Origin of the sequence: Mesorhizobium sp. M0991, assembly GCF_040318915.1 — a bacterium.
Lineage (GTDB): Bacteria > Pseudomonadota > Alphaproteobacteria > Rhizobiales > Rhizobiaceae > Mesorhizobium.
In genome coordinates, this window is sequence record NZ_JAMYNE010000037.1 from 1 (window position 1) to 43,311 (window position 43,311).

At 63.6% G+C, this 43,311-nt stretch carries 36 protein-coding genes and 1 pseudogene; 18 read left to right on the forward strand and 19 right to left on the reverse strand.

Features of this window, described 5'->3' with window-relative positions; genetic code table 11:
- Positions 1 to 231: 231 nt before the first annotated feature.
- Positions 232 to 2,511, reverse strand: a complete 2,280-nt coding sequence (locus tag NKH70_RS30895; protein WP_352719310.1) for an NADP-dependent malic enzyme — start codon at positions 2,509 to 2,511, stop codon at positions 232 to 234.
- A gap of 203 nt (positions 2,512 to 2,714) precedes the next feature.
- Between NKH70_RS30895 and mutS the strand changes: the two genes are divergently transcribed.
- Positions 2,715 to 5,366: a DNA mismatch repair protein MutS gene (gene mutS / locus NKH70_RS30900; RefSeq protein ID WP_353027074.1), complete on the forward strand. Its 2,652-nt coding sequence runs from the start codon at positions 2,715 to 2,717 to the stop codon at positions 5,364 to 5,366.
- A 220-nt stretch (positions 5,367 to 5,586) separates the two neighbouring features.
- Here the strand turns inward: mutS and NKH70_RS30905 are convergent, their stop codons facing one another.
- From NKH70_RS30905 to NKH70_RS30915, 3 genes are all read right to left on the reverse strand, one after another.
- Entirely contained in the window at positions 5,587 to 6,432 is an 846-nt protein-coding gene (locus NKH70_RS30905) for an aldo/keto reductase (RefSeq protein WP_352719311.1), read from the reverse strand.
- A gap of 87 nt (positions 6,433 to 6,519) precedes the next feature.
- Complete coding sequence (gene copM, locus NKH70_RS30910; protein ID WP_352469262.1) at positions 6,520 to 6,906, reverse strand: CopM family metallochaperone; 387 nt, start codon at positions 6,904 to 6,906, stop codon at positions 6,520 to 6,522.
- A gap of 43 nt (positions 6,907 to 6,949) precedes the next feature.
- Positions 6,950 to 9,454 (reverse strand): heavy metal translocating P-type ATPase, encoded by a 2,505-nt coding sequence (locus tag NKH70_RS30915; protein ID WP_352719312.1) that lies wholly within the window; start codon positions 9,452 to 9,454, stop codon positions 6,950 to 6,952.
- 227 nt (positions 9,455 to 9,681) lie between these two features.
- Here NKH70_RS30915 and NKH70_RS30920 point away from each other — a divergent pair, with 227 nt between their 5' ends.
- Entirely contained in the window at positions 9,682 to 12,480 is a 2,799-nt protein-coding gene (locus NKH70_RS30920) for a [protein-PII] uridylyltransferase (protein WP_352517229.1), read from the forward strand.
- A gap of 46 nt (positions 12,481 to 12,526) precedes the next feature.
- Positions 12,527 to 14,125, forward strand: coding sequence for a murein biosynthesis integral membrane protein MurJ (murJ, locus tag NKH70_RS30925; protein ID WP_352719313.1), 1,599 nt, complete (start codon positions 12,527 to 12,529; stop codon positions 14,123 to 14,125).
- Here murJ and NKH70_RS30930 read toward each other — a convergent pair.
- Together NKH70_RS30930 and NKH70_RS30935 are read right to left on the reverse strand one after the other, a co-directional pair.
- Entirely contained in the window at positions 14,100 to 14,504 is a 405-nt protein-coding gene (locus NKH70_RS30930) for a type II toxin-antitoxin system VapC family toxin (protein ID WP_352719314.1), read from the reverse strand. The two genes, murJ and NKH70_RS30930, sit on opposite strands and share 26 nt — an antisense overlap.
- Positions 14,504 to 14,749: a type II toxin-antitoxin system VapB family antitoxin gene (locus NKH70_RS30935; RefSeq protein ID WP_023676383.1), complete on the reverse strand. Its 246-nt coding sequence runs from the start codon at positions 14,747 to 14,749 to the stop codon at positions 14,504 to 14,506. Before NKH70_RS30935 ends, NKH70_RS30930 begins: the two co-directional genes overlap by 1 nt.
- 354 nt (positions 14,750 to 15,103) lie before the next feature.
- On the opposite strand from NKH70_RS30935, the gene trpS reads away from it, so the two are divergent.
- The 3 genes from trpS (at position 15,104) to NKH70_RS30950 (ending at position 17,979) form a co-directional block, all read left to right on the forward strand.
- Complete coding sequence (trpS, locus tag NKH70_RS30940) at positions 15,104 to 16,180, forward strand: tryptophan--tRNA ligase (RefSeq protein ID WP_352719315.1); 1,077 nt, start codon at positions 15,104 to 15,106, stop codon at positions 16,178 to 16,180.
- Positions 16,181 to 16,372: 192 nt separating this feature from the next.
- Positions 16,373 to 16,864 (forward strand): universal stress protein, encoded by a 492-nt coding sequence (locus NKH70_RS30945; protein ID WP_107649287.1) that lies wholly within the window; start codon positions 16,373 to 16,375, stop codon positions 16,862 to 16,864.
- A 545-nt stretch (positions 16,865 to 17,409) separates the two neighbouring features.
- Positions 17,410 to 17,979, forward strand: coding sequence for a NifU family protein (locus NKH70_RS30950; RefSeq protein WP_292664553.1), 570 nt, complete (start codon positions 17,410 to 17,412; stop codon positions 17,977 to 17,979).
- Between the two features lie 110 nt (positions 17,980 to 18,089).
- On the opposite strand, the gene NKH70_RS30955 is transcribed toward NKH70_RS30950, so the two are convergent.
- The gene (locus NKH70_RS30955; protein WP_352719316.1) at positions 18,090 to 18,707 is read right to left on the reverse strand and encodes a L,D-transpeptidase; all 618 of its coding nucleotides are present in this window, start codon (positions 18,705 to 18,707) and stop codon (positions 18,090 to 18,092) included.
- A 223-nt stretch (positions 18,708 to 18,930) separates the two neighbouring features.
- Between NKH70_RS30955 and NKH70_RS30960 the strand changes: the two are divergent.
- Positions 18,931 to 19,005, forward strand: a pseudogene (locus NKH70_RS30960) (MerR family DNA-binding transcriptional regulator); the annotation flags it as partial.
- A gap of 40 nt (positions 19,006 to 19,045) precedes the next feature.
- Here NKH70_RS30960 and NKH70_RS30965 read toward each other — a convergent pair.
- The 3 genes from NKH70_RS30965 to NKH70_RS30975 form a co-directional block, all read right to left on the reverse strand.
- Entirely contained in the window at positions 19,046 to 19,171 is a 126-nt protein-coding gene (locus NKH70_RS30965; protein WP_352467528.1) for a hypothetical protein, read from the reverse strand.
- A complete protein-coding gene (locus NKH70_RS30970; RefSeq protein ID WP_302893588.1) occupies positions 19,172 to 19,300 on the reverse strand; it encodes a hypothetical protein in 129 nt (42 codons plus the stop codon).
- A gap of 164 nt (positions 19,301 to 19,464) precedes the next feature.
- On the reverse strand, positions 19,465 to 19,791 hold the full coding sequence (locus NKH70_RS30975; RefSeq protein WP_023717906.1) for a GYD domain-containing protein: 327 nt from the start codon (positions 19,789 to 19,791) through the stop codon (positions 19,465 to 19,467).
- A gap of 153 nt (positions 19,792 to 19,944) precedes the next feature.
- On the opposite strand from NKH70_RS30975, the gene NKH70_RS30980 reads away from it, so the two are divergent.
- Both NKH70_RS30980 and NKH70_RS30985 read left to right on the forward strand, forming a co-directional pair.
- Positions 19,945 to 20,244, forward strand: a complete 300-nt coding sequence (locus tag NKH70_RS30980) for a DUF1330 domain-containing protein (RefSeq protein ID WP_023717905.1) — start codon at positions 19,945 to 19,947, stop codon at positions 20,242 to 20,244.
- 742 nt (positions 20,245 to 20,986) lie between these two features.
- Entirely contained in the window at positions 20,987 to 21,487 is a 501-nt protein-coding gene (locus NKH70_RS30985) for an MmcB family DNA repair protein (RefSeq protein WP_352719334.1), read from the forward strand.
- Positions 21,488 to 21,844: 357 nt separating this feature from the next.
- On the opposite strand, the gene NKH70_RS30990 is transcribed toward NKH70_RS30985, so the two are convergent.
- The 6 genes from NKH70_RS30990 to NKH70_RS31015 all read right to left on the reverse strand — a co-directional run bounded on the left by NKH70_RS30990 (position 21,845) and on the right by NKH70_RS31015 (position 29,144).
- Positions 21,845 to 22,153 carry a formate dehydrogenase subunit delta gene (locus NKH70_RS30990; protein ID WP_352467525.1) on the reverse strand — a complete coding sequence of 103 codons (309 nt, stop codon included), beginning with the start codon at positions 22,151 to 22,153 and terminating at the stop codon, positions 21,845 to 21,847.
- Positions 22,143 to 22,970 (reverse strand): formate dehydrogenase accessory sulfurtransferase FdhD, encoded by an 828-nt coding sequence (gene fdhD, locus NKH70_RS30995; protein WP_502908434.1) that lies wholly within the window; start codon positions 22,968 to 22,970, stop codon positions 22,143 to 22,145. Before fdhD ends, NKH70_RS30990 begins: the two co-directional genes overlap by 11 nt.
- A gap of 183 nt (positions 22,971 to 23,153) precedes the next feature.
- Entirely contained in the window at positions 23,154 to 26,066 is a 2,913-nt protein-coding gene (fdhF, locus tag NKH70_RS31000) for a formate dehydrogenase subunit alpha (protein ID WP_352719319.1), read from the reverse strand.
- Between the two features lie 12 nt (positions 26,067 to 26,078).
- Positions 26,079 to 27,635, reverse strand: a complete 1,557-nt coding sequence (locus NKH70_RS31005) for a formate dehydrogenase beta subunit (protein ID WP_352719320.1) — start codon at positions 27,633 to 27,635, stop codon at positions 26,079 to 26,081.
- Complete coding sequence (locus NKH70_RS31010; protein WP_292656094.1) at positions 27,632 to 28,111, reverse strand: formate dehydrogenase subunit gamma; 480 nt, start codon at positions 28,109 to 28,111, stop codon at positions 27,632 to 27,634. Before NKH70_RS31010 ends, NKH70_RS31005 begins: the two co-directional genes overlap by 4 nt.
- A gap of 133 nt (positions 28,112 to 28,244) precedes the next feature.
- Positions 28,245 to 29,144 (reverse strand): LysR family transcriptional regulator, encoded by a 900-nt coding sequence (locus NKH70_RS31015; RefSeq protein ID WP_023717897.1) that lies wholly within the window; start codon positions 29,142 to 29,144, stop codon positions 28,245 to 28,247.
- A 189-nt stretch (positions 29,145 to 29,333) separates the two neighbouring features.
- On the opposite strand from NKH70_RS31015, the gene NKH70_RS31020 reads away from it, so the two are divergent.
- Positions 29,334 to 29,975, forward strand: a complete 642-nt coding sequence (locus tag NKH70_RS31020; RefSeq protein ID WP_352719321.1) for a DUF47 family protein — start codon at positions 29,334 to 29,336, stop codon at positions 29,973 to 29,975.
- Positions 29,975 to 30,979: an inorganic phosphate transporter gene (locus NKH70_RS31025; protein WP_352719322.1), complete on the forward strand. Its 1,005-nt coding sequence runs from the start codon at positions 29,975 to 29,977 to the stop codon at positions 30,977 to 30,979. The genes NKH70_RS31020 and NKH70_RS31025 overlap by 1 nt, the downstream gene beginning before the upstream one ends.
- Before the next feature lie 38 nt (positions 30,980 to 31,017).
- Here the strand turns inward: NKH70_RS31025 and NKH70_RS31030 are convergent, their stop codons facing one another.
- Positions 31,018 to 31,395, reverse strand: coding sequence for a VOC family protein (locus NKH70_RS31030; protein ID WP_352719323.1), 378 nt, complete (start codon positions 31,393 to 31,395; stop codon positions 31,018 to 31,020).
- 195 nt (positions 31,396 to 31,590) lie between these two features.
- Between NKH70_RS31030 and NKH70_RS31035 the strand changes: the two genes are divergently transcribed.
- From NKH70_RS31035 to chrA, 4 genes are all read left to right on the forward strand, one after another.
- Positions 31,591 to 32,775 (forward strand): Mrp/NBP35 family ATP-binding protein, encoded by a 1,185-nt coding sequence (locus NKH70_RS31035; protein WP_352916980.1) that lies wholly within the window; start codon positions 31,591 to 31,593, stop codon positions 32,773 to 32,775.
- Between the two features lie 236 nt (positions 32,776 to 33,011).
- On the forward strand, positions 33,012 to 34,817 hold the full coding sequence (locus tag NKH70_RS31040; RefSeq protein WP_352665372.1) for an IlvD/Edd family dehydratase: 1,806 nt from the start codon (positions 33,012 to 33,014) through the stop codon (positions 34,815 to 34,817).
- Between the two features lie 271 nt (positions 34,818 to 35,088).
- Positions 35,089 to 35,928 (forward strand): chromate resistance protein ChrB domain-containing protein, encoded by an 840-nt coding sequence (locus NKH70_RS31045; RefSeq protein WP_352719325.1) that lies wholly within the window; start codon positions 35,089 to 35,091, stop codon positions 35,926 to 35,928.
- Positions 35,925 to 37,313, forward strand: coding sequence for a chromate efflux transporter (gene chrA / locus NKH70_RS31050; RefSeq protein WP_352719326.1), 1,389 nt, complete (start codon positions 35,925 to 35,927; stop codon positions 37,311 to 37,313). The genes NKH70_RS31045 and chrA overlap by 4 nt, the downstream gene beginning before the upstream one ends.
- Before the next feature lie 3 nt (positions 37,314 to 37,316).
- Here chrA and NKH70_RS31055 read toward each other — a convergent pair whose 3' ends face one another.
- Both NKH70_RS31055 and pdxR read right to left on the reverse strand, forming a co-directional pair.
- Positions 37,317 to 38,906, reverse strand: a complete 1,590-nt coding sequence (locus NKH70_RS31055; protein ID WP_352665368.1) for a trimethylamine methyltransferase family protein — start codon at positions 38,904 to 38,906, stop codon at positions 37,317 to 37,319.
- Positions 38,907 to 39,100: 194 nt separating this feature from the next.
- Positions 39,101 to 40,594, reverse strand: a complete 1,494-nt coding sequence (gene pdxR / locus NKH70_RS31060) for a MocR-like pyridoxine biosynthesis transcription factor PdxR (RefSeq protein WP_352467513.1) — start codon at positions 40,592 to 40,594, stop codon at positions 39,101 to 39,103.
- Positions 40,595 to 40,599: 5 nt separating this feature from the next.
- On the opposite strand from pdxR, the gene NKH70_RS31065 reads away from it, so the two are divergent.
- The 3 genes from NKH70_RS31065 to NKH70_RS31075 all read left to right on the forward strand — a co-directional run bounded on the left by NKH70_RS31065 (position 40,600) and on the right by NKH70_RS31075 (position 43,221).
- Complete coding sequence (locus tag NKH70_RS31065) at positions 40,600 to 40,755, forward strand: hypothetical protein (protein WP_156948037.1); 156 nt, start codon at positions 40,600 to 40,602, stop codon at positions 40,753 to 40,755.
- A gap of 94 nt (positions 40,756 to 40,849) precedes the next feature.
- A complete protein-coding gene (pgi, locus tag NKH70_RS31070; protein ID WP_352719327.1) occupies positions 40,850 to 42,493 on the forward strand; it encodes a glucose-6-phosphate isomerase in 1,644 nt (547 codons plus the stop codon).
- A gap of 5 nt (positions 42,494 to 42,498) precedes the next feature.
- Positions 42,499 to 43,221: an HAD family hydrolase gene (locus tag NKH70_RS31075; protein ID WP_352719328.1), complete on the forward strand. Its 723-nt coding sequence runs from the start codon at positions 42,499 to 42,501 to the stop codon at positions 43,219 to 43,221.
- Positions 43,222 to 43,311 lie beyond the last annotated feature (90 nt).

A 43,311-nucleotide genomic window follows, 5' to 3' on the forward strand; every position in this document is an offset into this window, starting at 1 on the left:
TGCCCCCTCACCCGGATTGCCAACCGAATTGCCAAGGGCAATTCGGGGCAATCCGACCTCTCCCCGAGGGGAGAGGAGGTCGCCAGGTTGATGCCAGGCTCTTCTCCCCAGCGGGGAGAAGGTGGCCGCGAAGCGGCCGGATGAGGGGGAACCCCCCATGCGATAGCACTGCCCTCTATAGGCGTCGCCTTCGCACGACCCTTCCCAGCGAGAGGAGGGTAAGCTCGCTCCTCAAGCCCCAGCGCTATACGCCGCGATCGCCGCCATATTCACGATATCGCTGTCCTTGGCATTCAGCGAGACGATCTGAACCGGCTTGTTCAGGCCGACCAGCAGCGGGCCGATGACGGTCGAGCCGCCGAGCTCCTGCAGCATCTTGGTCGAGATTGAGGCCGAGTGGAAAGCCGGCATGATCAGCACATTGGCCGGGCCGGTCAGCCTGATGAACGGATACTGCGCCATGGCGCGGGCGTTGAGCGCCACGTCGGCGGCCATCTCGCCGTCATACTCGAAATCGACGCGGCGCTTGTCGAGGATGCGCACCGCTTCCTGGACGCGCTCGGAGCGTTCGCCCTGCGGATGGCCGAAGGTTGAATAGGCGAGCATGGCGAGCCTCGGCTCGTAGCCCATGCGGCGGGCGAAGCCGGCGGCCTCCTCGGCGATGTCGGCGATCTGTTCGGCATTCGGCATGTCGTGCACGGCGGTGTCGGCGACAAGCACGGTGCGACCCCGCGCGAGCACGATCGATACGCCGATGACGCAGTGGCCGGGCCTTGCGTCGATGACGCGGCGGATATCGTCGAGCGCCGTCGAATAGTTGCGGGTGACGCCGGTGACGATGCCGTCGGCGTCGCCCAGCGCCACCATGCAGGCGGCGAAATGGTTGCGGTCGTTGTTGATCAGCCGCTGGCAGTCACGGAACAGGAAGCCTTTGCGCTGCATGCGCTCGTAGAGATAGTCGGTGTAGACCGAGTTGCGCCGCGACAGCCGCGCATTGATGATCTCGATGCCTTGCTTACCGAGGTCGATGCCGGCGTTCCTGGCGTTTTCCTTGATGATGTCGTCGCGGCCGAGCAGGATGGCGGTGCCGAGCCGCTGGTTCACATAGGAGACGGCGGCGCGCATCACCTGCTCCTCCTCGCCCTCGGCAAAGACGATGCGCTTGGGCTGACGGCGGACGCGGTCGTAGATGCGCTGCAACGTCGAGGCGATCGGGTCGCGGCGGGCGGAAAGCTCCTGCGCGTAGCGGTCGAGATCGAGGATCGGCTTGCGCGCGACGCCGGACTCCATCGCCGCCTTGGCGACCGCGATCGGGATCGCCGAGATCAGCCGCGGGTCGAACGGCACCGGGATGATGTAGTTGGGGCCGAATTTCGGCCGGTTGCCCTGATAGGCGGCGGCGACGTCGTCGGGCACGTCCTGGCGCGCGAGCTCCGCCAGCGCCCGGGCGGCGGCGATCTTCATGTCGTCATTGATGGTGGTCGCCCGCACATCGAGCGCGCCGCGGAAGATGTAGGGGAAGCCAAGCACGTTGTTGACCTGGTTCGGGTAGTCGGACCGTCCCGTCGCCATGATGGCGTCGGTTCGGATCTCGGCGACCTCCTCCGGCGTGATCTCGGGGTCGGGATTGGCCATGGCGAAGATGATCGGGTTCTTGGCCATCGACTGCACCATCCTGGTGGTCAGCGTGCCCTTGGCCGAGAGGCCGAGGAACACGTCGGCGCCGTCCAGCGCCTCGGCCAGCGAGCGCGCGCCGGTTTTCACGGCGTGCGCCGATTTCCACTGGTTCATGCCTTCGGTGCGGCCCTGGAAGACGACGCCCTTGGTGTCGCAAAGGATGATATTTTCGGGCGCAAAGCCCATCGCCTTCATCAATTCGATGCAGGCGATGCCGGCGGCACCCGCGCCATTGCAGACCATTTTCGTGGTCTTCATGTCGCGGCCGGTGATTTCCAGCGCGTTGATCAAGCCGGCGGCCGAGATGATGGCGGTGCCGTGCTGGTCGTCATGGAAGACCGGTATGTCCATCAGCTCGCGCAGCCGCTGCTCGATGATGAAACATTCCGGTGCCTTGATGTCCTCGAGGTTGATGCCGCCGAAGGAGGGTCCGAGGAAACGCACGCAATTGATGAATTCGTCGGCATCCTCGGTGTCGACCTCGAGGTCGATGGAATCGACATCGGCGAAGCGCTTGAACAGCACCGCCTTGCCTTCCATCACCGGCTTCGAGGCCAGCGCGCCGAGGTTGCCGAGACCGAGGATGGCGGTGCCGTTGGAGATGACGGCGACCATGTTGCCGCGAACCGTGTAGTCGAAGGCGCGGCTCGGATCCTCGGCGATGGCGAGAACCGGCACGGCGACGCCCGGCGAATAGGCAAGGCTGAGATCGCGTTGCGTCGCCATTGGTTTTGTCGCGACGATCTCCAGCTTGCCGGGGCGGCCCATGGCATGGAATTCCAATGCCTCCTGGGCGCTGACGGAGGGCCCGTTGCTTTCGGTTTTCTTGGCCATGGTACCTTTGGTTTCCTCGCCCGTACGGCACCGCTTGCGATGGGTGCGCATGCTTTCTTTTGTGGAAGGTTCGGGATTAAGGCTACACTTCGCCGCTGTAAACCGCCAAGCATGGCTTGCAAAATTTTGGAAGCAGCTTCTTGAACGACGAGACGCCCATTCGAAGCGACAACGCCACCCCGGCCTTCGCGCCGGCGACGCCGATGATGGAGCAGTACATTGAGATCAAGGCGGCGAACCCGGATTCGCTGCTGTTCTACCGCATGGGCGATTTCTACGAGCTGTTCTTCGACGATGCCGAGAAGGCGAGCCGGGCACTCGGCATCGTGCTGACCAAGCGCGGCAAGCACCAGGGGCTCGACATCCCGATGTGCGGCGTGCCGGTGCATGCCGCCGACGATTATCTGCAGAAGCTGATCGGCCAGGGCTTCCGCGTCGCCGTCTGCGAGCAGATCGAGGATCCGGCCGAGGCCAAGAAGCGCGGCGGCAAATCGGTGGTGCGCCGCGACGTGGTGCGGCTGGTGACCCCCGGCACCATCACCGAGGACAAGTTGCTGGCGCCGTCGGAATCGAGTTTTCTGATGGCGCTGGGACGGGTCAAGGGCGGCAGCAGCGATCACGCTTTCGCGCTGGCCTGGATCGAGATCTCGACCGGTGTCTTCCGCGTCGCCGAAACCACCGCCGACCGGCTGCTCGCCGATGTCTTCCGCGTCGATCCGCGCGAGCTGATCGTCGCCGAGCCGGTGTTTTACGACCCGGAGCTGAAACCGGTATTCGACGTGCTCGGCCGCGTCGCCAGCCCGCAGCCGCCGTCGCTGTTCGATTCGGCTTCGGCCGCCGGCCGCATCGCCCGCTTCTTCGAGGTGGCGACGCCTGACAGTTTCGGCTCGTTTTCGCGCGCCGAACTGTCGGCGATCTCAGGCGTCATCGCCTATGTCGAAAAGACGCAGAAGGCCGAGCGGCCGCCGCTGTCGCGGCCGCAGCGCGAGGAGCAGGGCTCGACCCTGTTCATCGACCCGGCGACGCGCGCCAATCTGGAACTGCTGCGCACATTGTCCGGCAGCCGCGACGGCTCGCTGTTCAAGGCGATCGACCGCACGGTGACCGGCGGCGGGGCAAGGCTGCTCGCCGACCGGCTGATGGCGCCGCTGACCGACCCGGCGGCTATCAGCGCCAGGCTGGACTCAGTGTCGTTCTTCCGCTCCGAGACGCGCCTCTGCCAGGCGGTGCGGGCAAGCCTGAAGAGCGTTGCCGACATGCCGCGCGCGCTGTCCAGGCTGGCGCTCAACCGCGGCGGCCCGCGCGACCTCGGCGCGCTGCGCGCCGGTTTCGAAGCGGCTAGCGCCATCGCCGAACTGTTCGGCCAAACCACCTTGCCGGGCGAACTGACCGCGGCGTTGGGAGCTATCAAGGCACTGCCCGGTAAACTGGCGACGCATCTGGTACAGGCGCTCAGCGACGAGCTGCCGTTGCTCAGGCGCGACGGCGGCTTCGTCCCTTCCGGCTACCACGCCGAACTCGACGAGATGCGGGCACTGCGCGACGAGTCGCGAAAAGTGATCGCCGGGCTGGAGCGTTCGCTGATCGACGAGACCGGCATCCGCTCGCTGAAGATCAGGCACAACAATGTGCTGGGATATTACATCGAGGTGACCGCCAACCACCATGCGCTGATGACCGGCAGCGACGGCGCCAAGGCGCGCTTCATCCATCGCCAGACCATGGCCAACGCCATGCGCTTCACCACCACGGAACTCGCCGAACTGGAATCGAAGATCGCCAACGCCGCCGACCGGGCGCTGGCGATCGAGCTTGCCGCTTTCGAGGCGCTGACGGCGGAAGTCGTCGGCCAGGCCGACACGATCCGTGCCGGCGCCGAAGCGCTCGCCGTGCTCGATGTTTCGGCTGCACTTGCCTTGCTTTCCGAAAGCGAGGCTTGGTGCCGGCCGCTAGTCGATGCGAGCCTTGTCTTCGAGATTTCGGGTGGACGCCATCCGGTGGTCGAACAGGCGCTGCGGCGTTCCGGCGAAGGCCCGTTCGTCGCCAATGATTGCGATCTGTCGCCGCAAGGCGATGCCAAGGCCGGCGCGATCTGGCTGCTGACCGGCCCCAATATGGGCGGCAAGTCGACCTTCCTCAGGCAGAACGCGCTGATTGCCATCCTTGCCCAGACCGGCTCATTCGTGCCGGCGGCATCAGCCCATATCGGCGTCGTCGACCGGCTGTTTTCGCGGGTCGGCGCCTCCGACGATCTGGCGCGCGGCCGCTCCACCTTCATGGTCGAGATGGTCGAAACGGCGGCGATCCTCAACCAGGCCGGCGAACGCGCGCTGGTCATTCTCGACGAGATCGGCCGCGGCACCGCCACCTTCGACGGCCTGTCGATCGCCTGGGCGGCGGTCGAATATTTGCACGAGAAGAACCGCTGCCGGGCGATCTTCGCCACGCATTTCCACGAGATGACGGCGCTGGCCGGAAAACTGCCGCGGCTCTCCAACGTCACCATGCGGGTCAAGGAATGGGAGGGCGACGTGGTCTTCCTGCACGAGGTCGGCAAGGGTGCGGCTGACCGGTCCTACGGCGTCCAGGTGGCGCGGCTGGCCGGCCTGCCGGAAGCCGTCGTCGGCCGGGCCAAGGAAGTGCTGCACCAGCTTGAAGCCGGCGAGGTTTCGGGCAAGGCCAACCGCCTGGTCGACGACCTGCCGCTGTTTTCCGTGGCGGCGAAGCGGGAAGCGTCGAAGCCGGCGAAGAGTGATGGGCTGGGCGCGGCGCTAGTGAAGATCAATCCCGACGAGATGACGCCACGCGAGGCGCTGGAGGCGCTGTACCGGCTGAAGGGGATGGTTGGGAAGTAGTGCTCGTCCGATAGCGCTCTACGGCGCCCCCCTCTGTCCTGCCGGACATCTCCCCCTCGAGGGGGAGATTGGCAGTTTCGCTGACAGCGCTTTTCCTTCGACGTTCGAAGTTGGCGAAAGCCGATGCGAAATCCAATCTCCCCCCTTGAGGGGGAGATGTTCGGCAGGACAGAGGGGGGTGTGACGGAACGCTGCTTTGGCTTGCCTTCCGCCCCACCCCTCAAATCATCGCCAAGCCCGATTTCTGCCTCGGCGGCGGGAAGGCGCGGTCGAGGTCGGCGAAATCTTCGCTCGTGAGCTCGATGTCCAACGCCGCGACATTCTGCCGGACATGCTCCGCGCGGCTAGCTTTGGGAATCGCGATCACCCCGTCCTGCGCCATCACCCAGGCAAGCGCGATCTGCGCCGGCGTCGCACCGTGGCGAGCGGCGATGGCATCTAACCTGGCGTTGCGCGCCAATATCCCCTGATCGACCGGCGAATAGGCCATCAGCGGCATGCCGCGTTGCCGGCTCCGCGGGGCGAGGTCGAACTCGACGCCGCGCTGCGACAGATTGTAGAGCACCTGGTTGGTCTGGACGTTGCCGCCGGCCGGCAACCGAACCAGCTCTTCCATCTCATCGGTATCGAAATTGCTGACGCCCCAATGGCGGATCTTGCCGGCCGCCTTCAACGCTTCGAACGCCTCTACCGTTTCCATCAAAGGAACGCTGCCCGGCCAATGCAAGAGATAGAGATCGATGCGGTCGGTGGCGAGATGCCTCAGGCTGTTCTCGCAGGCCCGTTTCACGCCGGTGCGCGAGGCATTGGACGGCAGCACCTTGGAGACGAGGAACACTTCGTCGCGGCGACCGGCGATGGCCTCCGCCACCACCTCCTCGGCACCGCCGCTGGCATACATTTCGGCGGTGTCGATCAGCGTCATGCCGAGATCCAGCCCGAGCTTCAGGGCATTGGCCTCGTCGCCACGGCGGCGGCCGTCTTCGCCCATCTTCCAGGTGCCCTGGCCGAGCACCGGCACGGCTTCGCCGCAGGGCAGGGTGGTCCTTCTTATCGTCGATGGCATGGCATGCTCCAGTCAGGCGGCATCATAGCCGCCAAAGGGAATCCAGGTGAAGCCTCTTCCCCGGATTCGCTCTGATAGCGTGAACCGCTACTTCACCGGATGGGCGGCGAGCCAATCCTGCATCTGCTTGATCTCGGCTTCCTGCGCGGCGATTACTGCTTCGGCGAGCTTGCGCATTTCCGGATCCTTGCCATTGGCGAGCTCGATCTTGGCCATGTCGATGGCCGCCTGGTGATGCGGGATCATGCCGCGGGCGAAATCGACATCGGCATCGCCGGAATATTCGATCGCCATCATGTCGGTATGCATCTTGTCCATCGCCGCCTTGTAGCCCTCGGTCGAGGGGCTCTGTGCGCCCATTGCGCCCATGTCGTGCTTCATCTCCTCGGCTTGTGCTGGAACGCTTTCGAGGAAAACAGCAAGCAGCATTCCCGCCGCCATCATCAGCAGCACGATCTTCTTGGCCAAGGTCATTCATCGTCTCCTTTTTTGAACAGGGTCTATCTGGAAGTTTTACTCAGAGTTTCAACGTCCTGAGCCGCAATGCGTTGGCGATGACCGAAACCGAAGACAGGCTCATCGCCGCCGCCGCAATCATCGGCGACAGCAGCGTGCCGGTGAGCGGATAAAGCACGCCGGCAGCAACCGGCACGCCAAGCACATTGTAGAGGAAAGCGAAAAACAGGTTCTGGCGGATGTTGCGGATCGTCGCGCGGGCCAGCGTCCTCGCCCTGACGATGCCGTTTAGGTCGCCCTTGACCAGCGTAATTCCCGCACTTTCGACCGCAACATCGGCGCCGGTGCCCATGGCGATGCCGACATCGGCGGCGGCAAGTGCGGGCGCATCGTTGACGCCGTCGCCGGCCATGGCAACGCCGGCACCGCCGGCGCGCAACTCCTCGACCAGCGCGTTCTTCTGCTCCGGCAGCAGGCCGGCACGCACCGCGTCGATGCCGAGCTTGGCTGCGATGGCCTTGGCCGTGCGCTCATTGTCGCCGGTCGCCATGACGATCTTCAGCCCGCTGTCATGCAGGGCCTTGATCGCCTCGGCTGTCGTCGCCTTGATCGGATCGGCGACGGCAACGAGGCCGGCGAGCTTGCCTGCGACAGCGACGAACATCGCGGTCTTGCCATCGGCCTGCAGCGTCTCGGCGCTGGCCAGGACCGATGCCGTATCGATGCCGAGATCGGCCATCATCGCGGCATTGCCGAGCGCCACCTTCTGTCCCGAGACCGTGCCGGAAACACCCTTACCGGTGATAGCCTCGAAACCGCTCGCGTCGGGGACCTTCACGCCGCGTTCGCGGGCGCCTTCGACGATGGCCTCGGCCAGCGGATGCTCCGAGCCTTTTTCCAGCCCGGCGGCGAGCGCCAGCAGATCGTCCTGTGCCATGCCTTCGACGGCAACGACGTCGGTCAGTCGCGGCCGGCCTTCGGTCAGCGTTCCCGTCTTGTCGACGATCAGCGTATCGACCGAGGCAAAGCGCTCGAGCGCCGCCGCTTCCTTGATCAGCACGCCGGCATGCGCGCCGCGCCCGGTGGCGGTCATGATCGACATTGGCGTCGCAAGGCCGAGTGCACACGGACAGGCGATAATCAGCACCGAGACCGCCGAGACGATGGCAAAGACCAGGCTGGGTTCCGGTCCGACGATCGCCCAGGCGACGAACGCAATGATGGCGACCAGCACGACGGCCGGGACGAAGTAGAACGAGACGCGGTCGGCCAACCCCTGGATCGGCGCGCGCGAGCGCTGCGCCTTGGCGACCAGCTCGACGATGCGTGCCAGCGTCGTCTCGGCGCCGATCTTTTCGGCGCGCATGACCAGCGAGCCGTTCTTGTTGAGCGTGCCGCCGGTGAGGTTGTCGCCTTCGGTCTTTTCGACCGGCAGCGGCTCGCCTGTGATCATCGATTCGTCGATGGAAGAGCGTCCTTCGAGCACAATGCCGTCGACCGGCACTGCGTCACCGGGGCGGATGCGCAAGCGGTCGCCGGCCTTGACAATATCGAGCGGCACGTCGTTTTCGGAACCGTCCGCGCCGATCAGCCGCGCCGTCTTCGGCGCCAGGTCGAGAAGCGCACGGATCGCCGAACCGGTTTTCTCACGGGCGCGCAATTCCAGCACCTGGCCGAGGAACACCAGCGCGACGATCACCGCCGCCGCCTCGAAATAGACCGGCACGGTGCCGTCATGGCCGCGGAACTGGTGCGGAAAGAGGCCAGGAAACAGCGTGGCGACGACGCTGTAGAGATAGGCAGCACCGACGCCGAGCGAAATCAGCGTCCACATATTGGGGCTGCGGTTGAGGATCGAATCCCAGCCGCGGTGGAAGAACGGGAATGCCGCCCACAGCACCACGGGGCTGGCCAGCGCCAGTTCCAGCCAGACCTTCGCACGGTCGTCGATGAAGGCCTGGAACGTCAGGCCGAGCATCGGTGCCATGGCGATGACCAGCAACGGCACGGACAGCACCGCGCTCACCCACAACCGCCTGGTGAAGTCGACCAGTTCGGGGTTCGGACCCTCGTCGCCGGTCGGCACCCCCATCGGCTCCAGCGCCATGCCGCAGATCGGGCACGAGCCGGGCTTGTCGCGGATGATTTCGGGATGCATCGGGCAGGTGTATTGCGTGCCCTTGGGCATTGCCTGCGGTGCCGGCCTGTCGCCGAGATACTTTGCCGGCTCGGCCTCGAATTTCGCCTGGCAAGCGGCCGAGCAGAAATAGAAACCCTGACCCTCGTGCCGCAAAAAGTGCCTGGCCGTGGCACGGTCGACGCTCATGCCGCAGACGGGATCGGTGGCGGTCAGATATTTCTGGGGTTCGGCGACGAATTTCGAACGGCAGCTTTCGCTGCAGAAATGATAGCGATGGCCGCCATGCCCGGCGGTAGGCTTGCCGGCGGCCGGATCGACGGTCATGCCGCAGACCGGATCGCGGATGACGGCGTCCGCAGCAGAGGAGGCGCCCTTTGCCGAGCAACGGCTGCCATGGGCGTGATGATGGTGATCGGAATGCGTCATGCCGAAAGCCCCTGTATTTCGATGTTGCGGCGGAGGTAGTGCTTCCAGTAACGGGAAGGTCAAGGGCTGTTTTCGATTTTTCGCGCCCATGCCCCTAACCGCCCGGCCGCGGGCGCGAGACGATCGTCCCGTTCCACCGCTGCGGAGAACGCGTCCGTCCGCCCCATACCCAGCGCCGCGAAAACGCGCTATAGACGCCGCCGAAACGGCGAGGCCGAACGGCATTTATGGCAAGAATATCCCTGAAGCTCGAGGAACTGATCGACGGCGAAGCCTTGCGCCGCGAGATGACCGAACTGACCGCGGCCACGGCAGGCGACGGTTCGGGCAAGGCCGCGCGCAGCGGCGTCCTCAAGCTTCTCAAAAGCCGGCTCGCCGACGGCCGCACTGTCGCCGAACGCATGCTGATGGACGATGGCAGCGGCACCGCCTGCGCCGCCCGGCTGTCGCATCTGATGGATGAGATCATCCGTGCGCTCTACGATTTCGCCGCCACCCATGTCTATCGCGTCAAAAACCCGTCATCGGCCGAGCGCATGGCGGTCGTTGCCGTCGGCGGCTATGGCCGCGGCACGCTGGCGCCGGGGTCCGACATCGATCTGCTGTTCCTGCTGCCCTACAAGCAGACGCCGTGGGGCGAGCAGATCGTCGAATATATGCTCTACATGCTGTGGGACCTCGGCCTGAAGGTCGGCCACGCGACGCGCAACATCGACGAATGCCTTAGGCTGTCGCGCACCGACATCACCATCCGCACCTCGATCCTGGAAGCGCGCTTCCTGTGGGGCGAGCAAAAGCTCTATGACGAGCTTTTGCAGCGCTTCGATCACGAGGTGGTGCGCACCACCGGCCCTGAATATGTCCAGGCCAAGCTCGCCGAACGCGACGAGCGCCACGCCAAGGCCGGCGAGAGCCGCTATCTGGTCGAACCCAACGTCAAGGACGGCAAGGGCGGCCTGCGCGACCTGCAGACGCTGTTCTGGATCGCCAAGTATTTCTACCGGGTGCGCACCGGCGAGGAACTGGTCGACAAGGGCGTCTTCACCGACGCCGAATACCGGGAATTCCAGAAGGCCGAGGACTTCCTGTGGGCGGTGCGCTGCCACATGCATTTCCTCACTGGCAAGGCCGAGGAGCGGCTGCATTTCGACATCCAGCGCGACATCGCCGAGCGGCTCGGCTACACCACCCATCCCGGCCTGTCGGCGGTCGAGCGCTTCATGAAGCACTACTTCCTCGTCGCCAAGGACGTCGGCGACCTGACCCGCATCTTCTGTGCCGCGCTGGAAGAGGAGCAGGCCAAGCATGTGCCGGGCTTCAACCGCATCTTTCTCACCTTCTCGCGCCGCAAGCGCAAGCTCGCCGGCACGGCCGATTTCATCGTCGACAACCACCGCATCAACATCGCCGACGACGAAGTGTTCGAGCGCGACCCGGTCAACTTGCTCAGGCTGTTCTGGTTCGCCGACAAGCACGGCCTGGAATTCCACCCCGATGCGCTGAAGCTTTTGACCCGCTCGCTCGGCCTCGTCGGCAAGGCGCTCAGGCGCGACGAGGAGGCCAACCGGCTGTTCCTCGACATCTTGACCTCGGACCGTAACGCCGAGCTCAATCTGCGGCGCATGAACGAGGCCGGACTGCTTGCTAAGCTAATCCCGGACTTCGGCAAGATCGTCGCCATGATGCAGTTCTCGATGTACCACCACTACACCGTGGACGAGCATTTGATCCGCTGCATCGGCGTGCTGGCCGAGATCGAACGCGGCGACGGCGAAAAGGTCCATCCGCTTTCCCACGCGCTGATGCCGGGGCTGAAGAAGAGCCGCGAGGCGCTCTATGTCGCCGTGCTCCTGCACGACATCGCCAAGGGCAGGCCGGAAGACCATTCGCAAGCCGGCGCCAGGATCGCCCGGCGCATCTGCCCGCATATGGGGCTCTCGCCGGCCGACACCGAAACGGTCGCCTGGCTGGTCGAGAACCACCTCGTCATGTCGATGACCGCGCAGACCCGCGATCTCAACGACCGCAAGACGATCGAGGATTTTGCCGCGATTGTGCAGTCGGTCGAACGGCTGAAGATGCTGCTTGTGCTTACCGTCTGCGATATCCGCGGTGTCGGGCCTGGTGTCTGGAACGGCTGGAAGGGCCAGTTGCTGCGTACGCTCTACTACGAGACCGAGCTTTTGTTGACTGGGGGGTTTTCGGAGGTGTCGCGCGCCAAACGGACGGCGGCGGCGCGCGAACAACTGGCCGAGGCGCTTGCCGACTGGCCGGAAAAGGCCCGCAAGCGTTATGTCGGCCAGCACTACGAGAACTATCTGCTGGCGGTCGATCTTCCCGACCAGGTGCGCCATGCCGAATTCATCCGCGAGGCCGACCATGCCGGCAAGAAGCTGGCCACAATGGTCAAGACCCACCAGTTCGAGGCGGTGACCGAGATCACGGTGCTGGCGCAGGACCATCCACGCCTGCTCTCGGTGATTGCCGGCGCCTGTGCTGCGGCCGGCGGCAATATCGTCGACGCGCAGATCTTCACCACTTCGGACGGCCGCGCGCTCGACACCATCCTGATCTCGAGGGAGTTCGACCGCGACGAGGACGAGCGCCGCCGTGCCGAGCGCGTCGGCCGGCTGATCGAGGATGTTCTGTCGGGCAAGAGCTGGCTGCCCGAAATGATCGAGAAGCGCACCAAGCCTCGGCGCGGCGCCAAGGTTTTCCGTATTCCGCCACGCGCCGAGATCCGCAATACGCTGTCGAACCGGTTCTCGGTGATCGAGGTCGAGGGGCTGGACAGGCCGGGCCTTCTGTCGGAGATCACCGGCATGTTGTCGGACCTGTCGCTCGACATCGCCTCAGCCCACATCACCACCTTCGGCGAAAAAGTCATCGACACGTTCTACGTCACCGATCTCACCGGCCAGAAGATCGACAGCCCGTCGCGTACGGCGACCATTCGCAACAGGCTGATCGCGGTGCTCGAGGGCACCGCGTCCGAGCGCGGCAAGACCAAAACGGCCGCCGAGTGACTGTCACCTTCCATTTGCCCCAATCCCGCAGGCAGACTTCGAGCGCATGAGCCTTGTCAAGAAATTCGCCACCGTCGCTTCCGGCACGCTGATGAGCCGGGCCCTCGGCTTCGGCCGCGAGATGCTGATGGCTGCCGCACTCGGCACCGGGCCGATCGCCGACGCCTTCAACGCCGCCTTCCAGTTCCCCAACACCTTTCGCCGGCTGTTTGCCGAAGGCGCCTTCAACGCCGCCTTCGTGCCGCTGTTTGCCAAGGAGATCGAGACACATGGCACCGATGGCGCCAAGCGCTTTTCCGAAGAGGTGTTCGGCGTCTTGTTCACGGCGCTTCTGGCGCTGACCATCGCCATGGAACTGGCGATGCCGCTGATCGTGCGCTACCTGGTGGCGCCGGGCTTTGCCGACACGCCGGGAAAATTCGAGACGACGGTGGCGCTGGCGACCGTCATGTTCCCATACCTGATCTGCATGTCGCTCGGCGCCATGATGGCCGGCATGCTGAATTCGCTGCGCCGCTATTTCGCCGCCGCGGTGGCGCCGGTGTTCCTCAACGTCATCCTCATCGCCGTGCTTGCCTATGCTTGGTACAAGGGTTCGGACGCCTGCACCGTCGGTTTCGGTCTGGCCTGGGGTGTGCTGGCGGCCGGCTTGGTGCAGCTGGCGATCGTCTGGGCGGCGGTGCGCCATGCCGGCATTTCGATCGGCTTCCGGCGGCCGAAGATGACGCCGAACGTCAAGCGGCTGCTGATCCTGGCGCTGCCGGCGGCGATCACCGGCGGCATCACCCAGATCAACCAGCTGATCGGCACGGCGATCGCGTCGGCGCAGGACAGCGCGGTGTCGTCGCTGGCCTATGCCGACCGCGTTTACCAGCTGCCGTTGGGCGTCGTCGGCGTCGCCGTCGCCATCGTGCTTTTGCCGGAACTGTCGCGGGCGCTGAAATCAGGCAATCTGGTCGAGGCCGCCAATCTGCAGAACCGCTCGGTCGAGTTTACCCTTTTCATGACCTTGCCGGCGGCGGCCGCCCTGCTGGTCATGTCCGAGCCGATCGTGCGGCTGGTCTATGAGCGCGGCGCCTTTGCCGCCAACAATTCGACGCCGACGGTCGCGGCAATCCTGGCGATTTTCGGCCTCGGCCTGCCGGCCTTCGTGCTGATCAAGGCGTTCACCCCAGGCTATTTCGCCCGCGAGGACACGCGCACGCCGATGATTTTTGCCGCTATCTCGGTGGCGGTTAACATTACGACGGCGCTGACGCTGTTTCCGACCATGGGCGCGCCCGGCATTGCCGTTGCCTCCGCCGTCGCAGGCTGGGTCAATGCGTTCATGCTGCTCGCCGTGCTGATCCGGCGCGGCCATTGGGGCCGCGACGTGCCGCTCATGAAACGCATCCCGCGGCTGGTGCTGTCGGCGGCGGTGATGGCCGCGGCGCTCTATTTTGCCGAGCACTGGTTCGCCGCAAAGCTGGCTTCCGGCTCGCCTCTGGTGATCCAGGCGGTAACCCTGCTTGCGCTCGTCGCCGGCGGGGCGCTGCTCTACTTCGTCACCGCCTTCGCCACCGGCGGCGCAGATTTCGGCATGATCCGCCGCAATATCGGGCGGAAGGGGTCCCAGCCGGTCAAGCAACAGTCTCCAGATCCGTGAAGCGGAATTCGTCCGCCGTCGAAAGCATCGGAACGGCGTAGTAGCGCGCACAGGCGTAGTGGAAACAGTCGGCCATGTTCAGTCGGCCAGCGTTGTTGCGAAACCGCGACGCAGCCTCAACAGACAGGGATGCCGCGTCAGAGGCAGGCGGAAGCTCCCGCAAGGTGATTCCACGCTCTTCGAGAAAACGGCTGACTATCTCCAGGCTTGTGGCGACCGGGATGGCTAGCTTTTCCGATCGCGAAAGCGCCATCGCGGCTTCCCAAACCGCGATGGCCGACGTGAACGGAGCCGACGCTTTCATGACCGCCTGCGCGCAGCGCTGGGCTTCGGTCTCGTTGCTCAGTATTGCAACGATAGCGGCTGCATCGATGAACATCAGTCTTCGCCGGACAATTCGTCGTAGACCGAGCGCGGCAGCGGCTTGCGCGCCTGCTCGCTCAGCTCAATACCGAACTCGGCCCGGAGCCGTGCCGCCGTCTCCAGCGGCGTCTCGCGATTGCGTCGGCGCTCCAGAGCTTCGCGCATGGCGATCACGATTGCCTCGGTGATGCCGACACCTTCAAGCCTGGCAAAAGCCCGCGTCAGGCTGTCAGCTTCCTTGTTGTTGATGTTGATCGTCATTGTTTTGCTTCCGCGGTGTAGCATATATTATGTAGCTATCTACATCAGTCCGTCAATGTAGGCCTGGCCAAATCGAAGCGATTGCCAAGGCGAGCTATTTTGTTCTTGCTTTGTGCCGGCAGCTATGCTACTAATTTCGGTATGGTGCTGATTGGCGCCGAGGACCCGCCGCAAGGCGGGTTTTGTTTCTGGTCGGCGCCATCCCCCTCAAACAGCCTTCTGCTCGGCCGACGCCAAAGCCCCGCGTGACGTGGCCAACGCCCTCTTGATCGTCTCCTCGCTCTCGTCCATAAGCGCGCCGTCGCAAGACTTTCGCCGCGCGCGAAACGGCCCTCCACAAGCCAGGGAAACACCATGACCGATCAGCCCCCCTTCAAACCGCTCGTCTTTTCCGGCGTCCAGCCAACCGGCAATCTGCATCTCGGCAATTATCTCGGCGCCATCAAGAAATTCGTCGCCCTGCAGGACACCTCCGACTGCATCTATTGCGTCGTCGATCTGCATTCGCTGACCGCACAGCTCGTCTATGAGGATCTTCAGGACCAGACGCGTTCGATCACCGCGGCGTTTCTCGCCTCCGGCATCGATCCGAACAAGCACATCGTCTTCAACCAGTCGCGGGTGATGCAGCACGCCGAGCTTGCCTGGGTCTTCAACTGCGTGGCGCGCATCGGCTGGATGAACCGCATGACGCAGTTCAAGGACAAGGCCGGCAAGGACCGCGAGAACGCCTCGCTCGGCCTGCTCGCCTATCCCTCCCTGATGGCCGCCGACATCCTTGTCTACCGCGCCACCCACGTGCCGGTCGGCGACGACCAGAAGCAGCATCTGGAGCTGACCCGAGACATCGCGCAGAAATTCAACAACGACTTTTCGGACCGCATCGCAGCGCTTGGCGTCGGCGTCGAGATGCAGGTCGGCGAAGAGACGGTGAACGGCTATTTCCCGCTGACCGAGCCGGTCATCGGCGGCCCGGCGGCGCGCATCATGTCGCTGCGCGACGGTTCGAAAAAGATGTCGAAATCCGACCCGTCGGACCTGTCGCGCATCAACCTGACCGACGATGCCGATGCCATCTCGAAGAAGATCCGCAAGGCCAAGACCGACCCGGAAGCCTTGCCCGGCGAACTGGACGGGCTTGCCGGCCGGCCGGAAGCGGAAAACCTCGTCGGCATCTATGCCGGCCTCGCCGAAATCTCGAAAGAGGCCGTGCTGAAGGAATTTGGCGGCCAGCAGTTTTCGGTGTTCAAGCCGGCGCTGGCCGATCTCGCCGTGGAAAAGCTGGCGCCGATCGCCGGCGAGATGCGCCGCATCTCCGATGACCGCGCCTATGTCGACGCGGTGTTGCGGGATGGCGGCGAGCGTGCCGGCACATTGGCCGAAGCGACGATGAAGACCGTGCGCGACATTATCGGCCTGCTGCAAAGCTAATGCATGTCGCGCAAAAGTGTGCAGCGGTTTTGCGATAACGACATGCATAAAACAAGAACCTGAAGCGCGTCGCATGAGGCTGGTCGAACGCGACGCGCTTTAAGCTGCACCAGCATCGCCACAGCCGCCGGTCGCTTGCGGGCGGGCTGCGGCGGTGGCAGATTGCGACCGAAACCATCGAACAGGGTGAATATGGTCTCCAAACGCCTCAGCCGCGAAGCCGGTCATCGCCGCAAGTTCCTGGCGATCATCGACGACACGCCCGAATGCGAGCGCGCCGTCGCCTACGCCTCGAAGCGGGCGCAAAGCACGAGCGGCGTGCTGGTGCTGCTCTATGTCATCGAGCCGGATGATTTCCAGCACTGGCTGGGCGTCGAGAAGATCATGCGCGAGGAGGCGACCGCCACGGCGCGCGCGGCACTCGACAGCTACGCCAACAAGGTGCGCCAGAAGCTCGGCATCGAGCCGGAGCTGGTGGTGCGCGAAGGCAAGCCGACCGAAGAGATCCACAAGCTGATCGAGGAAGACCAGGACATCGCCATCCTGGTGCTGGCGGCAGGCGCCGGCAAGGAAGGGCCTGGGCCGCTGGTCGGTGCGGTCGCCGGCAAGGGCGCCGCCTTTCCTATCCCGGTCACGGTGGTGCCGCAGAACCTGTCGGACGAGGAGATCGACAGCTTGGCCTAGGGTACGTTCAGCGGGCCTGCGACGAACCGATCGGGCCAATGTTGCGGGGCCAAAAAGGACCCTGTCGTTCAGCGCCGCGACGCTCGAAGGTCACGGCATGGATCCCAGGGTCTCCGCTACGTCGCTTCGCTCCTGCTTCGCCCTGGGATGACGAAGGCGTGGTGGCTTATGGCTAATCGCAGGCGTGAGAGATACGGCTCTCGGGTGGGCCGATGGCAAGTCGCAGGCGTTCAAAATGAGCCGGAGCGTCCCTCCTTTCGTCATCCCAGGGCGGAGCAAGGAGCGAAGCGACGCGGCGCAGACCCTGGGATCCATGCCGTTACAGTGGTCCAAGAACGCAGCGATGCAGTGGTTGCTTACGGCCGGTGAGTATCATTGCATGAACGGCATCGTTGGCGCTTCAGGAAGACGCACGGCGCTACAGAAGAAAATTCATTCCACCAGCCAGTCGTTCCCCGCGACGCCTTTCGCTTGAATGTCGGGCGGATAAAGCCTAATTAGAATTATTCCAAACTAGCTGCCCCGAAACGGGCACGGAGACGGCCATGTTCATCCAGACCGAGTCGACGCCAAACCCGGCGACGCTGAAATTCCTGCCCGGCAAGGAAGTGCTGCAAGAAGGCACCGCCGATTTCCGTGATGCCGATAGCGCCGCAACGGCTTCGCCGTTGGCCGGCCGGCTGTTCGAGATCCCCGGCGTCACCGGCGTCTTCTTCGGCTATGATTTCATCACCGTGACCAAGGACGGCCCCGACTGGCAGCATCTGAAGCCGGCTATCCTCGGCGCCATCATGGAGCATTTCATGTCCGGCGCCCCGGTGATGGCCAAGGCCGGCCCCGCCGCCGAGACCAGCCAGACCGGCGAATTCTACGACAAGGCCGACGAGGAGCTGGTCCTCACCATCAAGGAGCTGCTCGACACGCGGGTGCGCCCGGCCGTTGCCCAGGATGGCGGCGACATCACCTTCCGCGGCTTCGAGAACGGCACGGTATTCCTGCACATGAAAGGCGCCTGCGCCGGCTGCCCGTCGTCGACGGCGACGCTGAAGCACGGCATCCAGAACCTGCTCCGGCACTTTGTGCCGGAAGTGCAGCATGTCGAACAGGTTTCCTGACACGCCGTTCCATCTTCAACTTCCGCAGACAACAAAAAACCGGGCTCAAGTGCCCGGTTTTCTGTTTGCGACGTCTGTGTTGTTGCCTAGACGGTCCGCGTATGAGGGCTTTATATTACAATGACCTTGGCGCCGACCGAGGTGCGGTCGTAGAGGTCGATAATGTCCTGGTTCATCAGCCGGATACAGCCCGACGACATCGCCTTGCCGATCGAATTCCATTCCGGGCTGCCATGCAGGCGATAGCCCATATCGCCGCCCTTGTTGAACAGGTACATGGCGCGCGCGCCGAGCGGGTTCTTCAATCCCGGCTCCATGCCGCCGGCAAACTTGGTCAGCTCCGGCTGGCGCCTAATCATCTGCGACGGCGGCGTCCAGGTCGGCCATTCGCGCTTCAGCGCGATATGTGCAGTGCCGTGCCATTCGAAACCCTCACGGCCGACGCCGATGCCGTAACGCATCGCCTCGCCGTCGCCCATGACGAAATAGAGGAATTTGTTCTGCGTATCGACGATGATGGTGCCCGGCTTTTCCCTGGTGTCGTAGTCGACGATCTGCCGGCGGTATTTGAACGGCACCTTTTCGATCGGGATGCGCGGCAGGTGATAGCCGGCATCGGTCACCGCGCCGTAGTTGTTGGTGAAGATCTGCGACCCGATGGTGCTGCAACCGGCGACAGCTGTCGACAGCGCCAGGGCCGCGACGATTGCAAGTGACTTCATGCGCATGAAAAGGTCCGATGCCCTGCCCAAACAACAGCGGCTCGAGTCGGCCGCTTTTTCATCTTCATTCATGCTGGCATTTGCTTTGCTTGCCAAGCGGGCGATGCCTATATCCTTGGACTTGCATGCTGGTAAACCTGCGACTATGGCATTTCGGCAACAGCCTCCGCAGGATTATGCTGCAAAATCAATAGGCCAGGAACAAAAGCCACGAGACGAGGAAATCACCATGGATGTCGGTGACGCTGCCCGGCGCTCTGGCCTGCCGGCCAAGACCATCCGTTACTACGAGGAGATCGGCCTGAGACGCGGCCGCTGCAGGAGATGATCCTGACGGGCCGGGTTCAATAAAGGACGCCGCGAAGCACGGTCCACGCCAGAAGCCCGAACGTGCCGATCACCACCAATGCACCAAGGACCGTGCCGATCTTTTCAGGCAGTCCATCGGGGCGACCAGGATCGTCGGCCATTCAACTATCGATCATGACGTAGGCGGCACCAAACACGGCAACGATGATTGCCCCAAGCACCGCCCAGCCTCTGATGGCCGAGCGGATTTCCTCCGGCGTCGCCGATTTCCGGTCGTCATCTTCCGTCATGGTGTGCTCCTCGTAAAAAATCCCGTGGCCGACATTGAAAGCGCAAGCTGCCGGCGCTGCCAAGAGGGTGCAGCGGACATTTTTTGCGCAAAAGTGTAGGAACGGGCGCCGTTCGAGAGCAAGCGTTCCCCAGCCTTCGACACTCCGCAAAGCAGGGGCGGCCGTCACGATCCCGGTGGGCGATAGCGGATCGACTTCGCTTTCCCAAGCGCGTCCATCGTCTCTTCGACACTTAACAGCACGGTGGTCTCGTACGAGCTGAGCGCGCCTCCCGCACCGATTGCGAGCATGACGGATGCCATCGACACATTGTCCGGCGCCTCCCACAGGTTCCAGCCATCGTACTCTCCGAAGGCATACCAGAACCCGTGCAGCTTTCCGCCCACCGACTCGATGTAGGAACGGGCAGCCTCGCGTCTATCCTCGGGATTGTCCATCAAGCGCGCCCAGGTTTCGGGCCTGTAGCTGAATCGCGTGAGATACATCGGCATGGTTCGTCTCCTCCCAGAGCTGCCCCCACCAAGACAGTTAAGCGCCGCAATCCGGGAGAACGCGAGTCGTTTCCGAGGCGTAGTACCGCTGGCTTAGTTGCGGGACCGCTAATAGACCTGTTTCAATTGCCTTTCCCAAGGGGAGTAAGGTCAATGGCCGCATATCTCATTGCTGATGTAGACATAACCGACGCCGCCGTCTTCGAGGAATACCGCCGGGACGTGCCTGCAACCGAAGCCCGCTACGGGGGGAGGTACATCGCTCGCGGCGGAGCCACCAAAGTTCTGGAAGGCGATTGGGAGCCTCATCGCCTCGTCATTGTCGAATTCCCCGACATGGCTTCCCTCCTGGCATGGTACGATTCTCCAGAATACGGCCGGCTCAAGGCCATCCGCGAACGCTGCGCAAAGACGAGAATTATTGCTCTGGAGGGCATGATGCCGGTTAGCTGAGGCCTGTTCGATGACAATGGCAAATCTGAGTTGCCATATCTGGTGCGGCCCGGCGACAGGACAGGAGCATTTTGATATGAATCAGCAAGCTTCAAACTTGCGGCCGGGAATGACGGCCAACGATGGGAGGATGACGCCGGAAGCGCTCATTGAATGGGACCTACATATCAATATGACCCAACACCGGATCGGCAGGCGGTGTTACCGTGTGACCTAGGGTTGTGTCATGGCGTTGAAAATGCCGGCGCCAACTATCGCACATAAGGCTGCGGCCCCAAGCCCTCCCACAATGATGCACCACCAGGCGCGGCCATTTCCCCGAAGCATGGGATTCATTTTTATCATCCGTCGCGCCAGAAGCCCCTGGTAGAGTGCATAAGAAGACCCGAAACCGGCGAGCCAAATAACGGAAAATACGACGCCCCGCGTGAGCATCCTATTGAGCCTAGTCTGGTCGATCGTCAAACTTGCAATCTCAGTAACCATGCTTCGCCACCTTTTTGATTATGCTGCGACCACTTTCGGGCCTGCAGCGGTGAATATTAGATCAACCGCGACGCCTCGCGAAAACATAGCTCCCCTCACCAGTAAGAACCGCATTCATAACGCGAGCGGCCCGCCTTGTGGAAGGGCGGGCCTTGTAGCGCCCGCTCCACAGTATTTTGCAGATTAGGTTTGTCAGCCAGATAATCGCACTGAAAACCGGGTTCAAACCGTGAACAAAATCTGGCATGGTGCGGCCATGCCGATCATCTCACCTCTTCCCCTCAACCCGCTCATCGACGGCCGCCAGTCGGAGCGTGCCATGCTGGTTCGTCGCGGCGTGCAGCGGCTGCTCAAGCAGATGGGCGCGCATGTCTTGCCCGAACTGTCGCTGGCGACCGGGCGCCGCGCCGATCTCGTGGCGCTGACCCGCCAGGGCGACATCTGGATCATCGAGATCAAATCCTCGATCGAGGATTTCAGGGTCGACCGCAAATGGCCGGACTACCGGCTGCATTCCGACCGCTTCTTCTTCGCCACGCATCCCGGCGTGCCCCAGGAAATCTTTCCGGAAGAGTGCGGCTTCATTCTCTCGGACGGCTATGGTGCTGAGATTTTGCGCGATGCGCCCGAGCACCGCATGGCGGCGGCGACACGCAAGGCGCTGATGCTGAGGATCGCGCGCGCCGGTGCTGCGCGGTTGCTGGCGGCGGAGCTTGCTGGCGTGTCGGTGCCGGCGCTGGAGGGTGAGAGCGAGTAGGGGTTTCCCTCTCCGTAGTCATGGAGGCTTGCGCTGCCCCGGCTGCCGCCACCTTGCATAAGAGATGATGTATGACTGCGGTGTTCCGCAAGTAACGCCAACAGCCGGGTGTAGCCTTCGTCTTCCCAGTGCAGGTCGAGATTGGAAATGAAACCCGGCACGAAGACCAGATCGAGCGATCCCTGGCCGACCACCTGATAGGCGATCCGCACGTCGCCACTGAGCGCGTATCGAGTTTCGATCGGCCTCACGAGGTTGTCCGCCCGACCCGACGATTTCTTATCGCCGGATCATAGCAGAGGCGCGCAGCTTGCGGCAGATGAAACTATAGAGAGTGTGAATGTAGGTCCGCGGCGCCTACTTCTGTGACGCGGCGGTAGTCTCGGTGTTCGCACCGCCGACGCTAAAACCTGCGCCCTCCGGCGCGCCCGGCCGCTTGATGTGAGGCGCGGCCGCGACGACAAGCTCGTTGAACCCTTCGCCGCCGCTATCCAGCATCTCGAACAATTGCCGGCGCATCCGCGGCTCCCAGAACTTGTTGATGTGCTCGGCGACGCCGGCAATGCCTTGCTCGCGCGGCTTGGAGTGGAAAAAGGCGGCGATCTGGTTGGCCATGCGAACCAGCTTTTCGCTGGTGCTCATGAGGTGGCCTTCGTCATGCGACATGCTTGGCAACTCCGGAAACCACGCGGTCAGGATGGGTGAAAATATCGAAATCGTCGCCGCGCACCAGCGCCACCAGCGTCATGCCGGCGTCGTCCGCGGTGCGGATGGCAAGTGCCGTCGGCGCCGAGACGGCGATGATGAAGGCAGCACCGATCGCCGCGGTCTTCTGCACCATCTCGACCGAAACGCGCGACGTCACGACGACGGCCCCCGACCTGCCGTCGATACCGGCTTTGGCCAGGGCGCCGGCCAGCTTGTCCAGCGCATTGTGACGGCCGACATCCTCGCGCGCCATGACGATGCCCTTGCCGGGGAGGTAAAAACCGGCCGCGTGGACCGCGCCGGTCTCGGCGTGCAGCGGCTGCACCTTCGACAAAAGCTTGACCGAGCGAACGATATCGTCGGCCTGAAGCGTAAGCGTTGACGCGCCGACCGGATCGACCGAGCGCATTGCTTCCTCGATCGATTCGATGCCGCACAGCCCGCAGCCGACCGGGCCGGCCAGCCGTCTGCGACGCGCCTCGAAGCGGGTGTTGGCGCTGTCCTTCAGCCTGATCTGGATATCGATTCCGGCGCCGTGATCCTCGACCTCGATCGCTTCGATTTCGTCTGGCGAGGCAATGATGCCTTCGGTCAGCGAGAAGCCGAGCGCGAAATCCTCGAAATCGGCCGGGCTTGCCATCATCACCGCATGCGTGGTGCCGGCAAAGGAGAATGCTACCGGCGTCTCTTCCGGCACCATGCGGTTGGCGGCCGCGGTGCCGCCGGCGCGGCGCGCGAGGCGGCTGATCTGGGTGACAGCACGACGTTTGGGCATCACGCGGCACCCCCCTCTGGCCTACCGGCCATCTCCCCCTCAAGAGGGGAGATTGGCAGTTCAGACGTAAGGCACCCTTCGACGCTGGTGATTGGCGAAAGCCGAGATGACATCCAATCTCCCCCCTTGAGGGGGAGATGGCCGGTAGGCCAGAGGGGGGTGCTCCGGCACGACGCCAAAACGCTACTCCGCCGCTTCCAACTTCGCGATGCGGCGGCTTTGCTTCGCCTGCTCGTCATAGTCGCGCTGCCATTCCGACGGGCCGTTGGATGCACCCACCTGCACCGCGGTCACCTTGTATTCCGGGCAGTTGGTCGCCCAGTCGGAGAAGTCGGTGGTGATGACGTTGGCCTGGGTGTCGGGATGGTGGAAGGTCGTATAGACGACGCCCGGCGACACCCGCTCGGTGATCAGCGCGCGCAGCGTCGTCTCGCCGGAGCGGCTGGTCAGCCGCACCCAGTCGCCGTCGCGCAGGCCGCGATTTTCGGCATCGTGCGGATGGATCTCCAGCCGGTCCTCGCTATGCCACACGACGTTGTCGGTGCGCCGGGTCTGCGCGCCGACATTGTATTGCGACAGGATGCGGCCGGTGGTCAGCAGCAGGGGAAAGCGCGGTCCGGTCCTTTCGTCGGTCGCCACGTATTCGGTGCGGATGAACTTGCCCTTGCCGCGCACGAAGCCGCCAATATGCATGATCGGCGTGCCTTCCGGCGACTTCTCGTTGCAGGGCCACTGCACCGAGCCCACCCGGTCGAGAAGGTCGAAGGAAACGCCGGCGAAACTCGGCGTCGTCTTGGCGATCTCGTCCATGATCTCAGACGGATGCGTGTAGTTCCAGCCGAGGCCGAGCGCCTTGGCGAGCTCCTGCGTCGTCTCCCAGTCGGCATAGCCGCATTTCGGCTCCATCACCTTGCGCACCATGTTGATGCGGCGCTCGGCATTGGTGAAGGTGCCGTCCTTCTCGAGGAAGGTCGAGCCGGGCAGGAAGACATGCGCGTAGTTGGCCGTCTCGTTGAGGAAGAGGTCGTGCACGACCACACATTCCATCGCGGCGAGACCCGCGGCGACATGCTTGGTGTCGGGGTCCGACTGCAGGATGTCCTCGCCCTGCACATAGAGGCCCTTGAACGAGCCGTCGACGGCTGCGTCCAACATGTTGGGGATGCGCAGGCCGGGCTCGTCGTCGAGCTTGACGCCCCACAGGCTCTCATAGATAGCGCGCACGGCGTCGCCTGAGATGTGGCGATAGCCGGGAAGCTCGTGGGGGAACGAGCCCATGTCGCAGGAGCCCTGCACATTGTTCTGGCCGCGCAGCGGGTTCACGCCGACGCCCGGCCGGCCGATATTGCCGGTCGCCATGGCGAGGTTGGCAATGGCGATGACGGTGGTCGAGCCCTGGCTGTGCTCGGTCACGCCGAGGCCGTAATAGATCGCGCCGTTGCCGCCGCGGGCATAGAGCCGGGCTGCACCGCGTATGTCGTCGGGATCGACGTTGGCGAGCTGGCCGACGACCTCCGGGCTGTTTTCCGGCAATGCCACGAACGATGCCCAATCCTGGAACTCGTCCCAGTCGCAGCGCTCGCGGATGAAGGCCTCGTCGAACAGGCCTTCGGTGACGATGACATGGGCGAGCGCTGTCAGCATGGCGACGTTGGTGCCCGGCTTCAGCGGCAGATGGAATTGCGCCTCGACATGGGCCGAGCGCACGATGTCGGTGCGGCGCGGATCGAGCACGATCAGCTTGGCGCCCTGGCGCATGCGCTTTTTCATGCGCGATGCGAACACCGGATGCGCATCGGTCGGATTGGCGCCGATCAGCAGGATGACGTCCGTCTGCTCGATCGAATCGAAATCCTGCGTGCCGGCGGAGGTGCCGAAGGTCTGGCCGAGGCCATAGCCGGTCGGCGAATGGCAGACGCGGGCGCAGGTGTCGACATTGTTGTTGCGGAAGCCCTGCCGGACCAACTTCTGGACGAGGTAGGTTTCCTCGTTGGTGCAGCGCGACGAGGTGATGCCGCCGATCGAGGTGCGGCCGTACTGGTATTGGATGCGGCGGAATTCGTTCGCCGTATGGGTGAGCGCCTCTTCCCACGACACTTCGCGCCACGGATCGCTGACCTTCTCGCGGATCATCGGCTTCAGGATCCGGTCCTTGTGCGTCGCATAGCCATAGGCGAAGCGGCCCTTGACGCAGGAGTGGCCGTGGTTGGCCTTGCCTGCCTTGTAGGGCATCATGCGGATGACGTCGTCGCCCTTGACCTCGGCCTTGAACGAACAGCCGACGCCGCAATAGGCACAGGTGGTGACGGTCGAGCGCTCGGGCAGGCCCTTCGCCAGCACGGTCTTTTCCCTCAGCGCATCGGTCGGGCAGGCCTGCACGCAGGCCCCGCACGACACGCATTCGGAATCGACGAACGCCTCGTGCATGCCGGCCGAGACCCTGGATTCGAAGCCGCGGCCCTCGATGGTCAGCGCAAACGTGCCCTGCACCTCTTCACAAGCGCGCACGCAGCGCGAGCACACGATGCACTGCGCCGGATCGTAGGTGAAATAGGGGTTCGATTCATCACGCGCGATATAGTCGATGGTCAGCGAGCCATGGCCGGGCGCCACGCCGTTTTCCTGCTTGACGTGGTTGCGGCCGTCCACGCCATAGCGGTTCTCGGTCAGGCCGACCGTCCTGACGACCTTGTCGAACTCGCTGGCGCCGGTGCCGGCCTTCTCGCCCCACGCCGCCGGGTGGTCGGAGACATAGAGTTCCATCACGCCGCGGCGGATGGCGTCTAGCCGGTCGCTCTGCGTATGCACGACCATGCCTTCGCCGACCGGCGTCGTGCACGAGGCCGGCGTGCCGCCGCGCCCATCGATCTCGACGAGGCAGACCCGGCAGGAGCCGAACGAATCCAGCATGTCGGTGGCGCAGAGTTTCGGGATTTCGACGCCCGCTTCCATCGAAGCGCGCATGATAGAGGTCCCCGCCGGCACCGTCACCGACTTGCCGTCGACGGTCAGCGTTACCTGCTGTTCGGCTTCCGAGGCGGGTGTGCCGTAGTCGATTTCCTGGACCAGCGATTTGATGTCGAATGCCGCGTTCATGCCTGTCCGCTCCTATTCCGCTGCTTCGGCGACCGGCGTCGGCCGAAAGTCGTCCGGGAAATGGTTGAGTGCACTCATCACTGGATATGGGGTGAAGCCGCCGAGAGCGCAAAGCGAGCCGAACTTCATCGTGTTGCAAAGGTCGGTGACCAGCGCGATCTGCTTTTCCGGTTCGACGTTCTGGGCGAGCCGGTCCAGCACCTCGACGCCGCGCGTCGAGCCGACGCGGCACGGCGTGCACTTGCCGCAGCTTTCGATAGCGCAGAATTCCATGGCAAAGCGTGCCTGCTTCAGCATGTCGGCGCTGTCGTCGAAAACGACGATGCCGGCATGGCCGATCAGCCCGTCCTTGGCGGCAAACGCCTCGTAGTCGAACGGCGTGTCGAACAGGGCGCGCGGGAAATAGGCGCCGAGCGGGCCACCCACTTGTACCGCCTTGACCGGACGCCCCGTCGCCGTGCCGCCGCCGATGTCGTCGACGATTTCACCCAGCGTCATGCCGAACGCGGCCTCGTAGAGACCGGGATACTTCACGTTGCCGGCAATCTGGATCGGGATGGTGCCGCGCGAACGGCCCATGCCGAAATCCTTGTAGAAGGCGGCGCCCTTGTCCATGATCACCGGCACCGAGGCCAGCGAGATGACGTTGTTGATTACCGTCGGCTTGCCGAACAGGCCCTTGTGCGCCGGCAGCGGCGGCTTGGCCCGCACCTGTCCGCGCTTGCCTTCGAGGCTGTCGAGCAGGGCGGTCTCCTCGCCGCAGACATAGGCGCCGGCACCGACGCGGACTTCCATGTCGAATGAATTGGCCGAGCCGAGCACATTGACGCCGAGCAAGCCGGCCTTGCGGGCGATCTCGACGGCCTTCTGCATCACCGCCACCGCATGCGGGTATTCGGAGCGGATATAGATGAAGCCCTTGGTCGCGCCGGTGGCAATGCCGGCGATCGCCATGCCTTCGATCAGCACGAAGGGGTCGCCTTCCATGATCATGCGGTCGGCGAACGTGCCGGAATCGCCTTCATCGGCATTGCAGACGATGTATTTGCGGTCGGCCGACGTATCGAGCACCGTCTTCCACTTGATGCCGGTCGGGAAGCCGGCGCCGCCACGACCGCGCAGCCCGGACTCGGTCACCTGTTTGACGACGTCGGACGGCGTCATCGCCACTGCATTCTGCAGGCCTTTCAGCCCGCCATGCGCCTTGTAGTGATCGAGCGACAGCGGATCGGTGACGCCGCAGCGCGCAAAGGTCAGCCGCGTCTGTTTGGCCAGGAACGGGATCTTGTCCGGCGTACCCAGCCAGCGCTTGTGGTGGCCGCCGGTGAGGAAGCCGCAGTCGAACAGGCTTTTGACGTCGGATGGCTTCACCGGCCCATAGGCGACGCGGCCAGTGGCTGTCGCCACTTCGACCATCGGCTCGAGGAAATAGGCGCCGCGCGAGCCGTTGCGCACGATCTTGGCCTCGATGCCGCGCTCGGCCAATTCCGCCCGAATCGCCTTGGCGACCTTTTCCGCGCCGAGCGCCAGCGCGCCGGAATCGCCCGGAATATAGATACGCGGGATCATGAGCGCACCTCGGCAACGATTTCATTGAGCTTTTCGTCGTCGAGCCGCCCGATCACCTCACCGTCCAGCATCGCCGACGGCGAGCAGGCGCAAAGGCCGAGGCAATAGACCGGCTCCAGCGTCACCGAACCGTCGCGGGTTGTCTCGTGGAAGCCTATGCCCAGCAATGATTTGAGCTTGGCGGCGATCGCATCCGAACCCATCGACTGGCAGGCTTCCGCCTGGCAGAGCTTCAGCACATGCCTGCCGGCCGGCTGGCTGCGATAATCGTGATAGAAAGTGACGACGCCATGCACCTCGGCCCTGGAGATGTTCAGCGCCTCGGCGATCACGGGCAGCGCGTCCTGCGGCACATAGCCGAACTCTTCCTGTATACCGTGAAGGATCGGCAACAGCGGGCCTTCGAGGCCTTTCAGCTCCTGGATGATCGCCGCCGTGCGCGATGCGATCTCGGTACTTGCAGGCTGCATCGTCATGCAGCGCCCTCCCTGGTCGTGGCGGTCTTCCGCTAAGTGCTTAAGAAATCAGAGGAAACCCGCTAAATCAATAAAGCCGATCCGTTGCTCGATAGAAATCTTCTATCGATCGCGTTCACCAGCATTGTCTAGCCTAGCGGCGGGCGCGGAAATCGTCCGCCAGCGCCATTGCCTCGTCCAACAGCGCCGAGACCAGCGGCGTGTGCGGTTCGCGCGGCGCGGCCACCAGCCCGACGGTGTGGCTGGCATCCGGCTCGACGATCGGGATAGCCCGGATCGGCTCGGAAAAGCCGAACGTTTCCGCAAGGTTAAGCGGCATGATCGACGACCATTTGCCGGTGCGGATATGCGAAAACAGCACGATCATCGAGTTGGATTCCAAAGTCGGCCGCACCTGCACGCCGGCTTCGGCCAGATGCTGGTCGATGATGCGGCGGTTCTGCATGTCCGGCGTCAGCAGGCAGAGCGGCAGCTGGCTGAGTTCCGCCCATGTCACTTTGTCGCGGTCGAAATAGGGGTTCCCGACGGCGGTGATCAGCTGGTAGCGCTCGTCGTAGAGCGGCACGCTGGTGACGCGTCCGAGCGGCTCGTTGTCGAGATAGGTGATGCCGGCGTCAATGTCGAAATTGCCGAGCAGCGACAGCACCTCGATCGATGTCCGCGACAGCACCGAGAAGGTAACGCCGGGGTGCTTTGCCCGAAACGGCGTCGTCAATCGCGCCACCATGGCCAGCGCCGTCGGGATCGCGGCGATACGGATGCGCCCTGACAAGCCGTGGCGTGCCGCCCGCATCTCCTCGCGCATGGTCCTGCTATCGCCGACGATGCGGCGCGCCCACACCAGCACCTGCTTGCCTTCCGGCGTCAGCCCCTGGAAGCGCGAGCCGCGCAGCACCAGCATCACGCCGAGCTGGCCCTCCAGCTGCTTGATGCCGGCCGAAAGCGTCGGTTGGGTGACGCCGCACACCTCCGCCGCCCGGCCGAAATGTTCTTCCCTGGCAAGTGCTATGAAGAATTCCAGCTTGTCGATCATGCCGTCGGGAGCCTGTCACGGACGCTGTGTCCGATCGTAGCGCGCAACGTCGTGGAAATCGCCTTCGGCCGCAAGCCGCCTGTAAATCGTCCGCATCCACATCTTTCAGCCGGCTTACTGTTTCCCGCGATGGCATGCAGCGCTATGTGGATGGAACTGGTCGTGGACCGACACGACGGGAGACCGAACATGCTGGGCTGGTTCCGCAAGCTTTTGCCGCGCGAAGATCGCTTCTTCGACCTGTTCGAGCGGCATTCCCGCACCGTGGTCGCTGGCGCCGAGGCACTGCAGCAGCTTTTGCAGGGCAACGACATCGACCGCTGGTGTCAGACGATCATCGATCTCGAGGACGAAGCCGATCAGATCACCGCGGAAGTGCTGCTGGCCGTGCGCCGCTCCTTTATCACGCCCTTCGACCGCGGCGACATCAAGGACCTGATCCAGTCGATGGATGATGCCATCGACATGATGCACAAGACCGTCAAGACGGTAAGGCTGTTCGAAAAGAAGGAATTCGACCCGCTGATGCAGGAAATGGGGGGCGTCGTCGTCGAGGCCGCCAAGTTGGTGGCCGAGGCGATCCCGCTGCTCGGCGAGGTCGGGGCGCATACGGTGCGCCTCAACGCCATCGCCGAGGAGGTCATGCGCGCGGAAGGCCGGGCCGACGACCTGCACGAGCAGGGCCTGAAGGACCTGTTCAAGCGGCACGGCCGCAGCGATCCGATGGCCTATCTGATCGGCAGCGAGATCTACGGCGAGCTGGAAAAGGTGGTCGATCGCTTCGAGGACGTCGCCAACGAAATCAGCGGCATCGTCATCGAGAACGTATAGTGGAAGCCGCAATAGCCTTTCCCGTGCTGGTCGGCCTTGTCTTCGTCGCGCTGTTCTTCGATTTCCTTAACGGCCTGCACGATGCCGCCAACTCCATCGCCACCATCGTCTCCACCCGGGTGCTGCGGCCGCATTATGCGGTGTTCTGGGCGGCCTTCTTCAATTTCATCGCCTTCATGTTCTTCGGTCTCCACGTGGCGGAGACGCTGGGAACCGGCATCATCGACGCCAGCATCGTCACGCCGGCAGTGATCTTCGCAGCACTTGTCGGCGCCATCGTCTGGAACATCGTCACCTGGCTCGTCGGCATCCCGTCCAGCAGCTCACACGCACTGATCGGCGGTTTGGTCGGCGCCGGCGTTGCCAAGGCAGGCACCGGCGCTATCGTCTGGGCCGGATTGGGCAAGACCACGGCAGCCATCGTGCTATCGCCGGCGGCGGGATTTCTGCTGGCGCTCATCTTGATCCTTGCGGTTTCCTGGCTGTTCGTGCGGCAGACGCCGTTCGCAGTCGACAGCACGTTCCGCGTCATGCAGTTCTTTTCCGCCTCGCTCTATTCGCTCGGCCATGGCGGCAACGACGCGCAGAAGACGATGGGCATCATAGCCGTGCTGCTCTATTCGCAAGGCATGCTCGGCGCGAATTTTTACGTGCCGCTGTGGGTCGTCATCACCTGTCAGTCGGCGCTGGCGCTGGGCACATTGCTCGGTGGCTGGCGCATCGTCCACACAATGGGCTCGAAGATCACCCGGCTGAACCCGATGCAGGGTTTCTGCGCCGAGACCGGCGGTGCGATCACCCTGTTCGCCGCCACCTGGCTCGGTATTCCGGTATCGACCACGCACACGATCACCGGCGCCATCATTGGCGTCGGCGCCGCCCGCCGCGTCTCCGCCGTTCGCTGGGGCATTGCCGGCAACATCGTGGTGGCATGGATCGTCACCCTGCCGGCAACCGCGGCGATCGCGGCTCTCACCTACCTCGCGGTCGGCCTGGCATGGTGACAGCACCGCAGCACTGCGCGGCAGGCGATGCGCCGTATCTACCTATCCACAAGGTTCAGGATGTTGCCGTCCGGATCCTTGAACCATGCGATCTTCATGCCCTGACCGACATGAACGTCGCCCTCCAGCGTCAGGCCGGGCATGTCGTAATGCTCGAAGGTCACGCCCTTCGATTTCAATGCCTCGACGATCTTGCCGAGTTCATCGCCGACCGTCCAGGTCACAGCCGTCGCCTTGTTGGTCCCAGCGAAGTTCGAACGGTACACGTTGATGGCGGTATCGCCGCTTTCATAGACGATCAGTTCGCCACCTTCATTGTGCACCTCTTTGAGGCCGAGCGTCCCTTCGTAGAAAGCCCTGGCCTTGGCCAGGTCCTTCACAGCGAGATTGGCCGTTGCGTTGCTGTTTGCGAGCATGATTCGTCTCCTTCCCTGACGGTCATTCCATGTCCATTGAAATAGGCTGCGTTGACGATTTGGCGACGGCTACTCCCACTGGAAATGCCGTCATATGCTCGCTGCCTCCCCGGTACGCCGCTGCAACTGTTGGTCCATCGCTTGGTTCTGTTCCGGAACTGCATTATCTGGAGCGGAAAAGTAGAGGAAAAACTCATGCCCGCCGCCCATGAAAACGTGACCAAGGAAATCGTTATCGAGCGCCTGAAAACGGTCAATGGGCCGGATTTCACCGGCAATATCGTCGACCTCGGCCTGGTGTCCGAGATTTTCATTGCCGATGCCAAGGTGTTCTTCTCAATCACCGTTCCCGCTGCCCGTGCCCAGGAGATGGAGCCGCTGCGCGCGGCCGCCGAACGTGTCGTCAAGGCGATCCCCGGTGTCGCCGGCGCCGTGGTCGCGCTGACGGCGGAAAAGAAGGGAGGCGGCATGGAGGCGCCGGTTCCGCAAAGCCCGGCTCAGAGGCCCGCTCCACCGGCCGCACCTGCGCGTCCCATGCCCCAGGCGCCGGCCTCACACAGCCAGGGCAAGCGCGGCGTACCCGGCATCGAGGCGATCATCGCTGTTGCTTCCGGCAAGGGCGGCGTCGGCAAGTCGACCACCGCCGTCAATATCGCCCTTGGGCTTGCCGCCAACGGGCTGCGGGTCGGCGTGCTCGATGCCGATATTTATGGCCCCTCCATGCCGCGTCTGCTCAACATTCGTGGCAGACCGCAGACCGTCGACGGCAAGATCCTGAAACCGATGCAGAATTATGGCCTCAAGGTCATGTCGATGGGCTTCCTCGTCGATGAGGAGACGCCGATGATCTGGCGCGGGCCGATGGTGATGTCGGCATTGACGCAGATGCTGCGCGAGGTCGAATGGGGACCGCTCGATGTGCTCGTCGTCGACATGCCGCCCGGCACCGGCGACGCCCAGCTGACCATGGCCCAACAGGTGCCGCTGGCCGGCGCCGTCATCGTCTCGACGCCACAGGACCTGGCCCTGATCGATGCGCGCAAAGGCCTCAACATGTTCAGAAAGGTCGACGTGCCGCTATTGGGTATCGTCGAAAACATGAGCTATTTTCTCGCCCCCGATACGGGAAAACGCTACGACATCTTCGGCCATGGCGGCGCGCGCCGCGAGGCCGAGCGTCTCGGCGTCACCTTCCTTGGTGAAGTGCCGCTCGAGATGTCCATCCGCGAGAGCTCCGATGCCGGCACGCCGGTGGTGGTCTCCAAGCCGGATGGCGCTGAGGCGAAAATCTATCGCGACATCGCCGCCAAGGTCTGGGACCGCGTCAATGAAGAGCGCGGCGCGGCCGAGGCTGCAGTGCCGAGCATCGTATTCGAGTGATGCGGATATCCCCCCAAGTGGGCCCCTTGAGGGGGAGGGTGGCCGGAAGGGTCAGGTAGGTCCGCGGCGACACGCTCCAACTTTTCCGGGATAGCGGACTGGCAAACCCCAATCCCCGTCTAGCGCGGGGGCAGATCTATGTCTATCGCACCAAAGTGCGGATTCGGATGGCGCGTGCCCCTTGCCTGCTTCCGCGCGTTGTCATATCGATTTGTCATACAAATACGGAGACCACGATGGCAGGCGCCCCCACCCACAAGAAAAAATTTCGCTCGCAGGAGTGGTTCGACAATCCCGACAATCCGGGCATGACGGCACTCTATCTGGAACGCTACCTGAATTACGGGCTGACGCGGGCCGAACTGATGTCCGGGAAGCCGCTGATCGGCATCGCCCAGACCGGCTCGGACCTGTCGCCCTGCAACCGCCATCACATCGAACTGGCCAAGCGCGTGCGCGAAGGCATCGTCTCGATGGGTGGCATTCCTTTCGAGTTCCCTTGCCACCCGATCCAGGAAACCGGCAAGCGGCCGACTGCTGCACTTGACCGCAACCTTGCCTATCTCAGCCTGGTAGAGGTGCTCTACGGCTATCCGCTCGACGGCGTGGTGCTCACCATCGGCTGCGACAAGACGACGCCGGCCATGCTGATGGCCGCGGCCACCGTCAACATTCCGGCTATCGCGCTTTCGGTCGGCCCGATGCTCAACGGCTGGCACAAGGGCAAGCGCACCGGCTCCGGCACCATCGTCTGGGAATCGCGCCAGCGCCTGTCGGCCGGCGAGATTGGCTATGACGAGTTCATGGATATCGTTGCCTCCTCGGCGCCGTCGACCGGCTATTGCAACACGATGGGCACCGCCACCACGATGAATTCGCTGGCCGAGGCGCTCGGCATGCAATTGCCGGGCTCGGCCGCTATCCCCGCCCCCTATCGCGAACGCGGCCAGATCGCCTACGAGACCGGAAAGCGCATCGTCGACATGGTGCATGAGGATCTGAAGCCCTCCGACATCATGACCCGTAAGGCCTTCGAGAACGCCATCGTCGTCAACTCGGCGATCGGCGGCTCGACCAATGCGCCGATCCACCTCAACGCCATCGCCCGCCATCTCGGCGTGCCGCTCGACAATGACGATTGGCAGAAGGTCGGCCTCAACATACCGCTCATCGTCAATCTGCAGCCGACGGGCGAATATCTCGGCGAGGACTATCACCATGCCGGCGGCGTGCCGGCCGTGGTCGCCGAACTGATGAAGGGCGGCCTGCTGCCCTATCCGGAAGCCATGACGGCTAACGGCAAGACCATCGGCGACAATTGTAGCGGCGCCGTCAACGAGAACCTCGACGTCATCCGCACGGTTGCCGAGCCGCTGAAAGCCAATGCCGGCTTCATCAATCTCAAGGGCAATTTGTTCGATTCGGCGATCATGAAGACCAGCGGCATCTCGCCCGAATTCCGCGAGCGCTATCTGTCGAACCCAAAGGACCCCGAAGCCTTCGAGGGCAACGCCATGGTCTTCGACGGCCCCGAGGACTATCACGCCCGCATCGACGACCCGGCACAGGGCATCGACGAGCACACCATCCTGTTCATGCGTGGCGCCGGCCCGATCGGCTATCCCGGCGGCGCGGAAGTCGTCAACATGCAGCCGCCTGCCTATCTGATCAAAAAGGGCATCCACGCGCTGGCCTGTATCGGCGACGGTCGCCAGTCGGGCACGTCGGGCTCGCCATCGATCCTCAACGCCTCGCCGGAAGCCGCCATCGGCGGCGGCCTGGCGCTGCTGAAGACCGGCGACCGCGTCCGCATCGACCTGCGCAAGGGTACCGCCGACATCCTCGTCAGCGACGACGAGATCACGCGGCGCCGCGCCGAGCTGCAAAACAATGGCGGCTATCACTATCCGAAGCACCAGACGCCCTGGCAGGAAATCCAGCGCGGCATGGTCGACCAGTTTTCCGAAGGCATGGTGCTGAAGCCGGCGGTGAAATACCAGGATGTGGCTCATACAAGCGGCGTGCCGAGGGACAATCACTGACCAGGGTCCGTCGCACGAGCCAGCCGTCAGGTCGCCAATTTTGCGGTCACCTCATTTCTCCCCGTTAACAGCCCGCTAACGGGGAGAAATGCTTGCCACAGAGTTGGATGCGGTCATTTGTCAAAAGCGATTGCCCTGCGACAGCAGGGACAAATGCTTGACAAGCGGGCGTGACAAATCCACGATCATCGCAAGGGGTGCATCGCGACGACCCCGTGAGGCGTCAGCCCAACGTTCGCGTCCAAGCTTCTCTTTCAAGGAGGTGGACGCCATGCCGTCAACAACCGCTATCACTGTATCGCAACTGTCCCGTCTGATTGGGCTGCCGGGTGCACCCGCAATCATCGACGTCCGCATCGATGATGACTACAACGCCGACCCGCGATTGCTGCCGGGGTCGGATCGGCGTGATTTCAGGACTGTCTCGAACTGGGCTGCCGACTTCGCTGGCAGGCAAGTGACAGTCGTCTGCCAGCAGGGAAAAAAGCTTTCGCAAGGCGTGGCCGCATGGCTGCGGCAGGAGGGCATTGCCGCCGAATCGCTCGACGGCGGGTTTGAAGCATGGCGCGATGCCAAGGGCCTTCTCGTTCACGCCGACAAGATACCGCCCGCCGATGCCAAGGGCCGCACCGTTTGGGTGACGCGTACGCGCCCGAAGGTCGATCGCATCGCCTGCCCCTGGCTGATCCGGCGCTTCATCGATCCTCACGCGGTCTTTCTCTTCGTCGAGCCGGCCGAAGTGGCGGCCGTCGCCGATCGCTTTCAGGCCGTGCCTTTCGACATCGAGAACGTGTTCTGGAGCCACCGCGGCGAACGCTGCACCTTCGACACCATGATCGAGGAGTTCGGGCTTAAATCCGAAGCGCTCGATCGCCTGGCCACGATCATACGCGCTGCCGATACTGCGAGCCTCGATCTTGTTCCACAGGCGGCCGGGTTCCTGGCCGCCTCGCTTGGCCTGTCACGAATGTTTCGCGACGATCTGGAGCAGCTCGAGGCCGGCATGCTGCTTTACGATGCGTTCTTCCGCTGGTGCCGCGATGCCACCGAAGAGACGCATAACTGGCCGGCCGCCGGCGCAGTCAGTCTCGGCGCGGGCAAACCATCGTGAGCGCCGTCCTTTCGAAAAAGCCGCCGGAGATCCAGGAGCCGGTTGTGCCGAGCTTCCGGCAGGCCGTGAAGGTCTGGGCGAAAATCGGCGTGCTCAGCTTTGGCGGCCCGGCCGGGCAGATTGCGCTCATGCACAAGGAACTGGTCGAGGAACGGCGCTGGATCGGCGAACAACGCTTCCTGCATGCGTTGAACTACTGCATGCTGCTGCCTGGCCCCGAGGCCCAGCAACTCGCCATCTATATCGGCTGGTTGCTGCACAAAACGGTCGGCGGCCTTGTTGCCGGCATTCTCTTCGTCGTGCCGGGCGCGCTTGTCATGTTCGTCCTGAGCAGCCTCTATGCGCTCTATGGCGATGTACCACTCGTCGCGGCGCTGTTTTTCGGGGTCAAGGCGACCGTGCTCGCCATTGTCATCGAGGCGGTGATCCGGATCGGCAGACGCGCGCTGAAAAACCCGGTCATGGTGTCGATCGCACTCGCCGCCTTCATCGCCATCTACGCGTTGAACGTGCCGTTTCCGCTGATCGTGCTGCTTGCCGGCCTGGCAGGCTGGATCGGCAACCGTAGTGCGCCGGCTTTTTTTTCCGGCGCTTCGCATGGCAAGGGCGATGTTCCCGACATAAAGGGCGTGGTCGATCTGATGTTCGAGCGCGGCGAACTGACCCACGTCAGGCCGACACGATGGCACGCGCCGCGCACTTTGGCGATCTGGCTGCCGATCTGGCTGGGGCCTATTCTGCTGGTCTGGGCTGTCACCGGCCCTGCCAGCGTTTGGACGCAAATCGGTGGCTTCTTCAGTGTCATGGCGGTCGTCACCTTCGGCGGTGCCTACGCAGCCCTTGCCTATGTCGCGCAGGCAGCGGTCGAGTACTTCGGCTGGCTGGCACCCGGTGAAATGGTCGACGGCCTCGGACTTGCCGAAACCACGCCGGGTCCGCTCATCCTGGTCTTGCAGTTCGTCGGCTTCGTTGCCGCGTTCCGCCAGCCGGGCTTGCTGGCGCCGCTGCTTGCCGGATTGTTTGGGGGTCTGTTCACGCTATGGGCGACGTTTACTCCATGTTTCTTGTGGATATTCCTTGGCGCGCCTTACATCGAAGCGCTGCGCGGCAACAAGGCGCTGTCGGCGGCGCTCGGTGCGATCACCGCCGCCGTCGTCGGCGTCATCATGAATCTCGCTCTATGGTTTGGCTTGCACGTCATCTTCGGCGAAGTGCGCAATGTCGGGCTTGAAATGGACGTGCCGGTGCTTTCATCGATAGACTGGCGCGCGGCGCTGCTTTCCTGTGCCTCCATGATCGCCATTCTGAAGCTGAAGATCGGTATGCTGCCGACGCTTGCCGGATCGGCGCTGGCCGGTGTGTTGTTGCTGGCGGTGAGCGGGTAACGCTCAGCCGCCCATTCTGCCGCGCGGCAGCTTGATCATATCGCCGAAGCGGGCGCGCAATTTGTCGTCGACCGGCTTCGGCACGTGGCGCGGGAAGCGTTCGGCAAGCACGCGCTTCTTCTCGATGATCGCCCGCTGCAAGATGTCAGGCCTACCTTTCTCATTCCATTCCTTAGGCGAAAAGCGGTCGCCGACGGCCGGATAGAAATATTCGGTCTGCATCAGCCGCAGCGTCTGCTCGTTGCCGAGATAATGGCCCGGGCCCTTCAGGCAGACATCGGCAATGGTGTCGATCGACAGCGACTCGTCCGTCACTTCGATGCCGCGCACGCAGCGCAGGCAGTGGCCGAGCATGTCGTTGTCGATGATCAGGCTCTCAAGGCAAAAGCCGAGCAGCGAGGCGTGCATGCCGGCCGATTCGTAAACCAGGTTGAGGCCGGCAAGACCGGCCATCACGTCGGTTATGCCCTTTTCGTAGCCGGACTGAATGTCAGGCAGTTTCGAATCTGTCATGCCGGCGGCCGAACCGCCCGGCAGGTCGTAAAATTGCGCCATCTGCGCGCAGGCCGCGGTCAGCACCGCCTGCTCGGCCGAACCGCCCGACATGGCGCCGGTCCGGAGATCCGAGACAAACGGCCAAGTACCGAAAATCGCCGGATGGCCTGGCTTGATGGCGTTGACGTAGATGAGGCCGACGAGCACTTCGGCGACCGCCTGCACCACGGCGCCGGCAATCGCCGCCGGTGCCGTCGCACCCGCCTGGCCTGCCGACAGCAGCAGGATCGGAATGCCGCCCTCGACGCAGGCTTCGAGAACGCCACAGGCGTCCTCGGCAAACTTCATCGGCGGCACGACGAAGCAGTTCGAATTGGAGACGAAAGGCCGGGCGCGAAAATTCTCTTCGCCGCCGGCAATCGCATAGAGCATGTCGAGCGCCGGCTTGACGTTCTCACGCACGGTAAACGAGGTGCCGACATGCTTCGACGTGCCCATGACGCAGGCGTAGAGCGTGTTGAAATCCATATCGAGCGGGTCGGGAATGTCGCGCGGCACCATCGGCCGCTGGAAGAAATGGATGTTGTCGAGCCCTTCGACCAGGCGCGCGGCATCGTAAATGTCCTGCAGCAGCGACTCGCGATACTCACGCTTTTCGACATCGACGAGATGCACCGCAGCACCAGCCGTGCCGTAATGCACGCGCTTGCCCTGGATCACCATGTCATGCTTCGGATCCTGGCCGTGCAGGGTGAAATGCCGTGCCGCTTTCTTGATCGTGTCGAGCACAAGGCCGCGAGGAAACCGCAGGCGGCCGTCCTCACTGAAGGTCGCGCCGGCTTTGGTGAGTGCCTCGATGCAGGAGGGGATGGCGTTGGCGAAACCGACTGTCTCCAGAAGAGTAAGCACGGCCTCATGGATACGTTCGCAATCATTGCCGCTGAGCGGGCTGTAGCTTCCGCCTTCGAGGCCAGCACGCACCGGCTTGACGTCGTCGGCGAGCGGTGCCGCCCGCATGGCGCGGCGCGCCTCGCGCCCGCCGGACCGCCGCGAACGCTGGTCTGCGGACACGTCCTGCTTCTCATGGGCCATTGGCATGAAGGCACTCCAACTTTAGCTGCGGAGCGGGCGCGGCGGTTGGTCCACCATCGGCCTGCTTCGTCCCCTTTATATAGCGACTATGCCGCCGGCATTGGCACAGCCTATGTGCCAGCCGGTCCCGTCGCATATGCCAAGGAGCTAAAGAACCGGAGCCGCACTACGTGCGCCAGGCTCCGGTCGGGGAAGGGAGATCAGGCCGCTGCCGGCCTGCGTCCAGCTGCCGTCGCCAGTTCGCGGATGCCGGGTTCGATGTGCTGCAACGCGATCGAGGAAATGCCCAAGCGCATGAAACGCGATGGTTTTTCGGTACGGTCGAAGAAGCGGTCGCCAGGCTCGATGATGACGCTGCGCGAGGCTGCGGCCTCCGCCAGCCCGCGCGAATCGGTGCCGCGCGGCCCCTCGAGCCAGAGCGACGTGCCGCCGGCCGAATCGGTCGAGCGCCACTCCGGCAGGAAGGCGGAAATCGCATGGACCAGACGCTTGCGCCTCTCATCGAAGGCGCTCGACAGCCGCCGCACCAGCGCCTCGTGATGGCCGAGCGACAGGAACAATGCGACGGCGCGCTGGTTGTTCGCCGGCGGATGGCGCAGCATGAAGCGGCGTAGCGCCCGAAGCTCGGAGATCAGCCCGGCCGAGGCGACGATGTAGCCGAGCCTGAGGCCGGGAGCCAGCGTCTTTGACATCGAGCCGACGTAGACGACGCGGCCGGACCGATCGAGGCTCTTCAGCGCCTGCTGCGGCGCCTCGTCCAGGAGCTGGCTGTCATATCCGTCCTCGATGATGATCTGGTTGTAGCGGTTGGCGCGCGCCAGAAGATCCTGCCGCCGCTCTGCCGACAGCGGCACCATGGTGGGGCAATGGTGGCTGGGCGTGACGAAGACGAAGCCGGAATCATTGGGAATGGCCGAGGTTACGATGCCGGAGTGGTCGACCGGAACCGGCTGGATGTCGGCGCCGGCCAGCCGGAAGATCGAACGTGCATCGGGATAGCCCGGGTCCTCCATCGCCACCTTCGAGCCCTTTGTCATCAACAGCGTCGCCAGCATGTAAAGCGCGTTCTGCGCGCCCAGCGTCACGATGATCTCGTCCGGATTGGCGAAGATGCCGCGTCGCGGCAGCAGCCGTGCCTGGATCTGCTCGATCAGGAGTGGATCGTCGCGGTCGACCATGTCGGACGCCCAGTTGCGGATTTCGAGCACCGCCAGCGCCATGCGGTTGCACTCGCGCCATTCGGCGGTCGGGAACAGCGCCGGGTCGAACTGGCCATAGACGAAGGGGTAGGACGACTTGATCCAGTTGTCGTGCTTGGCCGGCGGTGGCATGTCGCTCGCCGCGATCTGCCGGCGCGCCTTCCAGTCGATCTCGTTGGCCTGGTCGGGCGCTTTCTGGTGCGGCTTGGCCGGCGTCGCCAGCACTTCGGGATTGACGAAATGGCCGCGGCGCTCGCGCGCCACCAGGAAGCCCTGGTCGACCAGCTGCTGGAAGGCCAGCACCACGGTGCCGCGCGCTACGCCGAGTTTTTCGGCAAGAATCCGGCAGGACGGAAGCGGCATGGAAGCCGCGATCTGCCGGTCGAGGATGGCGGCGACAATCGCCTGGCGGATCTGCGCTTGCAGGGTCTGACCGGATTCCGCCGAAATCCGGAACAGGCCGGACCATATGGCCGTGTCGTTTCGCTGTGGCATGGGAGATGTTCCTCGATGGCCAGCTTTTTTCACTTGGCTGGACCAGTCGAATGTACCGGTGGCACAAGGTGTTGCGCCAATCAATTTTTCTGATCGCTGGGATTTATGCCAGCGATCCTTTGCGCCGGCCCACGCTGCGCTGCGGCATCGCTGCGCATTGAAACAGATAGAATTCGACCCGATAGTTTGCCGCGACGACACGCGCCGGAAACATCCGGCCTGATAAGATGCATCTCAAGAGACCGGAGCAAAGCAGTGGATCAATCGTCCTTTCAAAAGCAGCTCGACGCATTGCGCGATCATCGTGCGGCCAAATCGGGCTCGATGCGCGAGGCTTTCGCTGCCGATCCGCAGCGCTTCGAGAAATTCTCCGCCAGCGACGGCGACCTGCTGCTCGACTGGTCGAAATGCGCGGTCGATGCGCGGACGATGGAGTTGCTGGAGAAGCTGGCTGAGGCCGCCGACCTCGAAGGCCGGCGCGACGCTATGTTTGCTGGCAAGAAGATCAACGTCACCGAAGGCCGCGCCGTGCTGCACACGGCGCTGCGCAACTTGACCGGCAAGGGCATCGTGCTCGACGGTCAGGACGTGAAGGTGGAAGTCCTTGCCGTACTCGACGCGATGGGTGCCTTCGCGGACGCGGTGCGTTCCGGCAAGGCGGCCGGCGCGACCGGCAAGAAGATCACCGACATCGTCAACATCGGCATCGGCGGCTCCGATCTCGGCCCGGCCATGGCGACGCTGGCGCTGGCGCCCTATCATGACGGGCCGCGCGCGCATTACGTATCCAATATCGACGGTGCCCATATTCACGACACACTGAAGGGTCTTTCCGCCGAAACCACCCTGTTCATCATCGCCTCCAAGACCTTCACCACGGTCGAGACGATGACCAATGCCGAGACCGCGCGCCGATGGGTCGAGAAGGCGCTCGGCAAGGAAGCAGTCGGCAAGCATTTCGCCGCCGTCTCGACGGCGCTCGACCTGGTCGCCAAATTCGGCATCGCGCCCGATCGCGTCTTCGGCTTCTGGGACTGGGTCGGCGGCCGCTATTCCGTCTGGGGTGCGATCGGCCTGCCGGTGATGATCGCCATCGGCCCGAAGGATTTTCGCGCCTTTCTCGACGGCGCCCATGAGCTGGACGAGCATTTCCGCACCGCGCCGCTGGCGAAGAACCTGCCGGCGCTGATGGGGCTGATTGGCTGGTGGCACCGGGTGGTCTGCAAATACCCCGCTCGCGCCGTCATCCCCTACGATCAGCGTCTGTCCAGGCTACCGGCCTATCTGCAGCAGCTCGACATGGAATCGAACGGCAAGAGCGTCACCCTGGACGGCGGCGCTGTGACGACGCCGACCGGCCCGCTGGTCTGGGGCGAGCCCGGCACCAATGGCCAGCATGCCTTTTTCCAGCTTCTACATCAGGGCACCGATTTCATTCCGGTCGAATTCCTCGCCGCTGCCGTCGGCCACGAGCCGGAACTGAAGCATCACCACGACCTTCTGCTCGCCAATTGCCTGGCGCAGTCGGAAGCCTTCATGAAGGGCCGCACGCTTGAGGAAGCCCGCGCGCAGATGCTGGCGAAAGGCATGAAGCCCGCCGATGTCGACAGGGTTGCTCCGCACCGCGTCTTCTCCGGCGACCGCCCCTCGGTGACGATCCTCTACAGGAAACTCGACCCCCACACGTTCGGACGGCTGATTGCACTCTACGAGCACCGCGTCTTCGTCGAAGGCACGCTGTTCAACATCAACTCCTTCGACCAGTGGGGCGTCGAGCTCGGCAAGGAACTGGCGACCGGCCTGCTGCCCGTCGTTGAAGGCAAGGAGAATGCCGCAAAGCGGGATGCCTCGACTGCCGGACTGGTGGAATACATTCACCGCTTGCGCGGCCCGGAGTGAAAAGCTTGGCGGACATCAAGGGAATATTGTTCGACAAGGACGGCACGCTTGTCGATTTCAACGCGACATGGCTGGGCATCGCCGACTTCATGGCGATGGATGCGGCCGAAGGCGATCGCTGGAAAGCAGACAGGCTGCTTGCGGCGGCGGGCTTCGACTTCGCCACCAAGCGCTTCAAGCCGGATTCGATTTTTGCCTCCGGCACCAACATGGACGTCGTCGAGCTGTGGTTTCCACGGCTGTCCGACGAGGACCAGATGCTTGCCGTCGCCCGCTTCAACGCCATCACCTCGGCGCAAGGATCGGCAATGGCGGTGGCGCTGCCGGGTGTGGTCGAGACGCTTGGGCTGCTTCACAGGAAATCCTACCGGCTTGGCGTCGCCACCAACGACTCGACCAGCGGCGCGGAAAAGACCCTGGTCACACTGGGCGTCGCGCAGCTTTTCGAAGCCGCCTATGGTTACGACGCGGTGGCCAATCCAAAACCGGCGCCGGATACGATCCTTGCCTTCTCGGATCTGACAGGACTCAGGCCAGCGGCGATCGCCGTCGTCGGCGACAATCGCCACGATCTGGAAATGGCGCGCGCCGGCGGCTGCGGCCTGGCGATCGGCGTGCTGTCCGGCACCGGTACACGTGAATCGCTGTCGCAGATCGCCGATATCATTCTGGATTCGGTTGCCGATCTGCCCGATTTTCTTGCGGCCCGAGTCAGCGAGACGGTCTAGACTCGCAGCTAGAGCGGTTCCCCCTTTGACGGAATCAAAGGGGATTCCAGATTTATCTGTTTTGTGATTCAAGATGCTGGCTGGAGTGGA

What these genes read in the sequence shown, in the direction of transcription:
- NKH70_RS30920 (WP_352517229.1), top strand. Translation starts at nt 9,682, where the DNA reads ATGGCAAGAATATCCCTGAAGCTCGAGGAACTGATCGACGGCGAAGCC.
- NKH70_RS31030 (WP_352719323.1), bottom strand. Translation starts at nt 31,395, where the DNA reads ATGCTCGCAAACAGCAACGCAACGGCCAATCTCGCTGTGAAGGACCTG.
- trpS (WP_352719315.1), top strand. Translation starts at nt 15,104, where the DNA reads ATGACCGATCAGCCCCCCTTCAAACCGCTCGTCTTTTCCGGCGTCCAG.
- murJ (WP_352719313.1), top strand. Translation starts at nt 12,527, where the DNA reads ATGAGCCTTGTCAAGAAATTCGCCACCGTCGCTTCCGGCACGCTGATG.
- NKH70_RS31010 (WP_292656094.1), bottom strand. Translation starts at nt 28,111, where the DNA reads ATGACGATGCAGCCTGCAAGTACCGAGATCGCATCGCGCACGGCGGCG.
- NKH70_RS30935 (WP_023676383.1), bottom strand. Translation starts at nt 14,749, where the DNA reads ATGACGATCAACATCAACAACAAGGAAGCTGACAGCCTGACGCGGGCT.
- NKH70_RS30965 (WP_352467528.1), bottom strand. Translation starts at nt 19,171, where the DNA reads ATGGCCGACGATCCTGGTCGCCCCGATGGACTGCCTGAAAAGATCGGC.
- NKH70_RS30905 (WP_352719311.1), bottom strand. Translation starts at nt 6,432, where the DNA reads ATGCCATCGACGATAAGAAGGACCACCCTGCCCTGCGGCGAAGCCGTG.
- NKH70_RS31020 (WP_352719321.1), top strand. Translation starts at nt 29,334, where the DNA reads ATGCTGGGCTGGTTCCGCAAGCTTTTGCCGCGCGAAGATCGCTTCTTC.
- NKH70_RS31055 (WP_352665368.1), bottom strand. Translation starts at nt 38,906, where the DNA reads ATGCCAATGGCCCATGAGAAGCAGGACGTGTCCGCAGACCAGCGTTCG.
- fdhD (WP_502908434.1), bottom strand. Translation starts at nt 22,970, where the DNA reads ATGCCCAAACGTCGTGCTGTCACCCAGATCAGCCGCCTCGCGCGCCGC.
- NKH70_RS30955 (WP_352719316.1), bottom strand. Translation starts at nt 18,707, where the DNA reads ATGCGCATGAAGTCACTTGCAATCGTCGCGGCCCTGGCGCTGTCGACA.
- NKH70_RS31065 (WP_156948037.1), top strand. Translation starts at nt 40,600, where the DNA reads ATGTTCCTCGATGGCCAGCTTTTTTCACTTGGCTGGACCAGTCGAATG.
- NKH70_RS30980 (WP_023717905.1), top strand. Translation starts at nt 19,945, where the DNA reads ATGGCCGCATATCTCATTGCTGATGTAGACATAACCGACGCCGCCGTC.
- NKH70_RS30970 (WP_302893588.1), bottom strand. Translation starts at nt 19,300, where the DNA reads ATGACGGAAGATGACGACCGGAAATCGGCGACGCCGGAGGAAATCCGC.
- NKH70_RS30985 (WP_352719334.1), top strand. Translation starts at nt 20,987, where the DNA reads ATGCCGATCATCTCACCTCTTCCCCTCAACCCGCTCATCGACGGCCGC.
- NKH70_RS31035 (WP_352916980.1), top strand. Translation starts at nt 31,591, where the DNA reads ATGCCCGCCGCCCATGAAAACGTGACCAAGGAAATCGTTATCGAGCGC.
- NKH70_RS30975 (WP_023717906.1), bottom strand. Translation starts at nt 19,791, where the DNA reads ATGCCGATGTATCTCACGCGATTCAGCTACAGGCCCGAAACCTGGGCG.
- pdxR (WP_352467513.1), bottom strand. Translation starts at nt 40,594, where the DNA reads ATGCCACAGCGAAACGACACGGCCATATGGTCCGGCCTGTTCCGGATT.
- NKH70_RS31040 (WP_352665372.1), top strand. Translation starts at nt 33,012, where the DNA reads ATGGCAGGCGCCCCCACCCACAAGAAAAAATTTCGCTCGCAGGAGTGG.
- mutS (WP_353027074.1), top strand. Translation starts at nt 2,715, where the DNA reads ATGATGGAGCAGTACATTGAGATCAAGGCGGCGAACCCGGATTCGCTG.
- NKH70_RS30945 (WP_107649287.1), top strand. Translation starts at nt 16,373, where the DNA reads ATGGTCTCCAAACGCCTCAGCCGCGAAGCCGGTCATCGCCGCAAGTTC.
- NKH70_RS30930 (WP_352719314.1), bottom strand. Translation starts at nt 14,504, where the DNA reads ATGTTCATCGATGCAGCCGCTATCGTTGCAATACTGAGCAACGAGACC.
- NKH70_RS31015 (WP_023717897.1), bottom strand. Translation starts at nt 29,144, where the DNA reads ATGATCGACAAGCTGGAATTCTTCATAGCACTTGCCAGGGAAGAACAT.
- NKH70_RS31045 (WP_352719325.1), top strand. Translation starts at nt 35,089, where the DNA reads ATGCCGTCAACAACCGCTATCACTGTATCGCAACTGTCCCGTCTGATT.
- NKH70_RS30950 (WP_292664553.1), top strand. Translation starts at nt 17,410, where the DNA reads ATGTTCATCCAGACCGAGTCGACGCCAAACCCGGCGACGCTGAAATTC.
- NKH70_RS30990 (WP_352467525.1), bottom strand. Translation starts at nt 22,153, where the DNA reads ATGTCGCATGACGAAGGCCACCTCATGAGCACCAGCGAAAAGCTGGTT.
- NKH70_RS30895 (WP_352719310.1), bottom strand. Translation starts at nt 2,511, where the DNA reads ATGGCCAAGAAAACCGAAAGCAACGGGCCCTCCGTCAGCGCCCAGGAG.
- NKH70_RS31005 (WP_352719320.1), bottom strand. Translation starts at nt 27,635, where the DNA reads ATGATCCCGCGTATCTATATTCCGGGCGATTCCGGCGCGCTGGCGCTC.
- copM (WP_352469262.1), bottom strand. Translation starts at nt 6,906, where the DNA reads ATGACCTTGGCCAAGAAGATCGTGCTGCTGATGATGGCGGCGGGAATG.
- NKH70_RS30915 (WP_352719312.1), bottom strand. Translation starts at nt 9,454, where the DNA reads ATGACGCATTCCGATCACCATCATCACGCCCATGGCAGCCGTTGCTCG.
- fdhF (WP_352719319.1), bottom strand. Translation starts at nt 26,066, where the DNA reads ATGAACGCGGCATTCGACATCAAATCGCTGGTCCAGGAAATCGACTAC.